Origin of the sequence: Chryseobacterium scophthalmum (genome assembly GCF_900143185.1) — a bacterium.
Lineage (GTDB): Bacteria > Bacteroidota > Bacteroidia > Flavobacteriales > Weeksellaceae > Chryseobacterium > Chryseobacterium scophthalmum.
The window spans coordinates 115,343-159,692 of record NZ_FSRQ01000006.1 but is presented as its reverse complement, the minus strand read 5'-3'; the positions used below and the strand labels follow the sequence as shown (position 1 = coordinate 159,692).

General features: G+C 33.6%; 33 protein-coding genes (1 of these 33 only partly in view). 23 read left to right on the top strand and 10 right to left on the bottom strand.

Annotated elements, in window-relative coordinates:
• Nucleotides 1-451 precede the first annotated feature (451 nt).
• Nucleotides 452-742, bottom strand: a complete 291-nt coding sequence (locus tag BUR17_RS20190; protein WP_074232293.1) for a helix-turn-helix domain-containing protein — start codon at nucleotides 740-742, stop codon at nucleotides 452-454.
• Between the two features lie 183 nt (nucleotides 743-925).
• On the opposite strand from BUR17_RS20190, the gene ccoN reads away from it, so the two are divergent.
• The 5 genes from ccoN to BUR17_RS20165 all read left to right on the top strand — a co-directional run bounded on the left by ccoN (nucleotide 926) and on the right by BUR17_RS20165 (nucleotide 13,196).
• Entirely contained in the window at nucleotides 926-3,205 is a 2,280-nt protein-coding gene (gene ccoN, locus BUR17_RS20185; RefSeq protein WP_074232292.1) for a cytochrome-c oxidase, cbb3-type subunit I, read from the top strand.
• 18 nt (nucleotides 3,206-3,223) lie between these two features.
• Nucleotides 3,224-4,102, top strand: coding sequence for a cbb3-type cytochrome c oxidase N-terminal domain-containing protein (locus tag BUR17_RS20180; RefSeq protein ID WP_074232291.1), 879 nt, complete (start codon nucleotides 3,224-3,226; stop codon nucleotides 4,100-4,102).
• A 411-nt stretch (nucleotides 4,103-4,513) separates the two neighbouring features.
• Complete coding sequence (locus BUR17_RS20175; protein ID WP_084550843.1) at nucleotides 4,514-9,562, top strand: translocation/assembly module TamB domain-containing protein; 5,049 nt, start codon at nucleotides 4,514-4,516, stop codon at nucleotides 9,560-9,562.
• Entirely contained in the window at nucleotides 9,562-11,913 is a 2,352-nt protein-coding gene (gene tamL, locus BUR17_RS20170; protein WP_074232290.1) for a translocation and assembly module lipoprotein TamL, read from the top strand. Before BUR17_RS20175 ends, tamL begins: the two co-directional genes overlap by 1 nt.
• A 353-nt stretch (nucleotides 11,914-12,266) precedes the next feature.
• A complete protein-coding gene (locus BUR17_RS20165; RefSeq protein WP_074232289.1) occupies nucleotides 12,267-13,196 on the top strand; it encodes a YihY/virulence factor BrkB family protein in 930 nt (309 codons plus the stop codon).
• Nucleotides 13,197-13,234: 38 nt separating this feature from the next.
• Here BUR17_RS20165 and argS read toward each other — a convergent pair whose 3' ends face one another.
• From argS to BUR17_RS20150, 3 genes are all read right to left on the bottom strand, one after another.
• Nucleotides 13,235-14,992 carry an arginine--tRNA ligase gene (argS, locus tag BUR17_RS20160; RefSeq protein ID WP_074232288.1) on the bottom strand — a complete coding sequence of 586 codons (1,758 nt, stop codon included), beginning with the start codon at nucleotides 14,990-14,992 and terminating at the stop codon, nucleotides 13,235-13,237.
• Between the two features lie 81 nt (nucleotides 14,993-15,073).
• Nucleotides 15,074-16,507 carry a SusD/RagB family nutrient-binding outer membrane lipoprotein gene (locus BUR17_RS20155; protein ID WP_074232287.1) on the bottom strand — a complete coding sequence of 478 codons (1,434 nt, stop codon included), beginning with the start codon at nucleotides 16,505-16,507 and terminating at the stop codon, nucleotides 15,074-15,076.
• 18 nt (nucleotides 16,508-16,525) lie between these two features.
• Complete coding sequence (locus BUR17_RS20150) at nucleotides 16,526-19,564, bottom strand: SusC/RagA family TonB-linked outer membrane protein (protein WP_074232286.1); 3,039 nt, start codon at nucleotides 19,562-19,564, stop codon at nucleotides 16,526-16,528.
• A gap of 134 nt (nucleotides 19,565-19,698) precedes the next feature.
• Here BUR17_RS20150 and BUR17_RS20145 point away from each other — a divergent pair, with 134 nt between their 5' ends.
• Entirely contained in the window at nucleotides 19,699-20,283 is a 585-nt protein-coding gene (locus BUR17_RS20145) for a ribonuclease HII (RefSeq protein ID WP_074232301.1), read from the top strand.
• A 110-nt stretch (nucleotides 20,284-20,393) separates the two neighbouring features.
• Here BUR17_RS20145 and yidC read toward each other — a convergent pair whose 3' ends face one another.
• The 4 genes from yidC to BUR17_RS20125 form a co-directional block, all read right to left on the bottom strand.
• Nucleotides 20,394-22,217: a membrane protein insertase YidC gene (gene yidC, locus BUR17_RS20140; RefSeq protein ID WP_074232285.1), complete on the bottom strand. Its 1,824-nt coding sequence runs from the start codon at nucleotides 22,215-22,217 to the stop codon at nucleotides 20,394-20,396.
• Nucleotides 22,218-22,600: 383 nt separating this feature from the next.
• Complete coding sequence (locus BUR17_RS20135; RefSeq protein WP_074232284.1) at nucleotides 22,601-24,208, bottom strand: CTP synthase; 1,608 nt, start codon at nucleotides 24,206-24,208, stop codon at nucleotides 22,601-22,603.
• Between the two features lie 175 nt (nucleotides 24,209-24,383).
• On the bottom strand, nucleotides 24,384-24,950 hold the full coding sequence (locus tag BUR17_RS20130; protein ID WP_074232283.1) for a YceI family protein: 567 nt from the start codon (nucleotides 24,948-24,950) through the stop codon (nucleotides 24,384-24,386).
• Between the two features lie 55 nt (nucleotides 24,951-25,005).
• A complete protein-coding gene (locus tag BUR17_RS20125; protein WP_074232282.1) occupies nucleotides 25,006-25,401 on the bottom strand; it encodes a hypothetical protein in 396 nt (131 codons plus the stop codon).
• 59 nt (nucleotides 25,402-25,460) lie between these two features.
• On the opposite strand from BUR17_RS20125, the gene radA reads away from it, so the two are divergent.
• The 5 genes from radA (at nucleotide 25,461) to BUR17_RS20100 (ending at nucleotide 30,478) form a co-directional block, all read left to right on the top strand.
• The gene (radA, locus tag BUR17_RS20120; protein ID WP_074232281.1) at nucleotides 25,461-26,810 is read left to right on the top strand and encodes a DNA repair protein RadA; all 1,350 of its coding nucleotides are present in this window, start codon (nucleotides 25,461-25,463) and stop codon (nucleotides 26,808-26,810) included.
• A gap of 72 nt (nucleotides 26,811-26,882) precedes the next feature.
• Nucleotides 26,883-28,421, top strand: a complete 1,539-nt coding sequence (locus tag BUR17_RS20115) for a zinc-dependent metalloprotease (protein WP_074232280.1) — start codon at nucleotides 26,883-26,885, stop codon at nucleotides 28,419-28,421.
• Between the two features lie 91 nt (nucleotides 28,422-28,512).
• Nucleotides 28,513-29,184 (top strand): class I SAM-dependent DNA methyltransferase, encoded by a 672-nt coding sequence (locus tag BUR17_RS20110; RefSeq protein ID WP_074232279.1) that lies wholly within the window; start codon nucleotides 28,513-28,515, stop codon nucleotides 29,182-29,184.
• Nucleotides 29,181-29,888 carry a VanW family protein gene (locus tag BUR17_RS20105; protein WP_074232300.1) on the top strand — a complete coding sequence of 236 codons (708 nt, stop codon included), beginning with the start codon at nucleotides 29,181-29,183 and terminating at the stop codon, nucleotides 29,886-29,888. Before BUR17_RS20110 ends, BUR17_RS20105 begins: the two co-directional genes overlap by 4 nt.
• The gene (locus BUR17_RS20100; protein WP_074232278.1) at nucleotides 29,885-30,478 is read left to right on the top strand and encodes an acyl carrier protein phosphodiesterase; all 594 of its coding nucleotides are present in this window, start codon (nucleotides 29,885-29,887) and stop codon (nucleotides 30,476-30,478) included. The genes BUR17_RS20105 and BUR17_RS20100 overlap by 4 nt, the downstream gene beginning before the upstream one ends.
• Nucleotides 30,479-30,481: 3 nt before the next feature.
• Here BUR17_RS20100 and BUR17_RS20095 read toward each other — a convergent pair whose 3' ends face one another.
• Nucleotides 30,482-30,982, bottom strand: a complete 501-nt coding sequence (locus BUR17_RS20095) for a DUF6702 family protein (protein WP_074232277.1) — start codon at nucleotides 30,980-30,982, stop codon at nucleotides 30,482-30,484.
• A 78-nt stretch (nucleotides 30,983-31,060) separates the two neighbouring features.
• Between BUR17_RS20095 and BUR17_RS20090 the strand changes: the two genes are divergently transcribed.
• Entirely contained in the window at nucleotides 31,061-31,639 is a 579-nt protein-coding gene (locus BUR17_RS20090) for a HupE/UreJ family protein (protein WP_074232276.1), read from the top strand.
• Here the strand turns inward: BUR17_RS20090 and BUR17_RS20085 are convergent.
• The gene (locus BUR17_RS20085) at nucleotides 31,619-33,004 is read right to left on the bottom strand and encodes an MFS transporter (RefSeq protein WP_074232275.1); all 1,386 of its coding nucleotides are present in this window, start codon (nucleotides 33,002-33,004) and stop codon (nucleotides 31,619-31,621) included. The two genes, BUR17_RS20090 and BUR17_RS20085, sit on opposite strands and share 21 nt — an antisense overlap.
• Nucleotides 33,005-33,090: 86 nt before the next feature.
• On the opposite strand from BUR17_RS20085, the gene BUR17_RS20080 reads away from it, so the two are divergent.
• From BUR17_RS20080 to arr, 11 genes are all read left to right on the top strand, one after another.
• Nucleotides 33,091-33,462: a winged helix-turn-helix transcriptional regulator gene (locus tag BUR17_RS20080; RefSeq protein WP_074232274.1), complete on the top strand. Its 372-nt coding sequence runs from the start codon at nucleotides 33,091-33,093 to the stop codon at nucleotides 33,460-33,462.
• Between the two features lie 11 nt (nucleotides 33,463-33,473).
• Entirely contained in the window at nucleotides 33,474-35,852 is a 2,379-nt protein-coding gene (locus tag BUR17_RS20075; protein ID WP_074232273.1) for a M1 family metallopeptidase, read from the top strand.
• A gap of 60 nt (nucleotides 35,853-35,912) precedes the next feature.
• Nucleotides 35,913-36,803, top strand: a complete 891-nt coding sequence (locus tag BUR17_RS20070) for a hypothetical protein (protein ID WP_074232272.1) — start codon at nucleotides 35,913-35,915, stop codon at nucleotides 36,801-36,803.
• Between the two features lie 150 nt (nucleotides 36,804-36,953).
• On the top strand, nucleotides 36,954-37,232 hold the full coding sequence (locus BUR17_RS20065; protein WP_066681821.1) for a co-chaperone GroES: 279 nt from the start codon (nucleotides 36,954-36,956) through the stop codon (nucleotides 37,230-37,232).
• Nucleotides 37,233-37,340: 108 nt separating this feature from the next.
• Nucleotides 37,341-38,966 carry a chaperonin GroEL gene (gene groL, locus BUR17_RS20060; RefSeq protein ID WP_074232271.1) on the top strand — a complete coding sequence of 542 codons (1,626 nt, stop codon included), beginning with the start codon at nucleotides 37,341-37,343 and terminating at the stop codon, nucleotides 38,964-38,966.
• A gap of 278 nt (nucleotides 38,967-39,244) precedes the next feature.
• Complete coding sequence (locus tag BUR17_RS20055; RefSeq protein ID WP_074232270.1) at nucleotides 39,245-40,093, top strand: CPBP family intramembrane glutamic endopeptidase; 849 nt, start codon at nucleotides 39,245-39,247, stop codon at nucleotides 40,091-40,093.
• 170 nt (nucleotides 40,094-40,263) lie between these two features.
• The gene (locus BUR17_RS20050; RefSeq protein ID WP_143747633.1) at nucleotides 40,264-40,650 is read left to right on the top strand and encodes a hypothetical protein; all 387 of its coding nucleotides are present in this window, start codon (nucleotides 40,264-40,266) and stop codon (nucleotides 40,648-40,650) included.
• A 112-nt stretch (nucleotides 40,651-40,762) separates the two neighbouring features.
• Nucleotides 40,763-41,689 (top strand): Kelch repeat-containing protein, encoded by a 927-nt coding sequence (locus BUR17_RS20045; protein WP_143747632.1) that lies wholly within the window; start codon nucleotides 40,763-40,765, stop codon nucleotides 41,687-41,689.
• A 354-nt stretch (nucleotides 41,690-42,043) separates the two neighbouring features.
• Nucleotides 42,044-42,634, top strand: a complete 591-nt coding sequence (locus BUR17_RS20040; protein ID WP_074232267.1) for a hypothetical protein — start codon at nucleotides 42,044-42,046, stop codon at nucleotides 42,632-42,634.
• Nucleotides 42,635-43,143: 509 nt separating this feature from the next.
• The gene (locus BUR17_RS20035; RefSeq protein ID WP_074232266.1) at nucleotides 43,144-44,121 is read left to right on the top strand and encodes a phosphotransferase; all 978 of its coding nucleotides are present in this window, start codon (nucleotides 43,144-43,146) and stop codon (nucleotides 44,119-44,121) included.
• A gap of 106 nt (nucleotides 44,122-44,227) precedes the next feature.
• Nucleotides 44,228-44,350, top strand: the 5' end (the start) of a protein-coding gene (arr, locus tag BUR17_RS20030) for an NAD(+)--rifampin ADP-ribosyltransferase (RefSeq protein WP_074232265.1). Its footprint extends 303 nt past the window's final position; only the first 123 of its 426 coding nucleotides appear in the window; the start codon lies at nucleotides 44,228-44,230; its stop codon lies beyond the right edge, outside the window.

Below are 44,350 nucleotides of genomic sequence, written 5' to 3'. Positions count from 1 at the left end.
ATGATAAAATATATAGGGAAGCGGTTTTATCGCAAAGGAAAACTAAGAGTTGTTTTTACATCCTTATATAAGACAAACAAAGGCGTTTCACTTAGTAAAGAAAAATAAATCAGAAAACAAAGGACTTGTGATCTATGTGTCGCTCCCATGGAGCTTTGATTCTAAATTCATATGCTTTGCTACAAAGGTAGCGCTCCGAAGGAGCGCTATCTCGTATTTTGGTAACATCTTATCCTATTAACAGGACGCCACTCCGTGGCTTTTTAATATTTTTGCTTCTAATGATATTAGGTATTATCTACTAAATGGAACAATTTTTAAAATAGCCCGGATTAAACGGCTTGTTTGAGCTCTTTTTGCTGCAAAGAAAAAGCAGGGCGCAAAAAAGCGAGTAGTGAAAGCCGGAAATTGCTACTAAAGAAAAATCTATATATAAGGATAGATGAAATTGTTACAAATTTTGGGGCAAAGCAATATTATTTTTCTTCATATATTCAATAAGCTCATTGTATTTGTCTTCATAATCATTTGTACCGCACTTGTGAGAGATACTGCAGATTTCCGAGGGTTTTATATTGAGGATGTTTGAAATTTTTGTGAGAATCTCCAGATTGATTTTCACTTTTGAATTTTCGATATCAGAATATGCTTTTTGAGAAATACCCATTTCGAAGGCCATATATTCCTGAGTAAGGTCACGGTCGCGTCGCATTTTCCTGATATTTTGTCCACAAATTTTCATTACACAATAGCTTAGTAGTTTTCGGTATATTTTAGAAGTTTATCTAATAGCCTTAGACAAAGTTAGTAAATACCTTTGTCAAAACATTACATACACAGCATGATATTTTTTTTCAGAGCACCGAAACTCTTTATTTAAGGGAAATTCTATGAAAAATATTGTTCGCTGCAAGATACAAGATTTATGGAGACGCAAAAATTTCATTATGACAATAATATTGTCAGAGCATTCCTTTATGCTACTGTAGTATTCGGGATTATCGGTTTTATTTTAGGATTAACTGCTGCTTTGATGCTATTTTATCCTGAATTACCTGAATTTTTATTTGGTACTGACGATACAACCATTCAAAGTTTAAGAAGTGGGAATATTCAGGGATTAGTCAATTCGCAGGGTGCTTTAGGGTTTGGAAGAATCAGAATGCTTCATACGAGTGCAGTTATTTTTGCTTTTGTTTGTAATTCATTCTTCTGCGGGGCTTATTATAGTATGCAAAGACTTTTGAAAACCAGAATGTACAGCGATACGCTTTCATGGATTCATTTCTGGACATGGCAAATTATGATCATCGCCGTTGTCATTACTTTCTTAATGGGAATCAACACTTCAAAAGAATATGCTGAACATGAGTGGCCAATTGATATTTTGATAACTTTCTCTTGGGTAATTTTCGGAATCAATATGTTTGGAACGATTGCCAAAAGAAGAGTGCGTCATTTATATGTAGCCATCTGGTTTTATATTGCAACATGGATTGCTGTTGCGATGCTTCATATCTTTAATAATTTAGAAGTTCCGTTATCTTTTACAAGCTGGAAATCATATTCTGCTTACGCAGGAGTGAAAGATGCCCTAGTCCAATGGTGGTATGGTCATAATGCGGTTGCATTTGTATTGACGACACCGGTTTTAGGTTTAATGTATTATTTTATGCCTAAAGCAGCCAACAGACCTGTATTTTCATATAAACTTTCAATTATTCACTTTTGGTCGTTGATCTTCGTTTACCTTTGGGCAGGACCTCACCATCTTCAATATACTGCTTTACCAGCATGGGCTCAAGCGGTGGGAACAGGTTTCTCAATCATGTTGATCGCTCCGTCTTGGGGTGGAATGTTGAATGGATTATTAACTTTAAGAGGAGCCTGGGATAAAGTAAGAGATAATCCTATCTTGAAATTCTTCGTAGTTGCAGTTACTTGTTATGGTATGGCGACCTTTGAAGGACCGCTTTTAGCAACAAAATCTTTAAATAAAATCGGACATTACACCGACTGGGTAATTGGTCACGTTCACTTAGGAGCTTTAGGATGGAATGGTTTCATGGCATTCGGAGTTATCTATTATCTGATTCCGATCATGTGGAAAACCGAACTTTGGTCTAAAAAATTAGCCAACTGGCATTTCTGGCTGGGAACTTTAGGAATTATTTTCTATGCCGTTCCAATGTATATCGCAGGATTTACTCAAGGTTTGATGTGGAAACAATTCAATCCAGATGGAACTTTATTGTGGAAAAACTGGCTAGATACTGTGACTGCGATTATTCCTTACTTTAAAATGAGATTCTTGGGTGGATTATTTTATCTGAGTGGAGCTATTTTAATGGTTGTAAATGTTTACAAAACAATTAAAGCCGGATCATTCCAGAAAAATGTTCCTGCAGAAGCACCAGCTTTAGCCAATGTTGGTTCAGGCAGAAAAGAAGGCGAAGGCGTACACCTTTGGTTAGAAAGAACCCCTCACCTATTATCAATATTAGCTTTTGTAGCCATTGCAATCGGTGGATTGGTCGAAATTGTTCCTACACTGACTGTAAAAAGCAACTTACCTACAATATCTGCAGTAAAACCCTATTCACCATTAGAGTTGGAAGGTAGAGATCTATATGTAAGAGAAGGCTGTAACTCGTGTCACTCACAAATGATCAGACCATTCCGTGATGAAGTAACAAGATTTGACGGTAAAAACGGACAGTATTCTAAAGCAGGAGAATTCGTTTACGACAGACCATTCCTTTGGGGATCAAAAAGAACAGGACCGGATCTTCACAGAGAAGGTGCAAGAAACCCAGATTCATGGCATTTTAAACATATGTACAACCCAAGAATTACTTCTGCAGGTTCTATTATGCCGCGTTTCCCTTGGCTGATTACCAACAAACTGGATCGTTCTCAAATGATTGATAAAATGAAACTGATGAAAAATACTTTTGATGTTCCGTACACCAAAGCACAGATAGATTCAGCAGATCGATGGGCAAATAATCAGTCACAAGCGATTGTAAAAAGAATTTATTCTGAAGCAACCGATGTAAAAGATCAAATGGATAAAGAGAAAATTGCCAAAGGAAACAATTTTGTACCAATGGAACAGAGAGAGATCATCGCCATGATTGCCTATCTGCAAAGACTGGGAACAGACATCAAAACGACAGACATCAAAACAGCAAGCGTAGATTAATTTTAAATATCTATTACAATGAAAACGAGAACACCCATATCTATATATATAGCAATAACCATAGGAATTACGGTAATGGCGTTCGAAATGTTCGCACAAGATGCCAATTATTTTTCTACCCCTTTCTTTTGGGCATTGTTAATCATCATCACCATTTTATTGCTCATCATGAATTCTATCGGAGATTTGGTAGAAAACGAAAGGTTCAGCAGATTGACAGAAGAAGAGAAGCAGGAATATATTACTGATAAAACAACTCCGTATTATCTAAAACTTTGGAATTCGGCTTTCAAAAAACAATCGCAGGCTGAGGAAAAAGATATTTTGATTGATCACGGGTTCGACGGAATTACTGAACTCGACAACTCATTACCAAAATGGTGGATCGGACTTTTCTATTTCGGAATTATCTTCTGTGCAGTTTATATGATTGCGTTTGCTTTCACAGATTATGCTCATCCCGAAGCAGAATACGATAAAGAAGCTAAATTACAACTGGCTTCCATTGAAGAATACGAAAAAAATGCTCCGCCTATTAATTTAGAAACCGCAAAATATAGCGCTGATTATATTGCAGAAGGTGAGCAATTATTTAAAACCAATTGTGTAACCTGTCATGCAGACGGCGGAAAAGGCGGCATCGGTCCAAACTTAACCGATACACACTGGATTAACATTAAAGAGAAAAGTTTATTTAAAAATGTTTTCTGGATGCTCGAAAACGGTTCGCCAAACAACCCAACCATGCGTCCATTCATAAAAGAAGGAACCATTACAGGAAGAGACGCCGAAAAAATCGCATCCTATATATATCATATCAATCAAGAAAAATCTCCTATCACAGAAAAACAAGGAGGTGCAGCTCCGCAAGGAGAAATTGCAAAATGGCAAGAATAATTACTCATCTAAATATATAAAACTATGAATTGAATCTCCATCAGATGTATGTCGCAGTTGTAACTCAACTAACATCTGAAAACCTATTCACTTTAAATATTCCATAATATTTAATTATCAACTGAGGCATACATCATGCAAAAACCTGTTCTCTGAGCAGGTTTTTGTAGTTTAAAACAGCTACCACATTTACATTTTTTTAACATAACTACCCCTCGTTGGCAAACATATTGCTTAATATTATTAAACAAAGCCTTTACCAATGGGCTTTTTCAAAAAAAACAATTATGGTGAAGCTTATTAAATTTCAAATTTTCAAAATATAAGACAAGATTCAATATTTAAACATCGGTGAAACAATCCGTTCGCCAACCCAAAAACGAATTGTATATTTGTCTAAATCACAAAAATTTGAAACTGAAATTCAACAAAAGAAAAATTCTCAGAGGTATTGTTATTACAATTATCTCTTTTGTCGTTTTAATCATCCTGCTTATCTTAAGTTTAAGACTTCCGGTGGTTCAGAACTTTGTAAAAGATAAACTCATAGTTTACCTTGAGAAAAAAATAAAAACCAAAGTAAGTCTCGACAAAGTCTATATAGCTTTCCCAAACAGTTTGGTGATGGAAAATCTATATTTAAAAGGTCAGAATATCGATACCCTTTTAGCGGTGAAAAAATTTGATGTCGGTTTAGACATGTGGAAATTGATTAATTCTAAAGCTGATATTACCTCCATAGATTTAGAAGGCGTTCGCGCAAATGTGGTAAGAAAACCAGACGGAAAATTCAATTTCGATTATATTATTGATGCTTTTGCAACTTCCGATAAAGAACAGGAGCAAAAACCGTCAAAACCTTTTATTATTTCTCTTGATAAAATTAAATTAAAAGATATCGGGATCACTTTCAACGATCAGCAATCCCGAAACGATATTAAAGTATATTTCAAATCTTTTGATACCCGGGTAAAAACTTTCGACCTTCAAAACAACTCTTACGCAGTAAACGATATTAATCTTGATGGATTAAAATTAAAACTAAAACAAGATCTGGTAAAGGAAGTTGCAGCCAATGTAGAAGAAAAAGTAGATTCTCTGAATCAGAAAAAGGCAATGAAATTAGGTTTAAACAAAATAAACCTAACCAATTTTGATATTGACTACGGCGACGACAATACCAAAACGTTTGCGAAAGTTCTTTTTAAAGAATTAAGCACGAAAGTGAACAGCATTGATCTTGAAAACAACGATTATAATGTTGGAAATGTTTATTTAACCGGAGCAAATATCAACGCCAATTTATTCCTTCCAACGAAAAACGCAAATCCTAAAAACGAAGAAAAGCCTGAAGTTTCAAAAAATTCGGCAAAAGAAAAAGCAATGAAAGTCCTTTTGGGGAGACTTCATTTAGATGATGTAAAAATCGCTTACAACAATACAGCCATCGCTCCTACAAAAAGCGGAATGGATTTTAACCATCTTAATTTTGATAAATTAAATATCGACGTTCGAAATTTTAAAATGGAAAACAATGGTTTTGCAGGTTCTGTAAAATCAGCAGAAATACAGGAATCAAGAGGTTTAGATATTCAAAAATTCAACACCGATTTTGTTTACGCAGAAAAAGAAGCGTATTTAAAAAACCTTTACCTGCAGACTCCGAAAACCATTTTGCGTGACGAAGTTATTTTAAATTATAATTCGATTGACCAATTATCATTTAATCTTGGAGCGGTAAAAATTTCAGCCGATATCCGTGATTCTAAAATTGGTTTTTCTGATATTTTAAATTTAGTTCCGACCTTAAAAAATACCGCACCATTTAACAAATATCCTAATGCAACTTTAAATGTAAATGCATTGGTGAACGGAACTGTGAATGATTTAATGATTCAAAATCTGAAAGTTTCAGGTTTAGACCAATTGAGAGTTTTAGCTTCAGGAAAGATCAAAAATGCGATGAATCCTGATCAGTTGTATTACGATCTAAAAATTGCAGAAGTTTCTTCTTCTTCAAAAACCATTTATAATTTAGTTCCGAAAAACACAATTCCGAACAATATTACTTTGCCATCTTCTTTTACAATCCGTGGAACTGCAAAAGGTACTACCAAAGTTGTGGATGCCAATTTGCGTCTGACTTCCACATTAGGAAACGCTGCCGTGATTGCTAAAGCCGATATGCGCAAAAAAAACAGAGAAACTTTTGATGTAAAAGCCAATCTTCAGAGTCTTCAGATCGGAAAACTGATTCAAAATAAAGATATTGGAAGTGTCACCGCAACCATCAATGCAAAAGGACAAGGTTTTGACCCAAAAACAATGTCTGCAAATCTTTCGGGTGACGTACGATCTGCAACTTACAACGGTTACACCTATCAGAATATGAATCTGAAAGGTAAAATAAACCGTGGCGCTTATGATATTGATTTAAACTCAAAAGATCCGAATGCCAATTTACATCTTGCTGCTTCCGGAGTTTACGATGAGAAAAATCCGACAGTAAAAGTCAATGGAAATATTAATAAATTAGATCTAAACAAATTAGGATTCTACAGTTCTCCAATGATCATTGCGGGTGGAATTGATGCCGATTTTAAAAGCTTAGATCCGGATAATCTGAACGGATATCTTAATTTAAAGGATTTTGCCATTTCAGATACCAAAGAAGTCTACCCTATCCAGGAAGTTAGATTGAATGCAGTTTCAAGAGCAGATTCAACTTTAATTCAATTCAATTCGCAGATTGCAGATGTTGAATTGAATGGTAAATATAAACTGACTCAGATTTTTGGAGCTTTATCGCAAACCATTAATCAATATTATCAGTTTCAAAAACCTGGCAAAGCTCAGAAAATTGATGCCGGACAATTTTTCACCATCAATGCAGCGATTAAAAATGATGACTTGATCAGAAAATTTGTACCGGATCTGAAAAGTTTTGAAACCATCAATATTACAGGAAATTACAATGCAGATTCTCAGAAAATAGAATTAGATGCAAAAATTCCACAGGTTTTGTACGGAACAAATACTTTAGAAAACACCAATCTGAAAATCACCAACGAAAATCAGGCTTTACAATATGATCTTAGTGTTGCTGCTTTGAAAAGTGAAAGTTTTGCTTTAAATAAAGTGAACATTAATGGCGATGTTGCCAATAATATCATCAATTATAATATCACCACAAAAGACGATAAAGATCAAACGCAGTTCCTGATTGCAGGAAATGCCAAATCGCTGAATGATGTTACCGAAATATCGTTGAATCCGAATGGTTTAAAATTAAATTATATGGATTGGACGGTTGCTGAAAACAATAAAATTCAGATTTTCAGTCAGGGAATTGTTGCGGATAATTTTAAACTTTCCAATTCGGGAGCCGAAATCTCTTTACAGTCTGAAAGCAGTTCACCAACCAGTCCGCTGAATGTTTCTTTGAAAGATTTTAAAATTGAAACGATTACAGAGATCATCAAAAAAGATTCATTGTTAGCGAAAGGAACCATCAACGGAACAGCGCAGTTGAGAGATTTAACCAAAAATATGACGTTCACTTCAGACATCAATGTTTCTGATCTGATTGTTTATGGAAGTCCGGTAGGAAATTTGGCGATTAAAGTCAATAACCAATCCGCAAATCTTCTGAATGCAGACATTGCACTTTCCGGGAATAATAATGATGTGAAGATTTTAGGAAATTACAACACTACTTCGAGTACGTTTGATTTAAATTTAAATATGAATCAGCTTCAGATGAAAACACTTCAGGGCTTTTCGATGAATGCAATTACCAATACCGAAGGTTATCTTTCGGGAGATTTAAAAATTACAGGAACGACAACTGCACCGAGAATTTTGGGTGATATTAAACTAAATAATGTCGGATTAATGATTGCGCAAACCGGAAGTGATTTCAGAAACATCAACGATAAAATAGGATTTACCAACCGCGGAATTGAGTTTGACGACTTTAAAATTAAAGACAAAGACGGAAATGCTCTGAATATTGACGGACAAATTCTAACGCAGACTTACAGAGATTTTGCATTTAATTTAGACCTAAAAGCTAAAGATTTCAAAGTCGTAAATTCTGAAAAATCAAACGATGCTATGATGTACGGAATTCTTGCAATTGATGCGGCATTAAAAGTGGGTGGGAATCTAGATTTACCAAAAGTTGATGGTAGATTGGCAGTTTCAGAAAAAACAGATTTCACTTTTGTCCTTCCGCAATCGAGCCCGTCGTTACAGGAAAGAGACGGGATTGTAGAATTCATCGATCAGGATCAGATTGCTCTTAATAAAACCATAAAAGCTGATTCTGTCAAAGCAGAAAGTCCTATTAAAGGATTGGATGTGAATGTTAATATTGAAGTAGATAAAGAAGCAAAAATGTCGATCATTATTGACAAAGCCAACGGAGATTTTGTAAAACTTCAGGGTGAAGCAGATTTAACGGGCGGAATTGATCCTTCAGGAAAAACAACTTTAGTCGGCGTTTATCAGGTAGAAAAAGGAAGCTACGAAATGTCTGTCAGTCTTTTGAAAAGAAAATTTGACATCCAAAAAGGAAGTACCATCACCTGGACCGGCGAACCAACAACTGCCAAATTAGATATTACCGCAATCTATAAAACCAATGCAGCGCCTATTGATCTTGTGGAACAACAGTTTGGAGGAAATCCTGCAGATCTTAATCAGTTTAAACAAAGAATTCCATTCAATACATTACTGATTCTTAAAGGAGAACTTTTGAAACCTGATATCTCTTTTGATATTACCACAGACGAAAAAAATAACGCGGTTTCTTCTACCGTTACAGAAACAGTAGACGGAAAATTATCTCAATTGCGACAAGACGAAAATGAAATGAATAAGCAGGTTTTTGCTTTGCTCTTACTGAATCGTTTTATCGGTGAAAATCCTTTCGAAAGCAATTCCGGAGTTTCAGCTGAGACATTGGCGAGACAGAGTGTGAGTAAAATTCTTTCGCAACAACTTAATAATATTGCTTCAAATCTTATAAAAGGAGTTGATCTGAATTTTGATCTTGAATCTACCGAAGATTATTCTACCGGACAACAGAATACAAGAACCGACCTGAATATCGACATCAGCAAAAAATTATTAAATGACCGTCTAAAAGTTACGGTAGGAAGTAATTTCGGATTGGAAGGTGAAGCGAGACAAAACGAGAATACGACCAATATTGCAGGAGATGTTACGATAGATTACAGCCTTTCTAGAGACGGAAGATATATGCTAAGAGCTTACCGAAAAAATGATTATCAGGTTGCTTTACAAGGACAAATTATAGAAACCGGAGTTGGGTTTATTATCACATTAGATTACGATAAATTCCGTGATATCTTCCGTAAATCGAGAAATCAGAGAAACAAGGAAATCAGAGAAAATAAAAGAAAACAAGATAACCAAGTCGTAGAATTTAAATAATGAAGAATACCTTTAATATATACTGCAAATATTTTTTGGCATCGGGAATGACGGTGGCAGTTATCTCTTGTAGCAATACCAAATTTCTGAAAGACGGGCAAATGCTCTATACCGGAGCTGAAGTAAAAATAGAAAACGATTCTCTTTCAAAAAAAGAAAAAAGTGAATTGCAGTCTGCATTGGAAGAAAGCCTCACCCCAAAACCTAATTCTACTTTTCTTGGTTTAAGACCGAAACTGTATGCATACAATACTACGAAAGAACCTAAAAAAGAAAAAGGCATAAAATACTGGCTGAAATATAAATTTGGTGAAGAACCAGTTTTATTGGGAGATGTTGACAGAGAATTTAATAAAGACATTATAGTAAATTATTCTGAAAACAAAGGTTATTTTAATGCAAAAGCTAAATATGACACGGTTTCAAAAAATAAAAAAGCGCAGGTCATTTACATCTTAAATCCTGGAGCGAGATATTTAATCAGCAATGTGAATTTCCCAAAAGATTCTACACTTATAAATTCCGAAATACAGAATTTAAAAGAAAAAACGTTACTTAAAGCAGGAAATCCGTTCGATCTTGATGTCATCAAAAACGAACGACAAAGAATCGACAATGAGCTAAAAGACAAAGGTTTTTATTATTTCAGTCCAGACAATATTATTGTGCAAGCAGACAGTACGGTAACTAAAGATCCAAAAGTTGAGCTTATCGTAAAGCTGAAAGACAACACACCGAAATTGGCAACCGAACAATTTACGATTGATAAAGTGGTTGTTTTTCCTAATTACAATCTCCGTGATGCTAAAAAAGGAAAATACAATATCCCGATGAATCCCGATTCTTTGAAAGGATATGAGTACAATAATATTTACGTAGTTGATCCTGATAAAAAATTTAAACCAAGAATTTTTGACCGAGCTTTATATTTCAATCAAGGTGATATCTACAATAGAAAAGACCACAATTTATCACTTAACCGATTGATCAGTCTGGGTGTTTTTAAATTTGTGAAAAATGAATTTGTCGTTTCAGATTCTTTAAATCATAAGTTTGATGCATATTATGTATTGACTCCAAGAGAACTTCAATCTTTACGCTTGGAAGCTTTGGGAAGAACCAATTCTGCGAATTATGCAGGAAGTGAATTAAATTTAAACTGGACGCAACGAAATTTTTTCCGTGGTGCAGAACAGTTTAAAGCTTCTGTTTATGGAGCATTCGATGTTCAAATGGGCGGTCCTGCAGATGCTGAAAATATTTTCAGAGCGGGAACTAATGTACAATTATCTATTCCGAGAATTGTAGCGCCTTTCCGTTTTAATTCTTCGAGTGCTTTCGTACCGAGAACCAATGTTAAATTAGGTTATGAATTTCAGAACAGAACCACTTTATACTCTTTAAATACATTTAATGCTTCATTTGGATATCAATGGAAAGAAAATGTAAGAAAAGAACATGAACTCAATATTTTTGACGTTTCTTTAATTCGTCCGGCCAATGTTACTGCAAAATTTGATTCAATTTCAGACGGCAATGCTTATCAACAAAGAATTGTTGACAAACAATTAATTTTTGGACCCACTTATTCTTACACCTACTCCACAACAATGCTTCCGAGAAAAAATACATTCTACTATAAAGGAATGCTCGATTTAGCAGGAAATATTACAGGTCTTGTAACGGGAGCCAATGCAAAAGAGGGAAAAGAGAAAACAATTTTCGGTATTCCTTTCAGTCAGTATGCCAAAATTGAAAACGATGTAAGATTCTATCATAAGTTTAATGAGAAAACATCTTTCGCGTCAAGACTTATTGCAGGAGTTGCCATTCCTTACGGAAATTCAGAGCATATTCCTTTCTCAAGACAGTTTTTTGTAGGAGGAAGTAACAGTATCAGAGCATTCAGAGCAAGAACTTTAGGTCCTGGAAGTTACGATCCGAGACCTGATCAAGAAAAAAATAGGTTTATGTTTGATCAGTCGGGTGATGTGAAGTTAGAATTCAATGCAGAATACAGAGCCAATCTTTATAAATTCTTAAATGTTGCCGCATTTGTAGATGCCGGAAACATCTGGCTGATTAATGATGATATCGATGATAAAGGAGTTAATACAAGACCGGGAGGAAAATTTTCTAAAGATTTCTTAACCGAAATTGCTGTAGGAGCCGGAGTTGGTCTACGATTAGATTTCTCAATTTTAGTTTTAAGACTTGATTTGGCAATGCCTCTAAGAGTTCCATATTACGAAAAAGGCGACCGATGGACTTTCGACAGAATCAATTTTGGAGATTCAAGCTGGAGAAAAGATAATCTGATTCTGAATATTGCCATTGGATATCCTTTCTAAAAAGCTGATTTTAGTTAGTTAGTTAGTTAGTTAGTTAGTTAGTTAGTTAGTTAGTTAGTGAACAGCTCTGATTTATTACATAAAAAAGCAACACAATATTTCAATATCAATAGGAACGGGCTTTAGCCCGTTTTTTAGTTTACCATAATTCATCTGGCTTTAGCCAAAACTTATCTATTGATAATTTGATGAAACTATTTACACTTTATTAAGTAAATTTTCTCCTTTTATATATTAAAATTCACGTTAAGGAATAATCTTTGCCTTAAATCCTACAACAATATATTGTCATTTCTTGATTTCAAACTGAAGACAATATTCATCATCAAATCACATCTATTAATATTCTAACTATGCTAAAAGAACTCAAATTTTTCTGGGAAACCGTAAAAGAAACATTTACAGAATGGAATAATTCATCTGCTTCCAATGACTCAGCAAGTTTGGCTTATTATGCCATTTTCTCAATTCCGGGATTGTTGATCATTATTATCTGGATCGCAGGATATTTTTTTGGTGAAGAAGCCATTCGCGGACAAATCAGTACTCAGATTAGCGGATTGATGGGACAAGATGTTGCCAAAAGCATTCAGGATATGATTGCAGGAGCGCTCATCGATAAAGAAAATATTTTTATGAAAATTGTAGGAATTGGGTCATTGGTTTACGGTTCCACTACCCTATTTTTTCAGTTGCAGAAGTCTTTAAATAACCTTTGGGATGTAGAAGCAGCTCCGAAAAAAGCTTTGGTAAAATTTCTTTTAGACCGAGCCAATTCTTTGGGTATGATTTTAATTTTAGGATTTTTACTGATGATCACAATGGTTTTATCCTCATTAATCGGGCTTTTTAATAATTTTATCACGACCTATTTCGGTCTTGAAACGTATATCATTGTAGAAATTATTAATTTCACCGTAGGTTTTTTAGTTATTGTCGTCCTTTTTGCATTGATGTTTAAAGTACTTCCCGATGTAGAAATCAGTTGGAAATCGGTTTGGAAAGGAGCTTTACTTACTGCAGCTCTTTTTACTTTAGGTAAATTTTTGCTGAGCCTTTACTTCGGTCAGTTTAAACCTACCTCAGCTTTCGGAACTGCTGGAACGGTGATTTTAATTATGATGTGGATCAATTATTCGTGTATGCTGATTTTCTTCGGTGCAGAATTTACGAAAGTATATACTTATCGAAAAGGATACAAGATTGTTCCTTCTAAACATGCTAAATGGAGCAGTGCAAAACTCTATCGAGAAAGCCAGATTCAAAACGAAGCTCAGGTTTAAAATAAAAATCCTCCCGAAATTTTCAGGAGGATTTATTTTTACATTCTGTTTACGGTTCCTATTCCCAGTAAGCTTAATGATTTCTTTATTGTTTGTGCAGTGAGATTTGATAAATTCAAACGGAATTGTTTTAAATCTTCATCTTCAAGTTTTAGAATTATATTGCTTTGATAGAATGAATTGTAAGATTTTACTAAATCATAAAGATAATTTGCAACTAAAGCTGGACTTAATGATTCAGATGCTCTTTCAACAACAGATTTATAATTTGCCAATTGCATAATTACTTCTTTTTCATGCTGATTTAATTCTACCTCAGCAATTTCTCTATTCAAATAATTTGCTTTAATCAACAACGATTGAATACGAGCATAAGTGTATAAAATAAACGGTCCTGTATTTCCATTAAAATCAATACTTTCTTCAGGATTGAAAAGCATTTTTTTCTTTGGATCTACTTTCAGCATGAAATATTTCAATGCAGCCTGACCAATAACCTCATAAGAAATTTCTTTTTCTTCGTCGGTAAGACCCTCTAATCTTCCTTGCTCAATTGCTTTTAATTTTGCTTCATTATACATTTCCTGCATCAAATCGTCAGCATCGACAACTGTTCCTTCACGAGATTTCATTTTTCCGTTTGGAAGTTCTACCATTCCATAAGATAAATGGTACAACTGATCTGCCCAAGAATATCCTAATTTCCCTAAAATTTTAAATAAAACCTGGAAATGATAATCCTGTTCGTTTCCTACTGTATAAATAAGTTTCTGAATATCGTTTTCTTTAAAACGCTGAACCGCTGTTCCCAAATCTTGGGTCATATACACAGAAGTTCCGTCTGAACGAAGCAAAAGTTTTTCGTCTAAACCTTCAGCCGTTAAATCACACCAAACCGAACCGTCTTCTTTCTGATACAGAACACCTTTATCTAAACCTTCCTGAATAAGGTCTTTTCCTAAAATATAAGTATTGCTTTCATACTGAACCTGATCGAAATCTACGCCCAATCTTTTGTAAGTCTGATTGAAACCATCATAAACCCAAGAGTTCATTTCGCTCCAAAGATTTCTTACTTTTTCATCACCATTTTCCCAATCCAAAAGCATTTGTTGAGCTTCTTTCATTAAAGGAGCATCTTTTTTAGCCTGATCTTCAGTGCTTCCATTCGCAATAAGTTCAGCTATTTCTTTTTTGTATTCCTGGTCAAATTTTACATAGTAGTTTCCTACAAATTTATCTCCTTTCGTTTCTGCATTCGGTGTTTCTCCTTTTCCAAATTTTTCCCAAGCCAACATCGATTTACAGATATGAATTCCTCTGTCATTAATAATCTGACTTTTTATAACATCATACCCAGCTTCTTTAAGAATCTGAGCGACAGAAAAACCTAATAAGTTATTTCTGATATGACCCAAATGCAATGGTTTGTTGGTATTCGGTGAAGAATATTCCACCATTACAGTTGCATTTTTCTTTTCTATATTAAAAAACTGTTCAGAAACCGTTTTAAACTGATCTACAAAGAATTGGTTTTTAACTTTTACATTTAAAAATCCTTTTACCACGTTAAAGCTTTCCAGCAATTCGGTCTGAGTTGTTAATCCTTCTCCCAATTCTACCCCAATGCTTTCAGGATTTTTCTTTAATTGTTTTACCAAAGGAAAAGTAACGATGGTAAAATCTCCCTCAAACTCAGTTTTATTTTCCTGGATTTCAAGTTTTATATCTTTCAACTGATAGACGTTAAGAATAACCTCTACCAGTTTTTGTTCTATTATATCTTTAATATTCATTATTCTAATTTGAAATGCAAATATACGGAAATAAAAAAACCGCACTAATGCGGTTTTAATATGAATGTTGAAAGAAGGTTATTAATTAATATCCCAGAAAAGTTTTGTTGTTGCTTTATCTCCTCCTATTGCGCTTGCAGCAGAAGAAACATTGGCATTGTTAGTAACATATTCCTGATCTGAATATGGCATTCTGTACGGAATACCTCCAATATATGACGAAGGTGGAGCTGTAAGCACAGGATTATCCAGTCTTCTTGTAAAATTCCAAGCAGCAAATGGATTATTCCACATTGCAATCCAGCCTTCATATCCAATTGATTGTTTCCAATTACCTGCGTTGTAAGGATTAGCAGCGATATATGTAGCAGCATCAGTCGCAGATATCCCATTTTCTAACATTGAAGCCATAACTGCATCTGCATATAAACTGGCTGCAGTCCCACCGCCAACATTATATCCTCTTTGAGCAGCTTCTGCCTTTAAAAATAATACTTCTGTATAACTAAATAAATTAGCAACTGCATTTCCAGTTAAAAAAGTTGGATTCACATGAGAATTATTAGCAAAAGAATTTGAGGTTCCATATACACCACCTTTATAAATACCTCCTACTTGAGTAAAATAAGCAGCTCTTCTAGGGTCAGATTTAGTATTCATAGGATTCACCATAACATTCGAAGGAATATAATCGTTTCTACCCGATGCTACTAAATCATCAAATAGAGGATTTGTAAAAGTATTACCATCAAATTTCAAAGAATAAGAATCAGTTGCTGAAGCTAACACTCCTCCACTGATAGCGCTTTCTGCTACAGCTTTAGAAGTAGCTGGATCAACATCTGCAAGGTTAATTGCTAATCTTAACTTTATAGAATTAGCAAGCTTAATCCATTTTGTCATATCTCCAGAGTATACTAAATCTTCAGGATATCCTTCTTTTGTCGCATGAATTTTTGCTATTGCAATATTTAATCTTGAAATCAAATCCAAATATATCGTTTTAGCATTATCATATTTAGGAGATTTAATAGTTTCTCCTTGTAGAGCTTCTTTATATGGCACATTTCCATAAGTATCTACAATATTTTCCCATGTAAAAACGGAGGCTATTTCTAAAGTCGCCCATTTATTATCAACAACTTCAGGATCTGCATTAATTTCTGTTGGAAGATCTTTTTTAGCTTGTTCCAGAGGAGCTAACGTATAAACATACATTCTTCTGAAATGATTTCGAGGTTGATTTCGAGTAATTAAATTATAATTTGTCTCTTGGGTATAAATAGTTTCAGTCCATTGCTGAGTAAAGAAACGATAGTTATTAAAATTTACACTTCCAGTGTACATATAATAAAAACCCTGATACATACTTGTTGCTAACATATTTCCCGAAGGTACACTAGATGGATGTTTAGGATCATCATTTAAAGAAGTGATATCGCTTTGGCATGAGTTAAATAACAATAATGAAGCAACAACTCCTCCCGTATATAATATTTTTTTGAAATTTTTCATTTTAAGTAGTCTTAAATTTTAGAATTTAAATGTAAAGTTTACTCCAAGCTCTCTTGTAGTAGGTACAGAACCTACTGATGATCCATACGAATATAGTCCTCCCATTTGTGAGGATTCTGGGTCAGCATAAGGAAGATTTTTATGAATAATCCATAGATTTCTACCTACAATTGATATTTTGGCATCATTAATAAATGTATTTACTAATAAACTCTTGGGAAGAGAATAAGTGATGCTTGCTTCTCTCAATTTCACATAAGAGCCATCATATACAAATCTTTTATCTGGAGCGATAGCATATCCATCATAAGGATTATTGGCATATTCATTAGGATCAACCCCACTAACTGGACTTGTATTTACTTGACCATTAGGATTTACACCAGCCAAAACGGGTGTATTAGTTCTATAACCATCAACTGCGGTCTCTGGAAATAAACCACTTGCAAGCCCGTAATACATATCTGATGAAAATACATCTCCTCCGTGGCGAACATCAATTAAAAAACTTAATGAAATATTTTTATATCTAAATGAGTTTCTTAAACCTCCTGTCCATTTAGCTTGAACATTTCCTATTACTTTACTGCTTTCAGTTTGATATAATCCTGTATCTGGATCAACTACTTTTTCTCCGTTTAAATAAACATAATCGCTTCCATAAATATCTCCCCATTGATTACCTACCGAAGCTACGATAGAAGCCCCCCCTACTAGACCAACTAACTGGTAAACTTGAAGTCCCTGGTCTAACTCAACGACTTTACTTCTATTTCTAGCCCAGTTAGCATCAATATCCCAAGAAAAATCCTGCGTTTTAATTGGACTAATACCTAAATGTAGTTCAATTCCTTTATTATTAATTTGGCCAGCATTAATTGCTGCTCCTAAACTCCCTGAACCTGCGGAAATATCAGGTCTGATTAATTGGTTGACTGTCTTTGAATCATAATAAGCACCATCAAAGATTATTCTGTCTCTTAAAAAATGAATTTCTGTACCAAATTCAAATTCTTTGGAACGTTGAGGTTTTAAATTAGGATTATTCAGAATGGTTTGAGGTCTGTAAATATTTACATTTCCGTTACCCGTATTAAAGTATCCAGCTGTATAATATGTGTAGTTTAGCTGATATGGGTCAGCAGTTCCTCCAACTTCAGCATAATTACCTCTTATTTTCCAAAAATTCATAATTGATTTTTCAGCTTTCAATAATTCTGATAATACTAATGAACCAGAAACAGATGCATAAGTAAATTTGTTATTTCCATCAGGAAGTGTTGAGCTAACATCTCTTCTTATTGTTCCATCCAGATAAAACATTTTATTAAAATCAAAAGAAGCCGTAGCATATAAACTATTCGTTTGTGTTGTTGCTTCATACTCTACAGGATTTAAAAGAGGCGCTTTAGAATTATCTAATGAATAGTATCCTCTTTTAATTAATCCTCCTTCAGTAGATGCTTCAATTGTACTTAAATAATTCCGTCTTACATTTCCTCCTGCAATCCCACTCAAGTTTAACCAAGAAGTTAAATCATATTTATAGTTAGCAAATACATCATAGTTTGTCTCGCTTCTTTTTAAATCATATCTGTGATATCCAGAGCCAACAGCTTTACCTGACACTCCAAAATTTTGAGGATAAGATCCAGGAGCTAATCTCCTTTCAAAAACTAAGTTGGTATTATCATAGCTTAACTTACCTGTAATATTTATATGGCTATCAACATCGTACGTTAGTTGTGCATACGAGAAAGTTCTTGTTCTATCATCAGTAGAATAGTTTTGGTAACGTTGAAAATATGGATTATTCCAGAATGCTGGAGTTCCATCATCATCAGCAGATCTATTCCAAGTTACGTTTCCATAATTATTTGCAAGCGTAGGATTATTAACATTATTAAAATATGCATTTTTCAATGCCTCAACATCAACATTGGTCTGCCACCATTGTCTAAATCCTCCAACAACATTATCATTATAACCTGTCTCAGTTCTACCAGTAGTTCCTTGAAGTGTTAAAGTTGAGTAAACTGTTGCATGTAGCTTGGGGTTTAAATCATAATTAATCTTTGTAGATAACGTATTTTTTCTTAAATCCGAATTAGGTAACAGACCGTTAGAAAGATTGTTGTCATACGTTAAATTAAAATTAAACCCTTTACTACCTTTTGACAAGGAAATAGAATTAACAAATGACATTGGTGTTTCGAAAAATTTCAGAGGACCATTCTTCGCCGCTACCCATGGAGTTGCTTTGTTATAATTTGGAGATGTCGGATCGAAAGAATCCCATTGATAAACTAATAAATTTGGATTATATTCAGGCCCCCAAGATGCATCTTCACCAAAATTGGCAAAGTCTAAACCATCTCCAGCACTTCCATAATAAAATGAAGGATCGTATCCGCCTCCATATCGAGTTTGATACTTCGCAAAAGTAGATTTATCAATAAATCCCGCTTGTACTGAAGAAGATAAGGTAACTCCCCAAGATTTGTCATCTTTTCCTTTACCATTTTTTGTAGTAATAACGATTACTCCATTTAGTCCTCTTTCTCCATATAATGCAGATGCAGCGGCACCCTTAAGAACGTTAACAGATTCGATATCTTCTTGATTGATATCAGATAAAGCATTTCCTAAATCAAATCCCCCGTTTTGAGTTCCAAAAGACGTTACGGAATTATCAACTGGTGATCCATCGATAACGATTAAAGGATTAGTTCCATTTATAGATTTTACACCACGAATAACTAAGTTAGCAGAACCTCCAAAGTTAGATGTAGTATTTACATTCAGACCAGCAACTTTACCAGAAAGCTGAGATGCTATGTTTCCTGTATTTGTAGTTCCGTCAAATAATTTATCTGCTTTTACTTCCTGAGATGCATATCCAAGAGATTTTTTCTCTCTTTTAATGCCTAAAGCGGTAACCACCACTTCTTCGATTTCTTGTGTTTTTAGGGTATCTCCAGGCTTTGTCTGTGCTTGAACAACCACAAAAGACGAGGAAAGTACTAAAATTAGTACCCCTGCGGTTAATTTCTTCATATTAATATTAATTTTGTGTGAACAAAGTTGTAAAAACTTCTCATATAAAACTGTTAAAATTTCAAAAAATTATTATTTTTAACATAACATTTGAGGTTTCCCTACATTCTTACAACTATTAAATGTTAAAATTTATGGATTTACTAAAGAAATGGTCAAATAATTATATCGAAGCAGGTTGCGACGAAGTTGGAAGAGGTTGTCTGTGCGGACCGGTTGTTGCGGCAGCTGTAATTTTAGATGAAAATTTTGAACAGAACCTTGTTAATGATTCAAAGAAGTTGAGCTTTAAAACGAGGATGGATTTGGATAGTTACATTAAGGATAATGTGAAAAGTTTTGCAATTGCCGAGCTTTCTCCTGCATTCATTGACGAGCATAATATATTGAACGCCAGTATTCATGCCGTGCACAGAGCTTTAGACAAGCTAGCTGTAAGACCCGAATTTATTTTAGTAGACGGAAATAAATTTCACCCTTATAATTTTATTCCACATCAATGTGTCATTAAAGGGGATTCTAAATTTTTATCAATTGCAGCTGCTTCAATTTTAGCAAAAAATTATCGAGATAAATTGATGATAGAACTCCACGAAGAACATCCGGAGTATGGGTGGAATACTAACTTTGGTTACGCTACAAAAAAGCATCAGGAAGCCCTGATAAAGCACGGTATCACAAAATATCACCGACAGTCTTTCCGTTTAAAATATGACTAGAGATAAATCACTGGTGAATTATCATTAAAGAAATAAGCCTCTTGTTAATTTAAATTATTTCTAAATAAAAAAGAGAAGCAATAAATTGCTTCTCTTTCTGTTATAATAAGTTATTTTTTCTTGCCTTTCGTTTGCTCTTGCGCTTTCTGTGCGTCCTGAGCCTTTTCCATCATTTCTCTCATTCGCTTTTGGAATTTTCCTTCCGCTTTAGGCTTTTCTTTGTTGGCCTGAATTTGGGCATGAATTTTCTTTTCATCTAGAATTACATACTTAATGACGAGGATAATCAAAATATTAATCGCATTCGATACAAAATAATACCAAGATAAACCAGATGCAGAAGTATTTAAAAAGAATAAGAATGTGATAGGGAAAATATACATAATCACTTTCATATTTGGCATACCTTCCTGTTGTGGCTGCTGCATATTTCCTGAAGTCATTACCGTATAAATTAAAATCACAATCGTACACGCAATCGCAAAAACACTTAAATGATCTCCCAGAAAAGGAATTTTAAATGGTAGTTTAATCAAATCATCATACGCGGTAAGATCTTTTGCAAACCAGAATCCTTGTCCTCTTAGGTCAATAAAGTTCGGGAAGAATCTGAACAATGCATAGAAAATCGGAATCTGTACCAACGCCGGAAGACATCCCGCCATTTGATTAACCCCTGCTTTTCTGTAGATTTCCATCGTTGCCTGCTGCTTTTTCATAGGATCTGCATCCTTGAATTTTGCATTCGCTTCATCAATCTCAGGACGAATTACTTTCATCATTGCACTCAATTTATGTTGTTTGTACATAATTGGTGACAAGATTAATTTCACAATAATCGTCATTAAGAAAATTACCCATCCTGCTGATATTCCCCATCCTGCGATAATACTGTATAACCACATGAAGAAATAACGGTTCATACCTCCTATGAAAGACCAACCTAATGGTAAAATTTCATCAAAATTTTTGTCGTAAGATTTTAATAAAGGTAAATCCAATGGCATAAAATACCATGTAAAATCCTGATTAAATTCCCCTCCGTTCATTGCTACGAAACCTTCGAAATTCAATTTTTTCAAATATTCGCCTTCTTCAATTGACTCCTGATTTCCTTTACTATTTGTGAAACCTGTTTTAGATTCGATTACAGAAGAGAAAAACTGCTGTTTTACACCAATCCAGTTAAGAGTTTCTTTTTCCTCATTCATATCTGTTCTGCCATCATAATCATAATCTTTATAATTATTAAACGCATAAGCAAATTCTGAATGGGTTTGTTCCTGAGCTCTACCTTTTTCTAAGTTTCTTACACTATAATCCCAAGTAAAATCTGCTTTATTATCAGAAGTTACATTCGCCAAACTTTGAGTTCTCACTTTAAAATCTAAAGTATATTGATCTTTAAGCTCAGCTTTAGGATTATTATTTAAAGTATAAATAAACTGAATTACTGCACCGTTGTAGTTTGCCGTTAAAGTAACTGAGTTACCATTAACAACCGGAGAAAACACCAAATCTTTGGTATTGACAGTTTTTCCAGATTTATCTTTGAACTGAAAACCGTAGCTCGAGTTATTTTTTGTAATCAGATTAAGCGGAAGATCGGCTTTGTCAGTTTTCTGATCATAAGCTTTGTATTTTAAAAGCTCAACTTTTGAAACCTGACCTCCTAAACTTGAAAACTCAAGCTTCAGCTCGTTGTTTGCCAAATTGGAAACCTGAATCGCATTCGGGGTTACATTGGGATTGATATCGGCTGCCGGAGTTTGTTTCACTGGAGTTTTAGCTTGTTCTGTTTTTTGTTGTTCAGCTTTCAGTTTTTCTTCTTCAGCGCTATTCCTTTGGAAATAAAACATGAATCCGAAAAGAACCAAACATAAAACCGCAAAACTAATAATCTGACTTTTATCGAGTCCGTTGTTCTGTTGCATTTTATTTTTATTAAAATTTTTTAAATATTTTTTTCTTTAATTAACCACAAAAGGCACAAAAGTTTTTTTAATAATTCTTCTAAAGCATCTCAATTCTTTTAAAAGAACATTAAAGTTTTTGAAAATCTTTGATTTTCTTATTTTGAGAACTTTTATTTACTAAAAAGTGAAATACTCCAAGTTTTTTAGACTAAAAGCTTTGGTTTCTTTTGTGGTTCAAATTTTCATTTAAAATGTATATCAAAATATTATACATTTTAGAGTCGACAAAAATACTGTTTTTTTATCAAAACTCTATACTATAATGTGTTACTATATAATAAACTCAGGCTGAGAATAATCAGTCTGAGTTTATATATGACGTTTGTAATTTTAGAATTACTTTATTTAGCTGAGCATGCTTTAATGAAAGCTCTGAATAAAGGATGCGGCGTTGCAACCGTACTCTTATATTCCGGGTGATACTGTACCCCAACGTAGAATGGATGATTCGGCATTTCTAATGCTTCTACCAAACCTGTTTCAGGATTTGTACCTGTTGCTAAGAAGCCGTTTTTCTCGAATTCGCCGATATAATCACTGTTGAATTCATAACGGTGACGGTGTCTTTCAGAAATATTTTTCGCTCCGTAAATTTCGTTTAATTTTGAACCGTTTTTCAAAGAACATTTCCAAGCTCCAAGACGCATTGTACCTCCTTTGTCGACCACATTTTTCTGTTCTTCCATTAAAGAAATTACAGGATGCTCTGTAGAAGAATCAAATTCCATTGAGTTGGCTTTAGAATATCCTAAAACATTTCTTGCAAACTCCACAGTCATGATCTGCATTCCTAAACAGATTCCCAACATAGGAACTTTATTTTCTCTTGCATACTGAGCGGTAAGGATTTTACCTTCAATACCTCTGTCTCCAAATCCTGGTGCAACCAAAATACCTGAAACTCCATCTAAAGTTTCTTTGATATTTTCTTTCGTTAAATCACCACTGTAAACCCATCTTACTTTTACTTCGGTTTCCAAATCTGCACCTGCATGTTTGAAAGCTTCAGCAATAGAAATATAAGAATCCTGAAGAGAAACATATTTTCCTACCAAAGCAATTTCTACAGTCTTCTTAGGATTTTTAAATTTCTTCAGGAAAGTTTCCCAGTCTTTCAGATCTGCTTTTTTATCACTTTTAAGATCTAATTCTTTTAAAACTACATCATCAAAGTTTTGTTTTTGAAGGTACATTGGAACTTCATAAATAGTTTCCAAATCTTTACATTCAATTACATTATCCAAAGAAACGTTACAGAACTGAGCCAGTTTCGCTCTCTGATCTTTTGGAATTTTGTGTTCCGTTCTACAAACCAAAACATCGGCCATAATTCCACTTTCCATCAATTGACGAACAGAATGCTGCGAAGGTTTTGTTTTTAATTCTCCACTTGAAGCCAAATACGGCAATAAAGTTAAGTGAATCACCATAGAATTTTTCTCGCCCAATTCCCACTTCAACTGACGTACAGTTTCAATGTAGGGCAAAGATTCTATATCTCCTACAGTTCCACCGATCTCAGTAATAATGATATCGTAGTTCTGTTTAGATAAAATTTTAATTCTACGCTTAATTTCGTTCGTGATATGAGGAATTACCTGAACTGTTTTTCCAAGAAAGTCTCCTTTTCTTTCTTTTTCGATAACCGTTTGGTAGATTTTCCCTGTTGTAACGTTGTTGTTTTGAGAAGTAGGCGCATCAAGATAACGCTCATAGTGTCCTAAATCCAGATCCGTCTCCGCACCATCTTCGGTTACATAGCATTCTCCGTGTTCATAAGGGTTTAATGTTCCTGGGTCGATATTAATATAAGGATCCAGTTTTTGAATCGTTACATTAAAGCCGCGTGATTTTAGTAGAAGTCCCAGAGAAGCAGAAACGATTCCCTTTCCCAAAGATGAAGTTACACCTCCTGTCACAAAGATGTACTTTGTATTCTTTTTACTCATTAGATTAGGTTTGTGCAAAGTTAGGGCAAAAACAAATGCAAAGCAATTTTGTTGCACTTTTAAATTCTGAAATTAATTTTATTTTAATTGAAAAGCTGAATAATAAAAAGAAAAAAGGTTTCTCAAAATTAATTTGAAAAACCTTTCACCTAAACCAAATTATATATAGAAATTATTATTTTGTTAATTCTAAAAATAAACTAACCTCAACATCTTTTGCAATACCTGCTCCAGTTGGATCATATTTAATATTATAGTCTAAACGATTTACTGTAAATTTTGCCTGTAAACCTAAAATCTCTTTACCTTGTTGGTTCTTAGCAATACCTCCAAAAGTTACCGGAATACTGATCTCTTTTGTCACATCTTTGATTGTTAATTTACCTTTAAGTATGTAGTTTTTATCTTTTCCTTGTGACATCGTTGCTCCTTGAAACTTCATTTCCGGAAATTTTTCTGCGTCAAAAAAGTCTGCACTCTTCAAGTGCTTATCTCTAGCCTCCACACCTGTATTGATTGCTTCAGTATGAACAGTAAAGTCAAACCTAGCATTATCTAAATTAGAACTAGGGGTCTCTATCTCACCTTGAAATTTATCAAATCTTCCCTGCACAAAACTGATTCCCATGTGCTTAATATTAAAATTAATTGATGAGTGTGCAGGATCAATTTTCCAGGCAGTTTGTGCAAAAGTGAATGCGCTTATCAAAGCAAAAGCAAAGCTTAATAGTATTTTTTTCATTTTTTTTAAATTTATAATGACAAATATAGTCAGTATATTATTATTGAATATTGACCTATGATAAGTTCTTATTTTTTGCAGAGATTATTTTTGAATAAAGAAAAATTATTATAAGAACAATAATTGAATTTACATATAACAATAAACCGAAAAAATTACTATCAGAATCAGCCCTAAAGGGATTAAAGCCCGTCAAAATAAGACTAATTATATAAACCACTTGGAATAAAATTGCCATTTTAAAAGTGGAATTATATATTTTTTTGAATATTAAAACAGTAATAAAAGCTACCACTGAAACTACCAAACACTCTATCAGTACTAGAAAAGGGTACATCCCAAAGCTTCCGCCAGATAAATCCATAATATTTAACATTAAGACACTTAACAAAAAGTTCATCAACGACATGAAAACAAAAACCTGAGCACTTTTTAATAAAATATTTTTCATCTCCGAAAATTAAGTAAAATTGGAAAGAAAATTTCAAAAAAAATCTTGAACTTCGCAGTATGGCAAAACTTAAAACAGCATACTTCTGTCAAAACTGCGGATCACAGTATCCACAATGGACTGGGCAATGTAAAAACTGTCTGGAATGGAACACTTTGGTAGAAGAAATTGTAGAAAAAACATCTTCAAAAACACCTCCTTTCTCAAAAACAAAACAAAACGTCATCAACATCATTGAAGTTGAAGCCGTTGAAGAGCCTAGAATAAAAACACCTTCTGATGAACTGAACCGTGTTTTGGGAGGCGGAATTGTTTTAGGTTCTGTTACCTTGATTGGTGGTGAACCCGGAATTGGTAAATCCACTCTACTTCTTCAGCTTGCCTTAAAAATGAAGAAGAAAATTTTCTATGTTTCCGGTGAAGAAAGTGCGTCTCAAATTAAAATGAGAGCTGACCGTTTAGCCGATGTCAAAAATCCAAACTGTTTTCTATACACAGAAACTTCTTTAGAAAAAATTCTTCATGAGGCTAAAAAACTGGAGCCTGATTTCGTGATTATCGATTCTATTCAAACCTTACAGTCTCAATTGATAGAAAGTTCGCCCGGAACAGTTTCTCAGATTCGAGAATGTTCCAATGAGATTATTAAGTATGCTAAAGAAAATAATGTTCCTGTATTTTTGGTAGGTCACATCACAAAAGACGGACAAATTGCAGGACCAAAAGTTTTGGAGCACATGGTCGATGTTGTTTTAAACTTCGATGGTGATAGAAACCATCTTTTCAGGTTATTGAGAGCCAATAAAAACCGTTTCGGTTCCACCGCAGAAATCGGAATCTACGAAATGGTTTCCCAAGGTTTAAAAGAAATAAAAAATCCTTCCGAAATTTTAATTACCAAAAAATTTGAAGAGCTTTCCGGAAATTCTGTAGCGGTAACTTTAGAAGGAAACCGACCGATGCTTTTGGAAATTCAGGCATTGGTAAGTACCGCAGTTTATGGAACTCCGCAAAGAAGTTGCACCGGTTTTGATTCTAAAAGACTCAATATGTTGTTGGCTGTTCTTGAAAAAAGAGCTGGTTTTCAATTGGCTGCAAAAGATGTTTTCCTAAATATTACCGGGGGAATTAAGACTGATGATCCAGCTTTGGATTTAGCAGTTGTCGCATCGATTCTTTCCTCGAATGAAGATATTGCCATTTCTGAACACTTTTGTTTTGCAGGTGAGATTGGTTTGAGTGGAGAAATTCGTCCTGTAGCACAGGTTGAACAAAGAATTACTGAAGCTGAAAAATTAGGTTATGAGAAAATTTTCGTTTCTAATTTAAATAAAATTCCGAAGAGAAAATTTGGGATAAAGATTGAAGAAGTGAGTAAGGTTGAGGATTTTCATGAGCGTTTGTTTTAATGTTAAATAAATCTTAAAACTCCACTGGTTTTTATATATATTTGTTATCCAATAACATTAATAAAACCAAATATGAAAAACTTAGTTACATGTTTATTGCTATGTTTTGCTACAATTTTGTTTGCTCAAACCAAAATTTTTCAAAATCAAATCAGCGAAAACAACCTGAACGATTATCAGAAAATAAGTAAAAATCTTGCTTCTACCTATATTTCTACAAAATATTACTCGCAGTCATCTTTTGATTTGAAATCTGATCTTGAAATTCCTTTACCAAATAATAAAGTAATTAAAGCAAAATACTCAAAATCATTTTCGTACAGCAATAAAAGTACATCTTTTGTTTATTCTATTACAAACAAACCAGAAAGCGAGCTGGTTTTTTCAAAATATAATGATGCAATAACAGGAATGTATGCTTCAAGCTATGGGGAAAAAATTATTTTCCACCAAACTGGCCAAAATGTATTCGCTGTTTCTTTGGTAGGTGAATCGGAGCTCATCAATAGAGATTCTAAAAACGACTTCATTTTCAATGAATCTGAAATCAATCAAAAAGTAAATGCAAATATCTGTTTAGAATCTACACCCACTTGCCCAGCAACAACAATTGATGTTTTAGTTGTTTTTACTCCAGCAGCAAGAATTGCATGGGGAGGCATTGCGCAGAGCAATTCTTTTATTGCAACAGCTATTACAAATTTCAATACGTCGCTTATCAATTCAGGGATTCCCAATGTTACTATTAATTTAGTGTATTCGGGTGAAATTCCATACACAGAATCTGGAGATATCTACGTCGATTTGCCAAGATTCAGAAATAACAATGACGGATTTATGGATGATGTGCACACTTTGAGAACAACTTATGGTGCTGATCTGTGTGGACTTATTACTTCTACACCTACCAGTATATGTGGGTTAGGATATGTAAACACTAATCCTACAAATTATTCAAACACGACTGCATTTACTGTATCATTATTAAGCTGTGCTGTATCCAATTATACATTATCACATGAAATGGGTCATAATATGGGACTCAATCACGATTGGTATGTAGATCAAAGTACTACCCCTTGCAGTAACCTTCACGGTTATGTTAATCAAACTGCAGTTAATTTAGGAACCTCAAGTACATCATCCCAAAGATGGAGAACCATGATGGCTTATAACGACCAATGTTCTAGTGTAGGGATTAATTGTCCTAAAGCAAACCGATGGGCAAATCCTAATGTAAACTATAACTCTGAACCTACAGGAATAGCAATTGGAAACCCTAATCCTTCGAATGAAGCATTTGGGTTTGCACGTTTTGCATGCGTAGTTTCCCAGTTTATGCCAACTGCTAATTTGGGGACTTTTGAAATCAAAAATAAAGATGTAAAAGACTTTACCATCTATCCGAATCCTGCAAAAGATGAAATCAATATCTGGATTAAAAACGATGAAATTTACACTTTTAAAGTCATCAATGCTTTAGGACAAATTGTATTGACATCTGACAAAAAAAGCATTAATCTGAGAGGTTTACCTTCTGGAGAATACTTCCTGAGTGTCTATACCGATAAAAACTCTTTAGTGGAAAGTAAAAAATTTATTATTAAATAATTGCCAGTATAAAATTTTATAAATCCTCAGAATATTTTTCTGAGGATTTGTTTTTTTATCTAAATTCATCTCTCGAAGAATTAAATTTAAAATGATTAAAAATCAAATTCATCAATATTATAATAATCTTGCAAAAACCTATGATGAAAACAGGTTTGAAAACTCTTACGGAAAATATATTGATAGACAGGAAAGGTATTTTTTGAATTCCTTTTTTAAAAATAAAAACTATTCCAACGTTTTAGATTTAGGTTGCGGAACAGGAAGGTTATTAAATTTTGCAACACATGGCGTAGATTTCAGTCAGGAAATGCTGAATATTGCACAAATAAAATTTCCTCAAAAAATATTAAAGATTGGTGATATTTCAAGCATTCCTTTTGAAGAAAAATTTCATTGTATTTTTAGCTTTCATGTTATTATGCATCAAACCAAACAAGAAACAGAGAACTTCCTTAATGAATGTCACAAAAGATTAAATAATGAGGGAATTTTGATTTTTGATTTTCCAACTAAAGCAAGAAAGAAAACACCCTTAACTCAGGAAGATTGGCATGCTAATAATGCATTTAGCACAGATGAAATTTCAGAGTTATTAAAAAACAATTGGCAAATTATTGAAACAAAAGGTATTTTGTTTTTTCCTGTTCATAGAATTCCAAAAAGTTTCAGAAAAATGTTTTTACCTTTAGATATAATGATTTGCAGAACATTTCTGAAAAAATGGGCATCTTATCAAATTGTCGTTCTGAAAAAACAATGAAACAGTTTATAAAAGACTCACTTCCTTATCAATGGAAATTGCAATACCGATTATTGCAAAGATTTTTTCATGAACAAAAAAGCAATCATTTTTATTCTAAAATTTACAGCGAAAATGATATTGGAAATCACCAAACCGAGTTTAAACAAACCATCAGAAAAGGAGATTTTTATGAAAATAAAATTCACAATTTAAAAATCGCTTCTGAAAAAATAAACAACCTGATTATTCAGCCGAATGAAGTTTTTTCTTTTTGGAAAACCGTAGGAAAACCGAGCAAACAAAACAATTTTAAAGAAGGCAGAAATTTAATTAAAAATAATATTTCACAAGATTTTGGTGGTGGAATCTGTCAGTTTTCATCCATTTTATATTATTCAACCTTGCAATTCGGGTTAGAAATTTTAGAAAGACATCCTCATTCTGTGGATATTTATAAAGAAGACGAACGTTTCACGCCTTTAGGTTCAGATTCTACTGTGGTTTTTGGGTATAAAGATTTACAAATCAAGAATAATTTTCCGTTTCCTGTACAATTCAAATGTCGGGTACATGAAAATCAACTTTGTTTCACAATAATTTCTCAAAATGAAATAAAACTCAACACCATCAATTTCAAATACCATGAAATAGAAAATGGAGTTTGGGTAGAAACTTTAATTAATGACCGAAGTTTATTTAAAAATTTCTATATTCGTTTATGAACTTTCTCGCCCACTCTTTTCTTACTTTCAATGACGGACAAATTGTCGGGCAGTTTCTCGAAGATTTCATTCGAAACAAAGACCGATATTCATTTCCGAAAGACATTCAGGATGGCATTACTCTTCATCGCTCGATTGATACGTTTACCGATTCTCATCCAGCTATTCATGAGGCAAAAAAAGTTTTCAGTCCGCTCGTAAGGCTTTACGCAGGTGCTTTTGTAGATGTTTCGATGGATCATTTTCTGGCGACAGATCTCAGCTTAAATTCTTTAAAAGGCTGGAAAGAACATTCTTTAAAAGTCTACCGAGTTCTTAATGAAAATGAGCAATTTCTTTCAGAAAATTTTAAAAGAATGCTTACCAAAATGGAGCATGATGATTGGTTGTATAATTATCGTGAAGACTGGGGAATTAAATTCAGTATTCAGAATGTTTTGAATAAAGCAAAATATTTAGATAAAGATATTCCGGTTTTTCAGGCTTTTTTAGATAACAAAGAGATTTTACAGAAATGCTATCATGATTTCTTTCCTGACCTTTTAGCTCATGCAAAAGCAGAAAATACACGGCTACAACTTCAAAAATAAATTTTAAAATTGTTGAAATAAATATCGATTCGGATATGTCAGCTTTTCACTTTTACGGTTTCCATTGATGATGATATGAACGAGATTGATCTGATCATCAAATAAATTGTAAAGAAAACTCACAGCAGCTTCTACTTTTTTTGGATTCTCCACTTTTTCAGATTCCAAGTAAATATTTACCGATTCGCTGTCTTCTTCATAGCCGACGTAATTTATTTTTAAAAACTCATTATCTGTTTTCAGTTTAAAATATTCTGAACTGTAGATTTTTAAAGCTTCATTGATTTGAGCTTTATATTTTAAATCATTAAAATGAAAAGGCTTTCCGTATTTCTTGCTTAGACCATTTTCTAAATCGTCTAAGAAAAACCTTCCGGTAATTTCAAAAGTTTTTGATTTTGAATTGTAATTGATTTCTACCGAACCAACGTGATAAGGGTGTTTTACTTTGGTGAAAGAAAACAACAATAAAAGGGGCACTAAAAAAACAAAAACTTTTTTCATATTTATAAAAACTCATTAACCATTCAAATCTGTTCCGAAATTAATCATTATTTTCGTAAACCTAATATTCATACCATAATGCAAGACTTTTTATTTTATTTAAAACTCGGTTGGGAACACATTATTTCATTAGATGCGCTTGATCATCAGCTTTTTGTTTTGGCTTTAATTGCTGTTTACACCTTCAAAGAATGGAAAAAAATTCTGATCTTGGTAACTGCATTTACCATCGGACATTCGATAACATTGGCTTTAAGTATTCTCGATGTGGTAAGACTTCCTTCAGATTGGGTTGAATTTTTGATTCCTTTGACGATTGTTTTAACCGCTGCCGGAAATATTGTAATGAAAAATAAAAAACAGACTCAGAATAAAACCAACTATTATTTAGCATTATTTTTCGGGCTGATTCACGGGTTAGGATTTGCCAATACCGCAAGAGTGATGATCGCTAAAAGCCAGAGCATTGCCGTTCCGCTTTTAGGTTTTAATATTGGTTTGGAAGCTGGCCAAATTGTTATTGTTTTTGCTATTTTAATTTTGCTTTTCATTCTTTTAAACCTATTCAAGATCAACAAAAAAGACTGGATCCTTTTTGTATCATCGGGAGTTTTTGCACTGGCTTTAAAAATGACATTAGAAAGAGTTCCTTTTTAATCTAAAACCTGAAATTAAAAATATACTTATGGTAACCAACAGTAAAACGATCATTACTAAAGTTGCCATAAAGTAACCATCTTCAAAACTAAAATAAACCCTGCCAACCAAACTCACCCCAAATCCTATAGAGATTTGTTGTATCGTTAAATAAACTCCGCTTGCAAGGGAAGTAATTGAAACAGGTAATTTTCTCATTGCATTGGTAAACATAGATGGCAAAACGATTCCGCATCCTATTCCATAAAAGAATAAAACAATAGAAATAATTGGTAAGCTGATTACGGAAGTATTGATGGCATAAATATGACCTATAAGTCCTAATATCATAATTAGTAAACCGAAAACAATAAATTTCTCCTGATATTTATTTAAAAATCTAACGGATAATAAAGATGCTAAAACATAACCGATTCCTTGGCAAGCAAACAATAATCCTGTTTTTGTAGAGCTTAAATGATGGTGTTCTTCAAAAAAATTGGCATTCATGAAAAAATAAGAATCCTGAACTAAGTAATAAGTTACCGCTGCAAAAAGCGCTATTTTAAAACTCGGATATAAAAAAGGTTTCATGTTGATCAAAACTTCTTTTCCCTTTTTAAATTTATTTTTTTGATTTAAAATAAAAATAATCAAACCTGCTAAAGATGAAAGCAGTAACAGAATATTGCTTGTACTCAACCCTTCTTCTCCACCGATTACAATTTCATACATCAAAACAATCAGGAGAATAATCAATATTATTTGTGGAAAGATCTGGATAGATTCTTTTCGGTTAATCTCAACTTCTTTCAAATATTTATTCGCTAAAATAATGACCAAAATCGCAATCGGAATATTGATAAAGAAAACAAGTCGCCATGCATCAAAACTAAAATGAAGATCAGGGAGTATTCCACCTAAAACCTGCCCTATGACCGAGGCTATTCCTGCAATCGCACCGTAAATTCCAAGAGCTTTCACCCTTTCTTCTTCAATTGTAAAAACATTGGAAATTAAAGCAACACCTTGTGGAATCATAAAAGAAGCCGAGATCCCCTGGAAAAGCCGACTTACATTCAATGCTGTTGCAGAAGTAGAACTTCCACAAAAAAATGAGAACAACATAAAGCTGAACATGGAAACGATAAAAGTTTTCTTATGCCCATATTTGTTCCCTATTTTACTTCCCGTAATCAGAAAAGCACCGTAGCCGATAATATAAAAAACGATTATAAACTGCGTTTCGGAGGTACTTGCGTTAATAGAATTTTTAATAGATGGTATTGCAATATTAACAATGAAAAGATCCAAAACACATAAAAAAATCGACATCGAAATGACAATTAAACTCAGCCATTTGTTAAACTCTTGAAAATTTCTCATTTTTATTGATAATATTTTAACTTTACGGCATCAAAAGTAAGAACCTCAAATCCTGCTGTCAAGTAGGTAAGAAAAACATACTCAGTATGAATTTTAATACTAATTCTGATAATGAAAACGTTAGCTGTACAGAAAATTTTCTTTTTCTGGCAAATAATTGCTACGCAGAACACGCTTTGAAGATGATTAATGGAAAATGGAAGATTTCTCTGATAAAAATTATCGCTAATGAGTGTCCAAAAAGATTCGGAGTTCTGAAGCGGGAATTAGATAATTTAGCACAGGGAACATTAACCACGATTTTAAAGGAATTGGAAAACGACGGTCTTATTTTGAGAATTGCTTATGCTGAAATTCCTCCGAGAGTAGAATACAAATTAACAGAAAAAGGGATTGCCTTTTTGCCTATTATAAAATCAATGGAAGACTGGTGGTTAGCTTTTCCTGAAAACAATTAAAAATATTAGCTATGAAATTTAAAGTTGCTGCACTTTCAGTTCTATTTTATACCGGCGCTTTTGCTCAGAATATTCAAAATAATCCGGGAAGCAATCACGGAAACAGGTTTGAACAGTTGGGAACCATTCTTCCTACACCAAACGTTTACAGAACAGCTTCCGGAGCTCCAGGACAGGCTTATTGGCAAAACAGGGCAGATTACGACATCACCGCATATCTTGATGAAGATAAAAGAAATCTGAAAGGTTCTGAAACGGTTACTTATCATAATAATTCGCCCGACGATCTAGATTATATTTGGCTTCAGCTAGATGAAAACCAACAGTCAACATTAAATAAAGCTGATTATCAGTTCTCTTCTACCCTTCCAAAATCTTTAAATGACCAGCAATTAAAGACGACTGATCTTCCCGCAAAAGATAACGGTCTTGGCGTAAATTTGGAAAAAGTAACTGATATTTCAGGAAATCCGTTGAAATATACCGTCAACAAAACCATGATGCGTATTGATTTGCCTAAAGTTTTGAAAAAAGGCGAAAAATTCATTTTTAAAATTGATTGGAATTATAATATTCCGAACAGAATAAAAATGGGTGGTCGTGGCGGTTACGAAAATTTCGCAGAAGACGGAAATGATCTGTACACCATTACCCAATGGTTCCCGAGAATGTGCGTTTATAGTGATTTTCACGGATGGCAAAATCATCAGTTCACAGGAAGAGGTGAATTTGCTTTAGTTTTTGGAAATTATAAAGTTTCGATGAACGTTCCTGCCGATCATATTATTGGTGGAACCGGGGAGTGTAAAAATTACGAACAAGTTCTTTCATCAGAACAATTATCAAGATATAAAAAGTCTCAGACTTCAAACGAACCTGTAGAAATTGTGACTTTGGATGAAGCTAAAAAAGCAGAGAAAAATCATTCAAAACAAAGAAAAACTTGGTTTTTTGAAGCAAAGGATGTAAGAGATTTTGCCTGGACTTCTTCAAGAAAATTTATTTGGGATGCCATGGGCGTTACCATTCCTGAAAACAACAATAAAGTAATGGCGATGAGTTTCTACCCTAAAGAAGCTTATGGTCTGTACAGAAAATATTCAACAAAAGCTGTTGCTCATACGATTAAAACGTATTCAGAATTTACAATTCCGTATCCTTATCCGGTTGCTCAATCTGTGGAAGCTTCGAACGGTATGGAATATCCGATGATCTGTTTCAACTTTGGAAGAACCGAAAAAGACGGAACTTATTCTGAAGGCACTAAAAATGGAATGATTGGTGTAATTATTCATGAAGTGGGGCATAACTTTTTCCCGATGATCATCAATTCAGACGAAAGACAATGGAGCTGGATGGATGAAGGTTTAAATACTTTCACAGAATATTTAACGGAAGAAAAATGGGACAATAAATTCCCTTCAAAACGTGGTCCGGCTTGGACGATTGTTGATTACATGAAGCTTCCGAAAGATCAGCTTGAACCAATTATGAGTAATTCTGAAAATATTATTCAGTTTGGTCCGAATGCCTATTCAAAACCTGCGACAGGATTGAATATTCTTCGTGAAACCATTATGGGAAGAGAGCTTTTCGACAAAGCTTTTAAAACTTATTCTAAAAGATGGGCTTTCAAACATCCTGAACCTGCAGATTTTTTCAGAACAATGGAAGATGCAAGCGGTGAAGACTTAGATTGGTTCTGGAGAGGTTGGTTTTACGGAACAGATCCTGTAGATATTGCGATCGATAAAGTAACCATAGCAAGTCCGGATTTTAATACAATTTCAGAATCTGTTGAAGGAAAATATAAAGTAGAAGAACCACTACAAAATCCTTTTGAAGATATTTCAAAGATCCGAAACAGAGAAGATATGACCATTAATTTTGAAGTGGAAAAAGACAAAGACCTTCAGGATTTTTATTATCGCTATGACCGTGGTCAGGAAAAAGTAGATACCAATAAAGAATACACTTTAAAAACAGAAGGAAATATCGCTTTAGACAAAAAAGAACAGGAAAAGCTTAAAAACATCAATGCTTATCAAATTGACTTTGTAAATAAAGGAGGTTTGGTAATGCCGGTTATTCTTGAATTTACCTTTGAAGACGGTTCAAAATTAAGAGATAAATCGTCGGCTCAAATCTGGAGACACAATGAAAAGAAAATTTCGAAGACCTTTTATTTTGACAAAAAATTAAAATCAATTCAGCTAGATCCAATGAGAGAAACTGCAGATATTGATACTTCAAACAATTTCTGGAGCAATGACGGCAGTTCTTCTGAAACTTCAAAATTCCATGTTTTCAAGGAAAAACAAAATGGAACTGTGAGAGGAGGCGCCAATGGAAAGGTCAATCCGATGCAGGCTGCAGGAAAGAAAAATTAAACCTTACTATTTTTAAAAATTCAGATTTCAATATTTAAAAATAAAAACTAATCATTTTATATGAAAAAGCTCAATATTCTTCTGTTGCTTATCGCATCAGCACAATTTTATTTTGCGCAATCTTTACAGTTTTATACTGGAAAAAGAGATTTTTTACCCATAGAAATTCTTATGGAAGACGGGTCAACAAAAATCGGATTTGCACAAGATTTTATGCTTCCTGATGTTGCAACTTTCTCATATATTGGTAAAAGTTCTGAAAAAAGCGCCAATCTGCATAGAAAAGAGGTAAAATTTAAATCTTCAAAAAGTGATACAGCCGTACAGCTTATTCCTGTTTCGGATATTAAAAGTTTGATTTATACCAATGAAGATACTCAGGAAAAATTTCAGCTCGACAAACGAATTGTTAAAGAAATAGATAACAATCTAGAACTGGAATCCGAAGGAAGAGTTTTGATGTTACCTTTGATGGAAAAAGGAGAAATTAATCTTTATGGCTACAGAAGTATGGTTTGTAAGGCTGATTTTGGAAGCAATAATGCAGCAGGATTTAATGGGAACGAAGATAACTGCCAATTGATATATGTGATGATTTACATAAGCAAACCCAACGAAACCGTTGCAATAGCTCCAGTAGATTACAGCTCTTTGAGTCCTGTGGATTTGTTTAATATGAAGAAACTTTACAAAAAGTTCTACAAAGCCTACGAAATTGTGGGGGCAGACTGCCCCGAGTTCCTGAAAAAAGTAGATGAAGCCAGAAAGAATGAATATTTTTCTAACAAAACTTTTAAAGAAAACAAAAAAGAATCTGACATTGAAAGAAAAGCTCAGATTAAAGGAAAAAAAGGAGCAGAAGCCTCAAGAATAAATATGAAATACAAAACAGAACTGTATACAAATATGTACAAGAAGCTATTACAAGATTATGATCAATCTTGTAAATAAAGACTTACTAAAGTTCATTGTAACCAATGAACTTTTTTTCTGCCAAAATTTCACAATCCGTCTCAAAAGTCTGCCAAAATTTTAAAAACCTCCTCTTGGCATACAATTAGACAATTACAACACAGAAATAATTAAAAAATAAAATATATTATGTCAGTAAACTTTAAACCATTAGCAGACAGAGTTTTGATCGAGCCGATCGCTGCAGAAACTAAAACAGCTTCAGGTATTATTATTCCAGACACCGCAAAAGAGAAACCTCAAGAAGGTACTGTAGTAGCAGTAGGTCCTGGTAAAAAAGATGAGCCTACAACTGTACAAGTAGGTGACAAAGTTCTTTATGGAAAATATTCAGGTTCTGAATTAAAATTAGACGGAAAAGATTTCTTAATCGTTAAGGAAGCTGATCTATTAGGAATTATCGGATAAGATTCCAGATAAAAGACATCAGATTTCAGATTTAAACTGAACAAAAACTAATTTAAAATAATGCTTGGCGTCTAACATCTGACGTCTAACATCTAATATCTAAACAACATGGCAAAAGAAATAAAATTCGATATCGAGTCAAGAGACGCTCTAAAAAGAGGGGTTGATGCATTGGCTAATGCAGTAAAAGTAACTTTAGGACCAAAAGGTAGAAACGTAGTAATCGAAAAATCTTTCGGTGCACCTCACGTTACTAAAGACGGTGTTTCTGTAGCAAAAGAAATCGAACTTGAAGACAGAGTAGAAAATATGGGAGCGCAAATGGTAAAAGAAGTTGCTTCCAAAACCAATGATATCGCAGGAGACGGTACTACTACCGCTACTGTTTTGGCACAAGCTATCGTAAGAGAAGGTCTTAAGAACGTAGCTGCAGGTGCAAACCCAATGGATTTGAAAAGAGGAATCGACAAAGCAGTAACTGCAGTTGTTGAAAACCTAAAATCTCAATCTAAAACAGTTGGTGATTCTACAGAAATGGTGAAGCAAGTTGCTTCAGTTTCTGCTAACAACGACGAAACAATCGGTGCATTGATCGCTGAAGCTTTCGGAAAAGTTGGTAAAGAAGGAGTTATCACAGTAGAAGAAGCTAAAGGTATCGATACAACAGTTGACGTTGTAGAAGGTATGCAGTTCGACAGAGGTTACCAGTCGCCATATTTCGTGACCAACCCTGAGAAAATGTTGGTTGAACTAGAAAATCCTTACATCCTTTTAGTGGAGAAAAAGATCTCTTCAATGAAAGAATTGCTTCCGGTTCTTGAGCCGATCGCTCAAGGAGGTAAATCTTTATTAATTGTTTCTGAAGAAGTTGAAGGTGAAGCTTTGGCAACTTTAGTGGTAAACAAATTGAGAGGTTCTCTTAAAATTGCTGCTGTAAAAGCTCCAGGATTTGGTGACAGAAGAAAAGCAATGTTAGAAGATATCGCGATCCTTACAGGAGGAACAGTGATCTCTGAAGAGCAAGGTTTCACAATGGAAAACATTACCATTGATATGTTGGGAACTGCTGAGAAAGTATCTATCGACAAAGACAACACAACAGTTGTAAACGGTGGTGGTGAAGAAAGCAAGATCAAAGGAAGAGTTGCTCAGATCAAAGCTCAGATGGAAACGACTACTTCTGACTACGACAGAGAAAAACTACAGGAGAGATTGGCTAAATTAGCTGGTGGTGTTGCCGTACTTTACGTAGGTGCAGCTTCTGAAGTTGAAATGAAAGAGAAAAAAGACAGAGTTGATGATGCACTTCACGCTACAAGAGCAGCAGTTGAAGAAGGTATCGTTGCGGGTGGTGGTGTTGCTTTTGTAAGAGCGATCTCTGCTTTAAAAGATCTTCAAGGGATCAATGCTGACGAAACTACAGGGATCAAAATTGTAAAAAGAGCAATCGAAGAACCATTGAGACAAATCGTTGCTAACGCAGGAGGTGAAGGTTCTGTAATCGTAGCTAAAGTTGCTGAAGGCAGCGGAGACTTCGGTTACAACGCTAAAACTGACGAGTATGTAAACATGCTTGAAGCAGGTATCATCGACCCTACAAAAGTAACAAGAGTTGCCCTTGAAAATGCAGCTTCTGTTTCTGGAATGCTATTGACAACTGAATGTGTGATCACTGAAGTGAAAAGCGCAGAACCAGCGATGCCAATGGGAGGTGGAATGCCAGGAATGATGTAACGGTCGGCGACCGAGGCAAATATATATAAACCGTTCAGATTTTTCTGAGCGGTTTTTTTTGAAATTAGAATGTACAGCAAAAAATATTTTTGATGATTTAATTTAATATCTTTGAAATACATCAAACAAAACAAACTTTCGCCCACCTACTTAATTTTGGATGGATATGTGATAGTTTGTTTCGCATATATACAAGTTAGCGATCAGCTTAAAAAAAAACAGAAAATTTAAATCTATTTTTCTTGTAACAATTTCCCATTCTTTTCGTCAAATCAATCATGAATCAATCAATCAAAAAAATTTTGTATTTCCCAATTACAAAAATAATTTTGGGAATAACTGTTTGCTTTTCTCTTTTTGTAGGAATACAAAATTTTGTATCGAAACCACTATTTTATAGTATAATCGAAGACAAAAACATTGCCGACCCTTTAATCCATCTGGTTTCTTTTTTGGTGTTACTTTCAAGTTACTATTTTTTATTTCGCTGGTATGAAAAACGAGAAATTAAAGAACTTTCAATAAAATACTTACCTAAAGAAATGTTTGGTGGATTTGTAATTGGATTTTCTGCAATTTCATTATCTATTTTTATATTATATCTGTTGGGATATTATCATATTATTAACATACTTACAGATGATTATTCCCTTGAATTATTCATGACACTGGTTGTTGCAGCTCTAATTGAAGATCTTTTTACAAGAGCTTTAATATTACGCGAATTAGAAAACTGGTTAGGAACTAACATTGCAATTCTAATAATAATGGTAATTGAAACTTACCATATTTTTAATCCGAACACAACTTTGTTTAGCTTTTTTGTATCACTGTGTTGGGGATTTACAATGTCAATGCTTTTTGTATATACTAAAAGAGTATGGCTGCCTTTTTTCTTTCATTTAGGTTGGAATTTTGCACAACCTTTTTATGGTTCAAACCTTACAGGACTAGATGATATGGGCAAAATTATTCATTCCAAATTTGAAGGTCCAGTTTTGTTTACAGGCGGAGGAATTGGAATTGAAGATTCTATTATAACTGTATTTATTTTGTTTTCAATAGGTGTTTTTTTATATCATCGTTCTAATAAAGAAGGTAAAATAATCAAAAGAAAAAAAAATTAAGTTATGAATTTAAAAAATGAGTTTTTTAAAAGTTGATAAATATTTCCCCGCTCCTCTAAGTCTCCTGACTTTAAGGCAGTGTTAAAAACAAATTTCATCTTATGACCAAACAAATTCTTTCAACCTTAATTTTATCTCTCTTCCTAACCAATTGCAAAAACCCAAAAACCATGAAATACAAAGTCGGTCAAGAGTGGAATTATAAAACTCGCAAAGGAGAAGAAAACTCTACTTTGAAAATATTAAAAATAGAAGAATATCCAAAACATGGAAAGGTTATTCATATCTCAATTAGTGGATTGAAGGTGGGAAACCCTAATGTAGAGAAAGGTTTTGCAAAGGAATTCACACACATTCCAATTACTGAGGAGGCATTAGATCAAAGTGTTACTGAATTAGTAAACGAAAAAGTTAAACTTCAAAAAAACATTGACGGCTACGAGTACTGGAAAAAAGAATTTGATCAAGGAATTGCCGGAGTATTTTCAATCTCAGTATCCGAAATTGTAGATACGATGGAAGAAGGAATTATCTCAGGAAATGGTGTTATTGAATAGATTATATTATTTTAATGTCTTCGATATCGCAGATTTATAATCCGTGACTTTTCCCTATATTTAAATCATATTTTTCTACACAGAAAATCAATTAAACCAAACCTCGACGTCATTGAAAACAAAATTATTACTATTTTCAATTTTCGGCTTATTCTTTGCGAATGCACAAACCCTAAATTTTAAACATCTTTCGGATATGTCGATGAGAAGAGGAGCGATAAGCAGTACCATTGTTGATGATAACATTTATGTGAGCAATGGGTATAAAGATACGGATGGTAATGCCACTATTATTGAGAAATACAGTATTAAAAATAACCGTTGGAGTGTAATCAATTCTACTTTGGTTCCTAAAAGATTCGCCAATTCGGAGACTTACGGTAACAAAATTTATATTTTTAACGGTTGGGGAAACAGCAATCTTGAAATTATAGACCTTGAAACTCATAAGAAAACGAAGGGAGCTGTTAATCATGCCTACACAGGAAATGCAGGTTCTGCCATCCATAACGGAAAAATATATACGTTCGGAGGAAGTGGGCTAAACAATGCCGCCACCACAGTATTTTCTGATAGATTCCAATATTACGACATCGCTTCAGACACATGGCATCCGTTGCCGAATATGCCAACAGCCAGAGAAGCAAGGGGCAAAATTGTGAATGATAAGCTTTATGTCATTGGTGGTTTTAACGGTACTTCATCCCGTCTGGTGAACGTGTACGATCTCAACAAAAATCTTTGGACTGAACAACATACGATGCCTGCTGCAATATCCGGTCATTCATTAGCGGTGTCCGGTAATAAGATCTTTATTGCAGGCGGTTATAACAATCAAAATTTTCTGGCCTATTTTGATACAGAAACCAATAAATTACATAAGTTATCATCCAATATGATTCCCAGAAGACATGCTGCTGCGGAAATATATAACAATAAATTATACATCATGGGTGGAAGTACAACATCCTCAACCAAATCAGCGATTAAAAGCATTCAGGTTGCGGATATTAGCGAAGAAGCACTTTCCGCTAAATAAACGAATAAAAATGTATCCGCTGTCGCAGATTTGCAATCCGTTACTTTTAATATAAAACTTTTTATTTAACCACAAAAGAGGCAAAAGATCTAGATATTTTCTATTTAAAGTTAATGAGTACAAAGAAAAAAGCATACAAAAACCTTTAAAAATCTTTGATTTTTTATTCTTTTGAGAACTTTGATTATCTAATAATAGCTTTGAGATTGTCTTTTGTTCCTTTTGTGGTTAAATTTCAAATTAGTTTAAACAGCCTTATAAAGTAGAAATTATAGATCTACGCTATCCAAAATATTATAAACCCTTCTAATTTCCAGAACGGTTTTTTATTAATTTTACAGTCAACAATAAATTATGGGTTATATAGAAACGAAAATTGATGAAGCCTTCATTACTACTTTCCTGCTACCGAGAGAAAAGGTAGTAATAGATTTTTTAATGAATGTTTTGAGTTCGCAATATCAATTCAGAGAAGATGATAGAAAGATAGAAGTGATCAGTGTGTATTATTACGCTGCCAATCCTTTGGCATTTTTATTTGCTTTGCCCAATTATGAATATTACGCTCCGGATAAAACCACTCAGATTGCAGAATTGCATTTGAAAGATCATGCTTTGGAAGACTACTCCTATTTTGACGTTCAGGAATTGTGTAAAACGGTTTTGAATGAAAATAACATCGATTATTCAGCCTATCTCAATGATGAAAATCATTTGGATTTTGCCAATTATTGGGAAAATCAAAACGGATTGGAAATTGATTTCATTAAAAACTGCTGGAAAAACGCTAAAGAAAATACCCGTTCAAAAATGATTGGATTCTTAGAATCATCAGACAATTCAGCCGGAATATTTGATTTAGATAATGGTTTTGAACTTCCATTTGAAATAGAAATTGATGAGTATTTACAATCCAGAGGTTTTCTCATTAATAAAGAAATTTAACTTGATAAAAATAATTTCCTATTATAAACTTGTGATAACTTTTTATTTAACCACAAAAGAGACAAAAGATTTAGATATTTCTATTTAAAGTTAATGAGTACAAAGAAAAAAGAACACAAAAACCTTTAAAAATCTTTGATTTTTTATTCTTTTGAGAACTTTGATTATCTAATAATAGCTTTGAGATTGTCTTTTGTTACTTTTGCGGTTAAATCTAAAATTAGTTCAAACAGGCTTTATAGCAACGTAGAGTAATATTATTCCGTTATAAAACAATATTCTTGTGACCTAAAGTAGTATTCTTGCAACATTGTTTTATATTGGCACAATACAATTTTATATTATAGCAACTTAGAGGAATATTCTTTCATTGCAAAACAATATTCTTCCCAGGCTCTGGCTTGTAACCAATTAACATCTTTCGAAACTTACTTCAAAACAGAACTGTTTTGAAGTAAAAAAATAAACGAATAGTGAGATTTTTGACAATCTTAAAATACAAATAAAAAATGTCTACTTTTCCAGCAATAGCTTCCATATTATCAGCAACAGCATTAGCTGAATTTATAAAATCAAGATACAGTTTAGGAGAAAATGTTGATTGTAAATTGTTCAGAACAGGCGTTAATCATACTTATTTTATTTCTGATAATGAAACTAAATTTGTTGCCCGCGTTTACTGTCTTCATTGGAGAACGAAATCTGAAATTCAGGAAGAATTAGAACTTTTACTTTTACTAAAAGATAATGACCTTGCGGTATCATATCCAATTTCGGATGAAGAAGGCAACTTTATCCAGGAAATCAATGCTCCGGAAGGCTTACGCTATACTGTACTTTTTACTTTTGCAGAAGGCAAAAAAATGCGATTCATGAACACTGGATCCTGTTTTGCGGTTGGTTCTTTAATGGCAAAAATTCACACTATTACAGAGGGCAAAAAAATCAATAGAGTACATTATAATTCTGATGTTCTTTTACATCAGGCTTATCATCAGATGACCTCTTTTTTTTCTGAAGATTTGGAAGAGATGCAATATCTCAAGAAAATCGGAAATCAAATATCAAACAGTTTCAAAGAAGTCGATTGGTCAGAAGATCAGCAAGGCATCGTTCATCTTGATATTTGGTATGATAACCTAAGTGTAAATAATGAAAATGAGATCACCATCTTCGATTTTGATAATTGTGGAAATGGGGCTCTTATTTTAGATGTAGCTTATTTTTGTAAACAGCTATTTTTTATTGAATCAGACAAAAAAGAATATGAACTTAAAGTTCAAAGCTTTCTAGACGGCTATCAAAAAACAAGAAATTTATCTGATCAAGAAATTAAATTAATCCCTGAAGCCGGAGCCTCAATATTTATGTTTTATCTTGGTGTTCAGGCACAAAGATTTGATTGGTCTAACATATTTTTCACAGAAAATTATCTTAAAATGTTTGTTGGAAGAATAAAAAACTGGATGGATCATCATAAACCGTAAGATTAGTTTTAACATCCCTGCTTCCACTCAATTTTCAAAGTAGTTTTCTATTTCAAAACAAATTCCTAAGTTTACAGGTTCTGCAAACCTCAAAAATCCTTTCGTAATGGAAAACAAAAAAGATGAACAAATTTTGGATAAAGGTCCGTTCTACCACGGTACAAAAGCTGATCTACAAATTGGCGATCTGCTTAATGCCGGATTCGAGTCGAATTATTATCCCGAGATT

Bases quoted from the DNA above. Each gene is read 5' to 3' on its own strand.
- BUR17_RS20190 (WP_074232293.1), bottom strand. From the start codon at position 742: ATGAAAATTTGTGGACAAAATATCAGGAAAATGCGACGCGACCGTGAC.
- ccoN (WP_074232292.1), top strand. From the start codon at position 926: ATGGAGACGCAAAAATTTCATTATGACAATAATATTGTCAGAGCATTC.
- BUR17_RS20180 (WP_074232291.1), top strand. From the start codon at position 3,224: ATGAAAACGAGAACACCCATATCTATATATATAGCAATAACCATAGGA.
- tamL (WP_074232290.1), top strand. From the start codon at position 9,562: ATGAAGAATACCTTTAATATATACTGCAAATATTTTTTGGCATCGGGA.
- BUR17_RS20165 (WP_074232289.1), top strand. From the start codon at position 12,267: ATGCTAAAAGAACTCAAATTTTTCTGGGAAACCGTAAAAGAAACATTT.
- argS (WP_074232288.1), bottom strand. From the start codon at position 14,992: ATGAATATTAAAGATATAATAGAACAAAAACTGGTAGAGGTTATTCTT.
- BUR17_RS20155 (WP_074232287.1), bottom strand. From the start codon at position 16,507: ATGAAAAATTTCAAAAAAATATTATATACGGGAGGAGTTGTTGCTTCA.
- BUR17_RS20150 (WP_074232286.1), bottom strand. From the start codon at position 19,564: ATGAAGAAATTAACCGCAGGGGTACTAATTTTAGTACTTTCCTCGTCT.
- BUR17_RS20145 (WP_074232301.1), top strand. From the start codon at position 19,699: ATGGATTTACTAAAGAAATGGTCAAATAATTATATCGAAGCAGGTTGC.
- yidC (WP_074232285.1), bottom strand. From the start codon at position 22,217: ATGCAACAGAACAACGGACTCGATAAAAGTCAGATTATTAGTTTTGCG.
- BUR17_RS20135 (WP_074232284.1), bottom strand. From the start codon at position 24,208: ATGAGTAAAAAGAATACAAAGTACATCTTTGTGACAGGAGGTGTAACT.
- BUR17_RS20130 (WP_074232283.1), bottom strand. From the start codon at position 24,950: ATGAAAAAAATACTATTAAGCTTTGCTTTTGCTTTGATAAGCGCATTC.
- BUR17_RS20125 (WP_074232282.1), bottom strand. From the start codon at position 25,401: ATGAAAAATATTTTATTAAAAAGTGCTCAGGTTTTTGTTTTCATGTCG.
- radA (WP_074232281.1), top strand. From the start codon at position 25,461: ATGGCAAAACTTAAAACAGCATACTTCTGTCAAAACTGCGGATCACAG.
- BUR17_RS20115 (WP_074232280.1), top strand. From the start codon at position 26,883: ATGAAAAACTTAGTTACATGTTTATTGCTATGTTTTGCTACAATTTTG.
- BUR17_RS20110 (WP_074232279.1), top strand. From the start codon at position 28,513: ATGATTAAAAATCAAATTCATCAATATTATAATAATCTTGCAAAAACC.
- BUR17_RS20105 (WP_074232300.1), top strand. From the start codon at position 29,181: ATGAAACAGTTTATAAAAGACTCACTTCCTTATCAATGGAAATTGCAA.
- BUR17_RS20100 (WP_074232278.1), top strand. From the start codon at position 29,885: ATGAACTTTCTCGCCCACTCTTTTCTTACTTTCAATGACGGACAAATT.
- BUR17_RS20095 (WP_074232277.1), bottom strand. From the start codon at position 30,982: ATGAAAAAAGTTTTTGTTTTTTTAGTGCCCCTTTTATTGTTGTTTTCT.
- BUR17_RS20090 (WP_074232276.1), top strand. From the start codon at position 31,061: ATGCAAGACTTTTTATTTTATTTAAAACTCGGTTGGGAACACATTATT.
- BUR17_RS20085 (WP_074232275.1), bottom strand. From the start codon at position 33,004: ATGAGAAATTTTCAAGAGTTTAACAAATGGCTGAGTTTAATTGTCATT.
- BUR17_RS20080 (WP_074232274.1), top strand. From the start codon at position 33,091: ATGAATTTTAATACTAATTCTGATAATGAAAACGTTAGCTGTACAGAA.
- BUR17_RS20075 (WP_074232273.1), top strand. From the start codon at position 33,474: ATGAAATTTAAAGTTGCTGCACTTTCAGTTCTATTTTATACCGGCGCT.
- BUR17_RS20070 (WP_074232272.1), top strand. From the start codon at position 35,913: ATGAAAAAGCTCAATATTCTTCTGTTGCTTATCGCATCAGCACAATTT.
- BUR17_RS20065 (WP_066681821.1), top strand. From the start codon at position 36,954: ATGTCAGTAAACTTTAAACCATTAGCAGACAGAGTTTTGATCGAGCCG.
- groL (WP_074232271.1), top strand. From the start codon at position 37,341: ATGGCAAAAGAAATAAAATTCGATATCGAGTCAAGAGACGCTCTAAAA.
- BUR17_RS20055 (WP_074232270.1), top strand. From the start codon at position 39,245: ATGAATCAATCAATCAAAAAAATTTTGTATTTCCCAATTACAAAAATA.
- BUR17_RS20050 (WP_143747633.1), top strand. From the start codon at position 40,264: ATGAAATACAAAGTCGGTCAAGAGTGGAATTATAAAACTCGCAAAGGA.
- BUR17_RS20040 (WP_074232267.1), top strand. From the start codon at position 42,044: ATGGGTTATATAGAAACGAAAATTGATGAAGCCTTCATTACTACTTTC.
- BUR17_RS20035 (WP_074232266.1), top strand. From the start codon at position 43,144: ATGTCTACTTTTCCAGCAATAGCTTCCATATTATCAGCAACAGCATTA.